Source organism: Kitasatospora sp. NPDC001132 (genome assembly GCF_053598415.1).
The window spans coordinates 1-57,671 of record NZ_JBSFKF010000029.1 but is presented as its reverse complement, the minus strand read 5'-3'; the positions used below and the strand labels follow the sequence as shown (position 1 = coordinate 57,671).

The following is a 57,671-nucleotide window of genomic DNA, read 5'->3' as shown; positions in this document are numbered from 1 at the left end:
GGGCTCTCCCGCAGCAGGACCTCGGCCACCTCGGCGGGCAGGCCGTGGAGTTCGGGCAGGCCCTGGGCGCTGAGGTTGACGTCGTCCACGAAGTCCTTGACCGCGAGCCGGGCGGGCGCCTCGGAGGAGTCGAAGACCACGATGGCGTTCTCGCCGTGCGGGGAGAAGACCAGCCCGTAGCGGTAGAGGAAGTGCAGCAGCGGCGGCATCATCGAGGCGAACAGCCGGGCGGTCCACTCGGCGGGGGCGAGGCCGGAGCGGTCGATCAGCTCGGCGGCGAGCGCCCGCCCGTCGGAACCGGTCTGCAGCAGCGCGGCCAGGGTGCGGGCCCGCTCGCCCTCGGCCAGGAAGGGCCCGAGCGGCTGGCGCCAGATCGCTCCGAGCAGTTCCTTGTACTGGTACGGCGCCTCGGGCAGCTCGCGGTAGAGCGGGTGGTCGACGGTGACGGAGGCGATCTCGCCGAGCAGGATCACCCGGCACTCGTCGCGCAGGTACGGGTCGGCGTCGCGCACTCCGAGCAGCCAGGCGGTGACGGTGGGCGCGGCCAGCGTGCGCTCGACCGGCAGGCCGCGCCAGACCAGGGTGTTGAGGATGGACAGCGGCAGCTTGACCGTGCAGCGCTCGGGGTGGGCGGTGTTGAAGAAGGAGCGGATGGACTGCTGAGGCAGCCGTGGGTCCCCGTCCGAGGGCAGCGGGACGATCTCGCCGGAGGCGATCCAGGGCGCGAACAGCGGCAGGATCGTCTCGTCCCACTGCCAGGGGTGGACGGGCAGCAGCAGGTAGTCCTCGGCGTCCGGGCCGAGCGCGGCGCGCAGCGCGTCCACGTCGTCCAGCTCGCGGGCGTACAGCTGCTCGGGCCGCTCGAGTCCGGGCACACCGCGGTACTCGGCGAGCCGGCGGTGGACGGCGATCCAGGGCAGCGGGCGGGGGCTGCGGGCCTCGGGGGCCCAGCGGGCGGCGTCGGCGGAGGAGAAGCCGATCCGGCCCTTGTTGGGGACGATCCAGGGGTGGCCGGTCTGCCGGCCCTCCAGGGCGGCGTGGTCGAGGTCGGCGAGTTCGGCGGCGGTCAGCGCGGTGGCGAGCTGGCGGGCGTCGGCGGTCAGGGTGGCGGAGAGCTCGCGGATCAGGTGGCCGGTGGTCTCGCCGCGCATGCCGAGGGTCTGCCGGGCGTACGGGAGGAAGCGCAGCGGATCCAGGCCGTCGGGGCGAGAGCAGCGGACGGACTCGGGGTCGACCTGCCAGCTGTCGTAGGCGCCGCGCCGGGCGGTGAAGCGGTACTCGGCCTCGGGCAGCTCCAGCCGGTACTCGCCGGGCGCGTCCCCGGGGACGGGCCGGAGCAGCTCCTCGTAGGCGAACTCGCCCAGCATCTTGGCCAGCAGGGCGCGGCCGGCCCGCTGCCAGTGCCCGGCGGTGAGGTGCGGGGGCAGGTGGAGCGGCGGTTCAGCGGCCGACGGTTGCGGCACGGGTCAACTCCTGGGGGCGGGGGACGACGGTGGTCTGGTCGAAGGTCGCGGACGCGGCGGCCGTGACGGGCGGCGCGAAGCCGGTCCAGGCGGTGCGGCCGGGCAGCCGGTGGACGGTGCGCCCGGTGACGGCGTTGAGGATCACGGCGGCCCGGTGGGCGCCGAGTCCGAGGTCGGGGGTGCCGACGCCGTGGGTGTGCAGTTCGGCGTTCTGGACGTACAGCCCGCCGGTGAGTTCGGGCCGGGTGGCGACCCGGTGGTCCAGGTTTACCCGGTAGCGCCCGGCCTCGTCCCAGTCGATCAGTTCGGCGAGCGGTTCGAGGGCGGCCGGGCGGGCCGCCCGGTAGCCGGTGGCGAGCACCACGGCGTCGGTGCGCAGCAGGTGTTCGGCGCCGGAGTCGGTGTGTCGGCAGTGCAGTTCGAGGCCGCCGCAGGGGCCGGGGCGGGCGGCGGTGACGGCGGTGCCGGGGGTGATCTCGACCTGGGCGGTGTCGATCGGGCGGCCGATGGTGCGCTCGTAGAGGTGGTCGTGGATCTCGGCGAGGGTCTCGGCGCTGGCGGCCTTGTGCAGCTGCCACTGGGCGGCGACCAGCGCGTCCCGGACGGGTGCGGACAGGCCGTGGAAGTAGCGGGTGTAGTCGGGGGTGAAGTGTTCCAGGCCGAGTTTGGAGTACTCCATGGGGGCGAGCGCCCTGGTGCGGGTGAGCCAGCGCAGCCGGACGCCGTCGCCCTCGTGGTGCCGGAGCAGGTCGAGGAAGACCTCGGCACCGGACTGTCCGCTGCCGACCACGGTGATGTCCCGGGTGCCGGCCAGGTCGGCGCGGCGGTCCAGGTACTCCGCGGAGTGGAAGGCCCGGGGGTGGCCGGCCAGCGCGGCGAAGGCCTCGGGCAGGACCGGCCGGGTGCCGACGCCGAGGGCGAGGTTGCGGGCCCTGGCCTCGGAGCGCCGGCCGGTGGCGGTGTCGGTCAGCTCGACGCGGTACCAGGGGGCGTCCCAGCGCAGGGCGGTGACCTCGGTGCCGAAGCGGCAGTTGGCGAGCCGCTCGGCGGCCCAGCGGCAGTAGTGGTCGTACTCGCGGCGCGGCAGCTGGAAGCGCTCGGCGAAGTAGAACGGGAACAGCCGGTCCTGGTCGCGCAGGTAGTTGAGGAAGGACCACGGGCTGGTCGGGTCGACCAGGGAGACCAGGTCGGCGAGGAACGGCACCTGCATCCGGGCTCCGTCCACCAGCATCCCGTGGTGCCAGCGGAACTCCGGGCGCTGGTCGCAGAAGAGCGTGCGCAGGCCGGGGACGGGCTCGGCGAGTGCGGCGAGCGAGAGGTTGAACGGACCGATGCCGACGCCGAGCAGGTCGTACGGAGGGTGTGTCGTGGTGTCCACAGGGTTGTCCTAGGCGGGGAGTTGGGCCTGCGCGACGGGCCCGTCGGCCCGGTCGCGGACCATCAGGGCGGCGCGCTTGTCGGGCAGGTCGAGTTCGGCGACGGCCCGGAATCCGGCTCGTTCGAAGGCCCGGACGGACCGCCGGTTGCGGACGTCCGGCTCGGCCACCACCCGTTCGCAGCGCGGGTTCCGGAGCAGAATCAATTCTGCAAAAGCGGCCAGGAGGACGGCGCCGAGCCCGCGGCCACGGCTGGCGGCGGGACCGAGCAGCAGGTGCACGCCGGTGTCGTGCGGCCGGGCCGGGTAGTGCGCGGCGAGCGGGTCGAGGTCGGCGCGGTAGACCTCCCAGTAGCTCAGCGGCTCGCCGTCGAGCAGGCCGAGGCACGGGGTGCTGCGGCCGTCGCCCTCCAGCTGGGCCCGGACGTGCCGTTCGGTGACCTCCGGCGGCCCGGCGAGTTCCCAGAAGGCGTCGACCTCGGGGTCGTTCATCCACCCGGCGAGCAGTGCCAGGTCGGCGGGCAGCCGGACCGGGCCGAGCCGGAACTCGCCGGCCGGGGTGGGGACGGAGCCCCACCCGGGCGGGTCGCAGAGCATCAGGCGCCCGCCACCGGGTTGGGGATGTCCACGTACACGGACTGGCTGGCGACCGGGCCGACCAGCTCGTCCATGCCGTTGATCCGGGTGAGCAGGTTGGCCTTGCAGGGCAGGGTGGGCGCGTCCAGCAGCAGCGCGGGCAGCGCCGAGCCGGTGGCGGCGGCCCGCGGGCCGGCCAGGAACCGGCGCAGCGCAGCCAGCAGCACCGTCTCGTCGGCGAGCCGCTGGGAGCCGAAGGCGCCGATCAGGCCGAGCACGTGGTTGATGCCGAGGTAGTAGGCGAAGTGGTGGTCGATCACCTCGTCCGGCAGGAAGGTGTCGCTGTCCGTGCCGAGCCCGGGCAGCCGGGCGGCGAGCCTGGCGGTGGCGCTCTCCCGGTAGTAGTAGCCCTGGTTGTCGCGGTAGCGGCCGCCGCGCGGCCAGCCCGCGGCGTCCAGCAGCACGAGGCTGTTCTGCTGGTGCGCCTCCAGGGCGATGCCGCCCCGGCCGTCCAGCCAGAGGATGGGCAGCACGACCGCGTCCAGGTAGCGCAGGAACCATTCGGCGGCGACGGTCGGCAGCGGGCGGGCGAAGCGGGCTGCGAGCGCCCGCAGGGTGTCGCCGAGCCGGGAGGGCACGGTGTCGCCGGTGCCCAGCGGCTGTTCGGCGACCAGTCCGGCGACGCAAAGCGCGCGCTCGGCGGGCGCGAAGGGCTGGGCGCGCAGCACGGTGTCCAGGCCGCCCGGGTCGCCGAGGTCGGGGTGGTCGACGCCGATCCAGGCCGGGTCGCGGACGATGTCGAAGCCGGGGTGGGCGGCCCGCCACTCGGCGGCCAGTCCGCTCTCCAGCAGCCGGTGCATCTCCAGGCCGCGGTGGAGTTCCTTGCGCAGGTTCTCCCGGCGGGAGTTGGTGATCCGCAGGCCGAGCGAGAGCTTGAGCATCCACGGGCTACCGGGCCGGTAGACGGTGCGCACCGAGGAGGTGGGGTACCAGGGCTCGCCGGCCGGGCCGAGGTCGTGCAGCAGCCCGTCGGCGAGCAGTGCGGCGACGGCCGGGCGGTGGGCGAGTTCGCGGGCCTGCCAGGGGTGCAGCGGGACGGCGGCGGTGCCGGGCGGCAGCGCCGTGCCGCCGTCGAGGAGGCCGGCGGTGAGCTGTTCGGCGCTCTCGGCGACGGCGGAGCCGGCCGCGAGCAGCTCGCGGTCCACGGCGTACCAGTGCAGTTGGAAGGAGCCGTGCAGTTCGGGCGAGTAGGCGGCGCTCTGGGCGGGGCCGAGGCCGTCGCGGCTCTTCGGCGTGGGGTGCAGCGGGTGGCCGAGCAGCAGGGACTGCTCGGCGGCGAGGAAGCGGGAGCGCTCGGGGCCGCCGGGGGTGGCGGCGGTGCGGCGGTGGGCGAGGATCTCGGCGGTGCGCACGACCGAGTCGGCGACCCTGGCGGCCAGGTCGGCGACCTGCCCGGGGTCGGGCCGTTCGGCGGCCGCGGCGGCGAGCAGCGCGGCGGTGGTGACGGCGTCCACCGGGGCTTCGGCGACGTCGCCCGCCGCGGTGGCCTCCCCGACCGCGAGGGTGGCGGGCCCGAAGCGGTGCCAGCCGCCGGGCGACCAGTAGCGAACGGGGGCGGTGAGCCGGGCGGCCCCGCCGAGGACGCCGATCCGCAGCCTGCCGTCCGGTCCGGGCCGGGCTCCGGTCTCGCGCGTCCAGCAGCGCAGCAGGGCCTCCAGTCCCGCCTGTTCGGCGGCGACGGCCGGGTCGGGGTGCAGCAGCAGGTCGTGCTCGGGGTCCGCCCGCTCCACAGCGGGCGGCGGTACGGGCGGGGCTCCGGTGAGGGCGGCGGTGCTCAAGGCTGCTCCTTGGGGCGCGTGGGGGTGCGGACGCGCACTGTGGTGGAGGGGATCGGCGGGCACCCGCACCGTCGCGTCAGGTAAGGGTTACCTATCCATGACGGGTGATCACAAGGACGGCTCACTCGTCCGGGTGAGAATCGGCGATTGTCCACCTCCGGGGCCGATCGCCCTGCTGGGCCGGTGCGCCGGCCGAGCCCGGGTCACGGATCGGTGACCTCCGGCCCGCGCCGCAACCCGGGGGGCGGGCACCGCCGTCCTCGTCTGCGATGGAAGACTCCAGGACGGCGGAGCGCCGCACCGCGAACCGGCCGGGCCCGTACCGCTCCGGTCCGAAGCCGCCGGCCCGGCACCGTCAGGGGGCCCGGCACCGCCCGGCACCCGGCACCGATCGAACGAGCACAGGGGGAAGCGCACAGATGCCCACGATCCACCGGTCAGCCCTGGCCGCCGCCCTGGCCGCGGGCACACTGCTCGCCGTGACCGCCTGCGGGCCGGACGGCCCGGCGGGCGGCGGCGGGACCGCCGCCGCGGCACCGCCCTCCTCCTCCACGACCCCGGCCGCGGGCTCGGGCGGGGTGATCGGCGGGATCACCCTCCCGTCCGGGATCCCGACCAGCCTGCTGGAGGGACTGCCCAGGAGCTGGGACGACCTGAAGAAGTGGAAGTACGAGGACTGGGACAAGTGGGCGTCCAAGCACGTCTTCAACAACCCGGTGGTGAAGGACTTCTGGGACCCGGACAAGATGGGCGACTCCAAGCCCGCCGACCCGGCGCCGCCCGCCGCCAAGCCCGCCCCGGCCACGCCCGCGCCGGCCACCGACGACGGCGTGACCGACCCCGAGCCCGCGCTGGTCAAGGCCGTGGCGATGCCCCGCCCGTACACGAAGCAGCCCTCCGGCAAGGTGTTCTTCTCCGCCCAGGGCGGCCGCGGCAACTGCTCGGCGACGGTGATCGCCGACCCGCAGCACCCGGGCAAGAGCAACCTGGTCTGGACGGCCGGCCACTGCGTGCACGAGGGCAAGGGCGGGAACTTCTACAAGGACCTGGTCTTCGTGCCCGCCTACAACAACTCGGGTGCCTCCAGCGGCGGCAAGCGCGCCCCGCTGTCCGAGCTGGCCCCGCTCGGCACCTGGTGGGCCGACCAGGTCACCACCTCGCCGCAGTGGATGGTCGAGGGCGGCGGCAGCGGCGACGCCGCCAACCAGTACGACTTCGCGGTCATGCGCGTGCGCAACCAGAACGACACCGGCAAGTCCCTGGAGGAGACGGTCGGTTCGGCCGTCCCGGTCTGGTTCGACGCCCCGCGCGACCAGCTCAAGGTCGCGGCCGTCGGCTACCCGCTGATGAAGCCGTTCGACGGCCAGGAGCTGTACAGGTGCGAAGGCGGCAAGCCCACCCGGCTCTCCTTCGACGCCAAGCGCCCGACCATGCTGACCATCGGCTGCAACATGACCCAGGGCGCCAGCGGCGGCGGCTGGTTCGCCACCATGCCGGACGGCAGGACCGCCCTGGTCAGCAACACCTCGATCGGCACCCAGGAGCACACCTCGCTGAGCGGCCCGTACCTGGAGGCGGTCGCCCGGCAGGCGCTGGACTGGATCTCCAAGAAGTGACCGGCCACCCGGGACGCGGCAGCGGCCGCCACCGGGGGCGGTGACGGAACCACCAGCACAGCACGGGGGGCGAGCCAGCATGCCGAGAACCACCAGCCGCGGGCGCCGGGCCGCGACGGCCGGCGCCGCGCTGCTCGCCGCGCTCGCGCTGGGCGCGGCCGGGTGCGGCCCGGAGGGCCCCGCCCGGCCCCCCACCGCGCCGCTCGCCCTGCCGAGGTCCGCGCCCACCAGCACCGGCGACCTGAGCGGCTGGAAGGTGGAGGACTGGGCCCGCTACGTCGCGGACAGCGCCTTCGCCGACGACCCGGCGCCCCGCCCCTGGACGGCGGCCCGGATGGACGCCGCCAGGCCCCGGCCCACCCCGGAGTACTCCCTGACCGCCCCCGCCGCGCCCGGCGTCGAGCGGGACGCCCCGCCCGCCGCCGTCCCGGCCGCGCCGCAGCCGCACCCGTACGGCCCGGCCGGCTCGGTGGTCGGCCGGCTCTTCATGACCACGCCGCAGGGTGACGCGACCTGTTCCGCCACCGTGGTCTCCGACCCGGTCAACCCCGGCCGCAGCAACCTCGTGTACACCGCCGCGCACTGCCTGCACGACGGCAAGGGCGGCGGCTGGCTGCGGAACCTGGTCTTCGTGCCGGGCTACAACCGGGACGGCCTGCTGGTCCACGGCAAGCCGAACCCCGACCAGCGGGCCGCCCCGTACGGCCGGTGGACGGCGGTGCGCGCGCTGGTCTCGCCGACCTGGCTCCAGGAGGGCGGCGTCGGCGCCCGCGACCAGTACGACTACGGCGTCCTGCGGGTGAGCGGCGAGGACGGCTCCGGCAGGTCCCTGGAAGAGGCGGTCGGCGGGGCGGTGCCGATCTGGTTCAACGCCCCGCGCGAGCAGATCACCGCGGCCGCCGCCTACGGCTATCCGGCCGAGCGGCCGTTCGACGGGCTGGAGCTCGCGCACTGCGACTCCCCGGTCGCGCCCGGGCGGCTGTCCTTCGACCGGACCCGGCCGCCGATGTACGTGATCGGCTGCACCATGACGGCCGGCGCCGCCGGCGGCGGCTGGTTCGTCACCAGGGACGGCAAGCCCAACCTGATCAGCGTCGGCGCGGTCGGCGACCGCAACCCGGCCGGCTACCAGGCCGGCCCCTCCCTGCAGGACCAGGCGAAGCAGGCCTTCGACTACTTCGCCAAGAACGTCAGGTGAGACCCGGCCGGCCCGGGCACGCGCGGGTCCCCGGGACGAACACCGTCCCGGGGCCCCGCGTACGCTCCGGCGTCAGCCCTGCAGGGCCACCGCGAAGTACTCCAGCTCGGCGGCCAGCTCGGCCGGCACCTTGGCGTGCAGCAGGGTGCCCTCGCCGGTGTGCTCGGTGGAGAGCAGCTCCCCCTCGGCGTGCACCCGGGAGACCAGCGCGCCCTGGGTGTAGGGCACCAGGGCCCGCACCTCGACCGCCGGACGCGGCAGCTCGTCGTCGATCAGCTGCAGCAGCTCATCGATGCCCGCGCCGCTGCGGGCCGACACCACGATGGCGTGCGGCTCGCGGCGCAGCAGCCGCTGGAGCACGTGCGGATCGGCGGCGTCCGCCTTGTTGATCACCACGATCTCCGGCACGTTCTGCGCGTCGACCGAGACGATGACCTCGCGGACGGCGGCCAGCTGCGTCTCCGGCTCGGGGTGCGAGCCGTCCACCACGTGCAGGACGAGGTCCGCGTCGGCGACCTCCTCCATGGTCGAGCGGAAGGCCTCGACCAGGTGGTGCGGCAGGTGCCGGACGAAGCCGACGGTGTCGGCCAGGGTGTAGAGCCGCCCGCTCGGGGTCTCGGCCCGGCGCACGGTCGGGTCCAGGGTGGCGAACAGCGCGTTCTCCACCAGCACGCCCGCGCCGGTGAGCCGGTTGAGCAGGGAGGACTTGCCGGCGTTGGTGTACCCGGCGATGGCCACGGACGGCACCTGGTGGCGCTTGCGCTCCTGGCGCTTGGTGTCGCGGCCCTTCTTCATGTCGGCGATCTCCTTGCGGAGCTTCGCCATCTTCTCGCGGATCCGGCGCCGGTCGGTCTCGATCTTGGTCTCACCGGGACCACGGGTGGCCATACCGCCGCCCGAGGTGCCGGAGCCACCGCCACCCATCTGCCGGGACAGCGACTGACCCCAGCCTCGCAGCCGCGGCAGCATGTACTGCATCTGCGCGAGCGAGACCTGCGCCTTGCCCTCCCGGGACTTGGCGTGCTGGGCGAAGATGTCCAGGATCAGGGCCGTCCGGTCGACGACCTTGACCTTGACCACGTCCTCCAGGTGGATCAGCTGCCCGGGGGTGAGCTCACCGTCGCAGACCACGGTGTCGGCGCCGCTGGCGGCGACGATGTCCCGCAGCTCCTTCGCCTTGCCGGAGCCGATGTAGGTGGCCGCGTCGGGCTTGTCACGGCGCTGGATGACGCCGTCCAGCACCTGGGAGCCGGCCGTCTCGGCGAGCGCGGCGAGCTCGGCCATCGAGTTCTCCGCCTCCTCCAGGGTGCCGTCCGTCCAGACGCCGACGAGCACCACGCGCTCCAGGCGGAGCTGGCGGTACTCGACCTCGGTGACGTCTTCGAGTTCGGTGGAGAGGCCGACGACCCGGCGCAGGGCCGCTCGCTCGCTGCGGTCGTACTGGTCGCCGTCGTAGTGGTGGCCGAGGTCCTCGTCGATGGCCGCGAGGTCCTCGTCCATGAGGGCTTCCGCCCGCAGACCGTCGAGGCGGCGCGGAGCGTCGGCGTGGTCGCGGGTGTCGAACGTGGAGGTCATTCTGTCCTTTGGCTCGCTGGTACGGGTGGCCTTCGGGGACCGCGGTGGCGGTCCCGTACGGAGTCTGCCCAGCTGCCGCCCCGGCTACCGTCCGGGCGGGGTGAGCTACCCCTCAGGTCCGCGGACGCGAACCCGGGCTCCTGTGCCCGGAGAACGCCGTGGACCGGCCGTGAATTCCCCATGATGGTCGCACGCCCGACGCGGGCCGGTCATCCCCATTTCCCCCGCGCCACCGGGCCGGGGGCGCGCCCCGGAGGCCTCTCCCCCGGTTCCCGGGCGCCCTCCGGGGCGTGCGGACGGCTCACGTCGTACACCCCGGACACCTTGAGCATCGCCCGCATCAGCCCCGGCAGCGCGGCCGGCTCGGGCAGTTCGACGGTGTAGGTGTGCCGGACCCTGGACTCCTGCGGCGGCTCGACCTCGGCCGAGACGATGCCGACGCCCGCGCCGGAGATCGCCGCGGTGAGGTCGGCGAGCAGCCGGGGCCGGTTCAGCGCCTCGGCCCGCAGGGTCGCCCGGTGTCCGGCCGCCGGCGCGCCCTCCGGGCACCAGCGGACCTCCAGCTCGGCCCGCCCGTCCGCGCGCATCCGCTCCCCCGCCGGACAGCCGGTGCGGTGCACCGCGACCGCCGCTCCGCCGCGGATCGGGTAGCCGGCCACCTCGTCCGGCGGCACCGGGGTGCAGCAGCGGGCCAGCCGGACCGAAGCCCCGGGCCGGCCGGCCACCGCGACCGGGGCGCCCGGCCGCCGGGTGGCGGGGCGCCCGGGCGGGGCGGGCTGGCCGCCGGCCGGGCCGGTGCGGACCACCGGCTGCCGGGCCGGGTGGCCGGCCAGCCAGCGCTCGATGGCCAGCCGGGCGGCCGGGGTGCGGGCGTGCGCCAGCCACTCGGGGGCGGGGCCGGAGGGCTGCCCGCCGCCGGCCGGGAGGGTCTCGGTGAGCACCGCGATCTGGTCGCCGTCCTCCAGCACGGTGGAGAGCGCGGTGAGCCGCCCGTTGACCCGCGCGCCGATGCACCGGTGACCGGTCTCCTCGCCGAGCAGGTAGGCCGCGTCCACGCAGGTGGCGCCCGCCCTCAGCTGAAGCGTTTCGCCGCCCTCCGTCACCACGGTGATCTCGCGGTCGCCGGCCAGGTCGGCGGTGAGCGTGGACCAGAAGGCGTCCGGGTCGGGCGTCTCCTGCTGCCACTCCAGCAGCCGGCTGAGCCAGCCCGGGCGGGCCGGGTCGGTGCGGTCCAGCTCGTCGGCGTCCTGCACGGCGCCGGCCGGGGACGGGTCCCCGAGCGCGACCACCCCGGTCTCGGCCACCTCGTGCATCCGCCGGGTGCGGACCAGCACCTCGACCACCGCGCCGCCGCTGAGCGCCACGGCGGTGTGCAGCGACTGGTAGAGGTTGAACTTGGGCGCGGCCACGAAGTCCTTGAACTCCCCGGGCAGCGGCGTCCAGCAGGTGTGCAGCTCGCCGAGCACCGCGTAGCAGTCGGCGTTCTCCTCGACCACCACCAGCAGCCGCCCGAAGTCGGCCGGACGCGGCCCCTGCGGCCGGCCGTCCGGGCCGGGCACGGCGGCCCGCCGGAGCAGCACCCGGTGCAGCGAGACGCAGTGCCGGGGCCGTACGGTCACCTCGGCGGACACCCCGGCCTCGGCCAGCTGGCGGGCCAGCCGGCGGGCGAAGGGCTCCAGCAGGGTGTCCGGCTCGGACTCGTGACCGGCCATCAGGGCGCGGGTGCGGGCGTGCTCCTCGGGGTGCAGGGTGGCGAAGACGATGTCCTCCAGCTCCGCCTTGAGCACCTGGATGCCGAGCCGCTCGGCCAGCGGGATCAGCACGTCCCGGGTGACCTTGGCGATCCGCACCTGGCTGGCCGGCTTCATGTGCCGGATGGTGCGCATGTTGTGCAGCCGGTCGGCCAGCTTGATCACCATCACCCGGACGTCGTCCCCGGTGGCGACCAGCATCTTGCGGAAGGTCTCGGCCTCGGCGGCGGCGCCGAAGTCGACCTTCTCCAGCTTCGTCACCCCGTCGACCAGGTAGGCGACTTCGGGCCCGAACCCGGCGCCGACCTGGTCCAGCGTCAACTCAGTGTCCTCGACCGTGTCGTGGAGCAGCGAGGCGACCAAGGTCGTCGTCCCGGCGCCGAGTTGGGCCAGGATCATGGTGACGGCCAGCGGGTGGGTGATGTACGGCTCGCCGCTCTTGCGCTTCTGGCCGCGGTGGCTGGCCTCGGCGAGCCGGTACGCCCGGGCGAGCAGGCCGAGGTCGGCCTGCGGATGGTGCCGACGGTGCACCCGGACGAGCGGCTCCAGGGCGTCCGGCACGGGCGGCCGGCCGGTGGCGAGCAGTGCCGCCCGCCCGGCCCGGCCGAGGGCGGCCAGGCCGAGCTCTCCGAGGGGCCTCCTGGCCCCGGCCGGCCGTACGGTCGTCGGCTGCCCCGTCAGGGGCTGCCCGGCTGCTTCGATGGTCATCGGCACCTCCGGCAACGGTCGCCGGGCGCCGCCCCGCGCGAGGGGGGTGATCTTGACACCCCTCCCCATGGGGTGATCGACCCGGTGGTCCATGCTACCGAGCAGAGCACGTTCCGCGACGCCCTGATTCCCGTCCGCGACCGGTATCACCCGATCGGGGGGATTCGTCACCGCACGAATTGGGCAAACCGGGCCTCGGGCCCGGCAGACCTCAGCGCACCGACTCCCACCAGCGCCCGTCCAGGCGCCCCTCGGCCACGATCACCGCCGGCCCGGCCATCTCCACCCGGCCGTCCGGGTGCTCGGTGATGACCAGTCGGCCGCCCAGCACGTCCACGGTGTACGAGACCGCCTCGCCGGTGACGGCCGGGTCGGCGCCGTCCCGGCGGATGGCGGCCACCGCCACCGCGCAGGCGCCGGTGCCGCAGGAGCGGGTCTCGCCCGAGCCGCGCTCGTGCACCCGCATCGCGACGTGCCGCGGCCCGCGGTCCACCACGAACTCGACGTTGACGCCCTCCGGGTAGGCGTCGGCGGGGCTGGTGAGCGGCGCGTCGAACAGGTCGCCGGCGTGGTCCAGGCTCTCCACGAAGGCCACCGCGTGGGGGTTGCCCATGTTGACGTTCACGGCCGGCCAGCGCCGCTCGCCGACCGCGACCTCGATGCCGTCGGGGCCGGGCAGCCGGGCCCGGCCCATGTCGATGGTGACGTCGCCGGGCGTGCCGTCCTCGGCGACCCCGGCGACCTTCGCGGTGAGCACCCCGGAGCGGGTGGCGACGGCCAGCTCGCCCGGCTCGGCCAGGCCGGCCTCGACCAGGAAGCGGGCGAAGACCCGCAGGCCGTTGCCGCACATCTCGGCGGTGCTGCCGTCCGAATTGCGGTAGTCCATGAACCACTCGGCCCGGTCGGCCATCCCCGCGGCCGCCGGGTCGGCGGCGGCGCGCACCACGCGCAGCAGCCCGTCCCCGCCGACGCCGGCCCGCCGGTCGCACAGCGCGGCGACGGTCTCGGGACCGATCTCCAGCGCGCCGTCCGGGTCCGGGACGATGACGAAGTCGTTCTGGGTGCCGTGCCCCTTGAAGAAGGGGATGCCGACCTGCTGGGGAGAGGATGCGCTCACCCCTCCGATGGTACTGAGCGGCGAACCACCCGCTCGCCCCCGGGCGCTCCCGGACCGGCGCCACCCCGGGCGCACCCGGACCGGCGCCGCCGGTGGGCGCTCAGCGCAGGTACGCGACCCGCCAGACCGCGAGCGCGCAGGCGGCCACCGCGATCAGGGTGTAGACCACGATGGCCTTCCAGCCGGCCCGCTGCCCGGAGCCCCGGCGCGGCAGCCCCGGCCACTTGTAGCCGGCGTGCCGGGCGGCCATCGCGCCCCAGCCCATCGAGGCGGCGGTGAGCAGCAGCCCGAGCATCCCGACCATGGTGGCGCGCGCCCCGGCCGAGCCGAAGGCGAGCGGGAAGGCGAACATCAGCGAGCCGAGGGTGCCCAGCAGGGCGATCGGCAGGGTCTGCCACCAGCGCAGCCGGCGCAGCGGGCGGATCTCCCGCTCGTGCACCGCGCCGCCGGGCGGGGTGCGGGTGTCCAGGGCGGGCACCGCGGCCGCGTAGGAGGTCGGCGCCTCCAGGCCGGTCAGCACGGGGAGGTCGCCCATCGTCGACTCGTCGAACTCCTCGGCCGGTGCGGTGACGCTTCCGCTCTGGCCGGAATCGGGGCCGGTACCCGTCGACACACGGCCTCCCCTGACAGTTCGACACGAGCGGACTCGCGGCCGGGCACGGTCGGCCCGTTCGGACGACCCCTACGGCATCGATGATGGCATGTCCAGAGGGGCGTTCCCGGCCTGACCGGGGTCGACGGGTGATCCGTGGCCATCACGTGATCGGGCCGTGACCGCCGGTTCGTCCTGCACGGTCCCCTGCGCGCGCAGGTGCACCGCCGGATTGGCCGGAAACCCTTCCTACGCGGCCGGAACTCCCTGACGGCCGATCAGTTCGAGGGACCGTTCCAGCAGCTCGACGGGGTCGGTGCCGGCCGGTCGGGAGAGCCAGTTGATCCGGTCGTCGCGGCGGAACCAGGACTCCTGACGGCGGGCGAAGCGCTTGGTGGCCCGGACGGTCTCGGCCCGGGCCTCGTCCTCGGTGCACTCGCCGGCGAAGTGGTCCAGCACCTGCTGGTAGCCGAGCGCCCGGGAGGCGGTCCGCCCCTCCCGCAGCCCGGCCTTCTCCAGCTCCCGCACCTCGTCCAGCAGCCCGGCCTCCCACATCCGGTCGACCCGCAGGGCGATCCGCTCGTCCAGCTCGGGGCGCGGCACGGCGACGCCGATCTGCACCGCCTGGTAGACGGCGGTGTTGCTCGGCAGGTTGGCGGTGAACGGCTGCCCGGTGATCTCGATGACCTCCAGGGCCCGGACGATCCGCCGGCCGTTGCCGGTGAGGATCGCCTCGGCGGCCGCCGGGTCCAGCTCGGCGAGCCGCCGGTGCAGCTCGTACGGGCCGGACTGCTCCAGCTCGGCCTCCAGTCGGGCCCGCACCGCCGGGTCGGTGCCCGGGAACTCCATCTCGTCGATCGCCGCCCGGACGTACAGCCCGGAGCCGCCGACCAGGACGGGCGTGCGGCCGGCGGCGAGCAGCCGGTCGATCTCGGCCCGGGCCAGCCGCTGGTACTCGGCGACGCTGGCGGCCTCGGTGACGTCCCAGATGTCCAGCAGGTGGTGCGGCACTCCCCCGCGCTCGGCCGTGGTGAGCTTGGCGGTGCCGATGTCCATGCCCCGGTACAGCTGCATCGAGTCGGTGTTGATCACCTCGCCGTCGAGACTGCGGGCGATGGCGACGGCCAGGTCGGACTTGCCGGCGGCGGTCGCGCCGACAACCGAGACGACATGCGGGGTGCTGGAGCTGCTCACCGCTCCAGTCTCCCAAAACCGCCGGGTGACCGGAGACCGGGCTGCCACCCGCCTGCGGCTGCGCGACGATATGACTGTTTCCCGGACCTTTTCCGGCCGTTTCCCCGGTTGAGCCGGTTTTGCGAACGCTTTGCCGGGCCCGGACGTTGTCCGGGAAACAGCGGACGAAGGAGATCGCCATGGGCCTGATGGACAACCTCAAGGGCAAGGCCGAGGAGCTCAAGGACAAGGCCAGCGAGTTCGCGGGCAAGCACAGCGACCAGATCGAGAAGGCCGTGGACAAGGCCGGCGGCGCGATCGACAAGGCGACCAAGGGCAAGTACAGCGACAAGATCGAGCACGGCGCGGACAAGGCCAAGGGCGCGGTCGGCGACTTCGCCCACAAGCCGAAGCCGGGCGGCGCGGAGCAGCCCCCGCAGTCCTGACCGGCCGTCCTGACCGGCAGTCCCGACCCGGCCGTTCCCGCCTCGCGGCCTGCCCCCGTCCGGGTCGGCTAGGACCAGGACGCCACGAAGTACCCGACCCCGTACGGCGCGTCCTGGTAGCCCAGCCGCCCGGTGAGGCCGGCGCCCTCCGCGGCGCCGGCCAGCACCTGCCAGGGCGCCCGGCCGTCGGCCTTGAGTTCGGCGGCCAGGCCGGGGTCCAGGGCGGCCAGGGCGGGCAGGTCGGCCGTGCCCAGGGCGGCGGCCAGGGCGGTGTCGAAGTCCTCGGCCCGCTCGTCCAGGTAGCCGGGCGCCTTCACCGAACGGCAGGCGCTGCCGTCGCCGAGCACCAGCAGGGCGACCCGGTCCGCGAGGCCGGCCAGGCCCTGGCCGAGGCCGAGCATCCGGTCCGCGGGGGCGTCCGCGGGCACCGCGCAGGCGTGCGTCGGCAGGCTCACCCCGGCGCGCTCCAGCAGCCAGGCGCCGACGGTCAGCGAGGGCGCCAGCTCCGGCCCCTCGACCCGCTCGCCGGGCAGCTTGGCGACCAGCGGCACGCCGTAGCGGTGGAAGGAACCGGCCCCGCCCTCGGTCCACACCTCGGCCGCCGGCCCGGTGCCGACCACCACGACCAGCTGCGGGGCGGCCTCGACCAGCGCGGCCAGCGCCTCGTCGCAGGCCGCGCGCAGGCCGTCCAGCTCGGGCGCGGCCCCGGCGGCGACCTCGGGGACGAGCAGCGGCGGACAGGGGCACACGGCGGCGGCTACCAGCATGCGGATCACTCTAGCCGGGAAGCCGAACGGCCCGGCCGGAGCTGGGGAGCTCCGGCCGGGCCGCCGTACGGACCGTGGCGTCAGTCGCCGCAGCAGGCCCCGCCCGCCGGCGCGGCGAGCGGCAGCTCGGCCGGGGCGCCGACCTTCGGCAGGCCCAGCATCACGCCGGCCGGCTTGGCGGCGGCCGCGGTCTGGCGCTTCTCCCAGGCGTCGCCGGCCCGGGTGCGGCGCACCGCGAGTGCCGGGCCCTCGGCGAGCAGGTGGTGCGGGGCGGCGTAGGTGATCTCGACGGTCACCATGTCGCCGGGGCGCAGCGGCTCCTCCGGGTTCGTGCTGTGCTCGTCGTTCGACCCTCGAAGACTCGGGTTGAAGTGCACCAGCCGGTTGTCGGGCGCGCGCCCGGAGAGCCGCCGGGTCTGGTCGTCCTTCTTGCCCTCGCCCTCGGCGACCAGGATCTCCAGGGTGCGTCCGACCTGCTTCTTGTTCTCCTCCCAGGAGATCTCCTCCTGGAGGGCGATCAGCCGGTCGTAGCGGGCCTGCACGACCTCCTTCGGCACCTGGTCCTCCATCTCCGCGGCGGGGGTGCCGGGGCGCTTGGAGTACTGGAAGGTGAAGGCGTTGGTGAAGCGGGCCTCGCGGACGACGTGCATCGTCTCCTCGAAGTCCTCCTCGGTCTCGCCGGGGAAGCCCACGATGATGTCGGTGGAGATCGCCGCGTCCGGCATCGCCTCGCGGACCTTGCGGATGATCCCGAGGAAGCGCTCCTGCCGGTAGGAGCGGCGCATCGCCTTGAGGACGCGGTCCGATCCCGACTGCAGCGGCATGTGCAGCTGGTGCATCACGTTCGGGGTCTCGGCCATCGCGGCGATCACGTCGTCGGTGAAGTCGCGCGGGTGCGGCGAGGTGAAGCGGATCCGCTCCAGGCCCTCGATCTGGCCGGCGGCGCGCAGCAGCTTGGAGAAGGCCTCGCGGTCGCCCAGGTCGGAGCCGTACGCGTTGACGTTCTGGCCGAGCAGGGTCACCTCGATGACGCCCTCGTCCACCAGCGCCTCGATCTCGGCGAGGACGTCGCCGGGGCGGCGGTCCTCCTCCTTGCCGCGCAGCGCGGGGACGATGCAGAAGGTGCAGGTGTTGTTGCAGCCGACCGAGATGGCGACCCAGGCGGCGTACGCGGACTCGCGGCGGGTCGGCAGCGTGGAGGGGAAGGTCTCCAACGACTCCAGGATCTCGACCTGGGCCCTGCGCTCGACCGCGGCCCGCTCCAGCAGCGCCGGCAGGTGGCCGATGTTGTGGGTGCCGAAGACCACGTCGACCCAGGGGGCGCGCTTGACGATGGTCTCGCGGTCCTTCTGCGCCAGGCAGCCGCCGACGGCGATCTGCATGCCCTTGTGGCGGGTCTTGACCGGCGCGAGCTGGCCGAGGTTGCCGTACAGCTTGTTGTCGGCGTTCTCGCGCACCGCGCAGGTGTTGAACACCACCAGGTCCGGGTCGCCCTCGGGCCCGGCCTTGACGTAGCCCGCGTCCTCCAGCAGGCCGGACAGCCGCTCGGAGTCGTGGACGTTCATCTGACAGCCGTGCGTGACGACCTTGTAGCTCTTCAATCCGCTCTCACCGCTCACCAGACCAGGGTACGGGCAGCGGCGAAGCGCTTTTCCCGGAGCTTCCACCCCCCGTTCCACTCCCGTTCGGCCGGAGCGCCTGGCAGTATCCCTGCATGGCCCACACCACCCCGTCCCGTCTCGGCGCCGCCGTCCGCGCCGCGGCCCGCAGCCCGTTGTGGCGGACGGTGCTGGTGCTGGTACTGCTGGTGGCCGGGTTCGGCGGCTGGTGGCTGTCGGCGGGCCGCTCGCCCGGGTACCCGCGCGGCGAGGTCCGCTTCGCCACCGGGGTGCAGCGCGGCGTCTACGACCGGTACGGACAACTGCTCCAGGCGCACGTCTCCCGGGCGATGCCGGGCGTACGGCTGGCGCTGGACAACTCCGAGGGCTCGGTGGACAACCTCACCCGGGTGATCGACGGCCGGGACACCTTCGCGATAGCCACCGCCGACGCGGTCGCCGACTACCAGCGCCCCGGCAAGGAGAAGCTGCGGGCGATCGCCCGGCTGTACGACGACTACCTGCAGCTGATCGTCCCGGCCTCCTCGCCGGTGCGCCGCACCGCCGACCTCAAGGGCCTGCGGGTCGGCGTCGGCCTGCCGCAGTCCGGGGTGAACCTGGTGACCAAGCGGCTGCTGGCCACCGCGGGACTGGATCCGGACCACGACATCGTCCCGGTGCCGAAGGGGATCGGCGAGGCCGCCGACGACCTGCGCGCGGGCAGGCTGGACGCCTTCTTCTGGTCCGGCGGCCTGCCCACCAGCGCGCTCACCGACCTCTCCGACCACTTCCCGATCCGGCTCGTGCCGCTGAGCGACCTCTCCGAGGCCCTGCACAACGCCGAGGGCGGCGGCACCGACGCCTACCGGGCGGCCACCATGCCCAAGGGCACCTACCCGAACGCCGAGCCCAAGGACGCCGTCGCCACGGTGGCCGTGCCCAACCTGCTGATCACCCGGGACGACGCGGACCCGGGCCTGGTCGAGGGCGTGACCCGCGCGGTGATCGACAGCCGGGACCAGATCGGCGCCCAGGTGCACGCCGCCCAGCTGGTCGACCTGCGCACCGCCGTCTACACCGACCCCCTGCCGCTGCACACCGGCGCGGCGCGCTACTACCGCTCGGTGAAGCCGTAGGGCCGCCCACACGGCTCCGGCCCGCACCTCCCCGGCCGCGGCGGCTCCCGAGCCCAACTCTCCGGCCGCGGCGGCTCCCGAGCCCAACTCTCCGGCCGCGGCTACTCCGGCCCGCATCTCCCCGGCCGCGGCTACTCCGGCCGCGGCACCGCCAGCGTCACCGCCAGCCCGGTCGGCGTGACCGGCGCGAAGCCGAGCGAGCCGCCGCCGGCCGCCAGCAGGGTGCGGGCGATGGACAGCCCGAGCCCCGACCCGTCCACGTTCTGGTGCCGCGGGCTGCGCCAGAACCGGTCCCCGGCCCGGGACAGCTCGTCCTCGGTGAGGCCGGGCCCGGCGTCGGTGACGGTCACCGCGACCTCGTCCCGGCGCACCGCGACCCGCAGCCGCACCTCGCTGCCGGCCGGGCTGAACTTGAGCGCGTTGTCCAGCACGGCGTCCAGGGCCGAGCCGAAGCCGATCGGGTCGGCCATTCCGATCGCCCGGGCCGGGCCCTCCCAGCGCAGTCCGATCCCGCACTGCTCCGCCGTCGGCCGCCAGGCGTCCACCCGGGCCAGGGTGAGCTCGGCGAGGTCGGTGCGCTCCGGTTCGGGGCGGGCGTGCTCGGCGGTGGCCAGTCCGAGCAGGTCGTCCAGCACCCGGGCCAGCCGGGCGCCCTCCTCCCGTACGCCGCTGAGCTCCTCCTCGTGGCCCTCGGGCAGTTCCAGGCCGAGAAGCTCGACCCGCAGCAGCAGCGCCGACAGCGGGTTGCGCAGCTGGTGCGAGGCGTCCGCGACGAAGGCCTTCTGCTGGTCCATGGCGAGCACCACGTGGTCCGCCATCTCGTTGAACGAGCGGGCCAGCCGCTGGAGTTCGGGCGGTCCGCCGCCGGGGGCGACCCGGGCGGCCATCCGGCCGGTGGCGATGTCGTGGGTGGCCCGGTCCAGGGTGCGCACCGGGCGCAGCACCCACTCGGTGAGCCGGACGGCGAGCAGCACGGCGACGATCATCGCGGCGGCCTCGCCGCCGCCGATCACCAGCCACTGGTGCAGCACCCGGGTGCGCAGCGCCTCGGTCGGGGACTCGCTCAGCACCACCGCGACCACGTCGCCGTCGCGCACCACCGGGGCGGCGACGGTGACCGTCCGGTCCGGCGTCCAGGGCCAGACCTGCGGCGGGTTGTGGCTGCGCCGCCCGTCCAGCGCCTCCTGGAAGGCCTGGGCGCCCCAGCCGCCGGCAGGCACCCGCCAGTCCTTCGGGGCGGCGGCGATCGGCTGGCCGTCGCGCTGGAAGATGCCCAGGCGCACGCCGTACAGGTCGTGGTAGCGGCGGACCTCGGCCTCGATGGCGCGCTTGCGGCTGAGGTCGCCCGGGGCGGGTTCCGGGTCGCCCTTGCGGGCGGAGTCGGCGGCGCCGGAGGTGGGCAGGTCCTGGGCGAGGCGGGCGGCGTCGTCGAGCCGGTCGACGACCACCTTGGTCTGCTCGGCCGCCGCGACCGCCGCCGCGAGCGGCAGCCCCAGGGCGGCCAGGACGCAGAGCATCAGGGCGATCAGGATGCCGAGCAGGCGGGTGCGCACGTGCGGTCAGTGCTCCGCGGGTGCGGGCGGGGCGGGTTCGGGCGCGGGGGCCGTCGGACGGTCGGGGATCAGCCGGTAGCCGACTCCGCGCACGGCCTCGACCAGGCCTGGCAGCGCCAGCTTGTTGCGCAGCGAGCCGATGTGCACCTCCAGGGTGCGCCCGTTGCCCTCCCAGCCGCTGCGCCAGACCTCGCTGAAGATCTGCTCTCGCCGGTAGACCACGCCCGGGCTCTGGGCGAGCAGCGCGAGCAGGTCGAACTCCTTGCGGGTGAGCGGCACGTCGCGGCCGTCCACGCTGACCCGCCGGCGCTCCCGGTCGATCCGGATGCCGCGGGACTCCAGCGGGCCGCGCTGCTGGGGCACGGTGTCGGTCGTGGGTGCAGGTACCGCGGCGGGGGCGGCGCCGCGGCGGGCCACGGCGTGGATGCGGGCGAGCAGTTCGCCCATGTCGTACGGCTTGGTGACGTAGTCGTCGGCGCCCAGGTTGAGGCCGTGGATCCGGGAGCGGACGTCGGCGCGGGCGGTGACCATGATCACCGGAACGCCGCTGCCCGCCCTGATCCGGCTGCACACCTCGAAGCCGTCGCGGTCGGGCAGCCCTAGGTCGAGCAGCACCACTCGGTACGGCTCGTTGCCGTCCGGCACCAGGGCGTCCAGCGCCTCGTGCCCGCTGCGGGCGTGCCGGACCTGGAAGCCGTGCCGGCCCAGCACCGCGACCAGCGCGGCGGCCACGCGTTCGTCGTCCTCGACGAGCAGCAGTCGCATCCTGTTCTCCTCCTTCCCCCACGTGATCACCCGTGATCACCGGGCCGATCGTTCAGGTCCCGGTCCTGCGCAGTATGGGCCAGTGAACGGCCCGACGCCAGGCTCGACCGCGCACCGGGCACGTGCGGAACGGGGAGCACCGGAACGGATTCCCGCTGTGACATGCCCCGTCGGCATCCGCACGAACAGCAGGTGGGCGCCGTGTGGCCGTTTCGTGATCCTCAAGTTCCGCTCAGATCGGCTGACGGCGCGCGGCCGCGGCTCCTAAGGTCGGCCCACCGGGGGCTGCGGCTCCGCCGGCCGCGGCCCCCGGATTTCGTACCACCATTGCCTCCCAAGGGAGTTGAGACTTCTCGGGCAGGCGTGATTCGACGACAGAGGGAGCAGGCGCGATGACCGAGAGCCCGGTCGAGGACTCCACCCCCGCAGCCGCCCCACTGGTCGTGCTGAGCAACGTCAACAAGCACTACGGCGCGCTGCACGTGCTGCAGGACATCGACCTGCGGATCGGCCAGGGCGAGGTGGTCGTGCTGATCGGCCCGTCCGGCTCGGGCAAGTCGACGCTCTGCCGGACGATCAACCGGCTGGAGACGATCGACTCCGGCACGATCACCATCGACGGCCGCCCGCTGCCGGACGAGGGCAGGGAACTGGCCCGGCTGCGCGCCGAGGTCGGCATGGTGTTCCAGAGCTTCAACCTGTTCGCGCACAAGACCGTGCTGGAGAACGTGGTCATCGGCCAGGTGAAGGTGCGCAAGGTGCCCCGCCCGCAGGCCGAGAAGACCGCCCGGGAGCTGCTGCAGCGGGTCGGTGTCGGCGCGCAGGCGGACAAGTACCCGGCCCAGCTCTCCGGCGGCCAGCAGCAGCGCGTGGCGATCGCCCGGGCACTGGCGATGAAGCCCAAGGTGATGCTCTTCGACGAGCCCACTTCGGCGCTGGACCCGGAGATGGTCAACGAGGTGCTGGAGGTCATGCGCCAGCTGGCCGCGGACGGCATGACGATGGTCGTGGTCACCCACGAGATGGGCTTCGCCCGCTCCGCCGCCAACCGCGTGCTGTTCATGGCCGACGGCAGGATCGTCGAGCAGAACACCCCGGACGCCTTCTTCACCGCGCCGCGCTCCGACCGCGCCAAGGACTTCCTCTCGAAGATCCTCCACCACTGACGCTCCGAGACCAGCGGGGCGCCTCCGGCATCGGCGCCGGAGGCCCTGCCCCGTGCCCGCCTTCCAGACGCCAGAGCCCGGTTGACACCGCGGCCCACCCCCAGGAGAACCTCATGAGGACTTCCCGCACCCTCGCCGTCGCGCTCTGTGCCGTCGCGCTCACCGCCACCGCCGCCTGCGGCAAGGACGGCAAGCCCGGCGCCACCGCCGCGAGCAGCGGCGCCGCCGCCCCGGCGCTGCCGAGCTACACCGTCAAGACCGACGTCAAGGTCGACTCCGCGGTCCTCGCCGAGGCCAAGAAGCGCGGCCAGCTGATCATCGGCGCCAAGGCCGACCAGCCGAACCTGGGCTGGGAGGACGTGGCCAGCGGCGACCGCAGCGGCTTCGACATCGAGATCGCCAAGATGATCGCCGCCGACCTCGGCTTCACCCCGCAGCAGATCAAGTGGCAGACCCTGGTCTCCTCGCAGCGCGAGCCGGCCATCGCCAAGGGCCAGATCGACTTCTACGTCGGCACCTACAGCATCAACGACGAGCGCAAGAAGAGCGTCTCCTTCGCCGGCCCGTACTACATCGCCGGCCAGGACCTGCTGGTGAAGGCCGACAACACCTCGATCACCGGCCCGGAGAGCACCGGCGGCAAGAACGTCTGCACCGCCACCGGCTCGACCTCGATCAAGAACATCCAGCAGTACAACCCGAAGGTCACCCAGTTCGACACCTACTCGGCCTGCGTCGAGAAGCTGATGTCCGGCGAGGTCGACGCGGTCACGACCGACGACGCGATCCTCAAGGGCTACGCCTCCAAGTACGCCCCCAAGCTCAAGGTGGTCGGCAAGCCGTTCACCAAGGAGAACTACGGCGTCGGCCTCAACAAGGACGACAAGGCCCTGCGCGACGCGATCAGCGACGCCCTCAAGGCCCACGAGGACAACGGCGACTGGAAGAAGGCCTACGACGCCACCCTGGGCGCCTCCGGCTCCCCGGCGCCCGAGGTCCCCGCCCTCGAGCGCTACTGATCCGCCCGCCGTACGTCGGTTTCCCGACCATGAGTTGAGAGGAGGGCCGCCGGATGGGGTTCCTGTTCGAGGACGACAACTTCGCGTTGTTCCGCGACGGCTTCCTACAGACGATCGAGGTGAGCGCGCTCAGCGCGCTGCTCGCCCTGCTGCTGGGCACCCTGCTGGCGGCCTTCCGGGTCTCCCCGGTGCCGGTCCTGCGCGCCTTCGGCACCACCTGGGTGACGCTCTTCCGCAACACCCCGCTGACCCTGCTGTTCTTCGCCGTCACCTTCGGGCTGCCGCCGCTGGGCGTGCACTTCAGCCACCTGGCGTTCGCGGTGCTGGCGCTCGGCGCGTACACCGCCTCGTTCGTCTGCGAGGTGATCCGCTCCGGCATCAACACCGTGCCGCTCGGCCAGGCGGAGGCCGCCCGCAGCCTCGGCATGGGCTTCGGCCAGACCCTCACCCTGGTCGTCCTGCCGCAGGCCGCCCGGACCGTCCTGGGCCCGATGAGCAGCGTGTTCATCGCCCTTCCGAGGAACTCGGCGATCGCCGGCGCGTTCAGCGTCCCCGAGCTGTACAGCGCCCAGCAGACCTTCTCCGAGCGCGGCTACTCGATCTTCGCCATCTTCTTCTGGGTGGCCTGCGCCTACCTGCTGATCAGCGCGACGGTCGCCACGTTCTTCCGCTTCCTGGAATCCCGACTGGCGGTGGCCCGATGAGCGAGCGAACGATCGAACGGCGCGCACGGGCGAACGCCCCTGCCGAGCGCAGCGAGGTGGGCGCATGAGCATGTTCCAGCGCCAGGCTTCCGCCAGCGTCCTCTACGACACCCCCGGCCCGAAGGCCCGCACCCGCAACCGCGCGCTCGGCGTCCTCTCGGTGCTCGCCATCGCGGGACTCCTCTGGTACGTCTTCAGCGCGCTGAACGACAACGGCCAGTTCGACCCCGGTCTCTGGGACGCCTTCCAGTACACCTACGTCCAGCAGCAGATCGTGGACGGCCTGCTGTCCACCCTGGAGGCCTTCGGGCTGGCCGCGGCGTTCTCGCTCACGCTGGGCGCCCTGCTGGCGGCCGGTCAGCTCTCCGACCACCGGCCGGTCCGCTGGGTCTGCACGGCCTTCACCCAGTTCTTCCGGGCGATGCCGCTGCTGATCCTGATCGTCGGGCTCTACTACGCCTTCTTCGCCCAGCAGCCGATGTGGGCGCTGGTGCTCGGCCTCACCCTCTACAACGGGGCGGTCCAGGCCGAGATCATCCGCAGCGGCGTCAACGCCGTCCCGCGCGGCCAGGGCGAGGCGGCGTACGGGCTCGGCATGCGCAAGACGCAGGTGATGACGTCGATCCTGGTGCCGCAGGCCGTCCGCTCGATGCTGCCCTCGATGATCGGCCAGCTGGTCGTCACCCTCAAGGACACCTCGCTCGGCTTCATCATCACCTACCACGAGCTGCTGTTCGTCGGGAAGGCCCTCGCCAGCCAGCCGATCAACGCCGCGGGCTTCCCCTACATCCCCGTGGTGCTCGTGATCGGCCCGATCTACATCGCGATGTGCCTGCTGTTGACCGCGCTCGCACGCTGGATCGAAGCACGCGGCCGTCGCGGCGCGAACCGGCGCACTTCGGCTTCTGCTTGACGGACACGCAGGTGAACTGTTGCATTGCTCTTCGTGACACCTCCCGGGAGCATCCACACGGCATATGCGGCAGCGGTAACTGACGCCGGCCGATCGGCCGGTTCGTGCCCGGAGGTTCCCTCATGGACCCGGTGATCGTGGTCGGGGCCGGACCGGTCGGTCTGGCCCTGGCCCTCGCCCTGGCCCGGCACGAGGTGCCCGCCATCGTCCTGGACGAGGGCTCCGGGCTCTGCCCCGAAGGCCCCCGCAGCCTCGTACTCGGCGCCGACACCGCCGCCTTCCTGACCCGGATCGGCTACTCGCGGGCCGTCTCGGACTCCGCGCTGTGGGACTCCTTCGCCGTCTGGCGCCGCCGCCAGGAGATGCTGCGGATCGACCTCACCGACTCGCCCACCTTCCACCTGCCCCAGCACCGCCTCCAGCGCGGGCTGCGCGACGCCCTGACCGGCACCCCGCTGATCCGGCTGGTCCCGCTCAACCGGGTCGTCGAACTCGAACAGGACCGGGACGGCGTCAGCATCCGCACCACGGGCACCCAGGACGGCTCCACGACCTGGTGGCGCGGCAGCCACCTGGTCGGCTGCGACGGCGCGAGATCCAGCGTCCGCAAGCTCCTGAAGATCCGTTTCCCCGGCCGCCCGGCGGTCGACCGCAACGCCATCGCCACCGTCCGGGTCGACCTGCCCTTCGACGGCGCCCGGCTGCACCGCGAGCCCCCGTGGCGCGGCGACCGCGAGGCCTCCGCCCGCCCGCTGCCGGACGGTGTCTGGCGGCTCGACTGGCGGCTGCCCCCCGGCCGCCCCGCCGCCACCGAGACGGTGGACCCGCACGCCACCTGGCCCGGCATCGTCACCGGCGACACCCTGCTCAACCGGGTCACCTCCACCCTCACCGGCTGGTGCGGCGAACTGCCCCGCTTCGAGCTGCTGGCCGCCGCCGACCACACCGCCCAACAGCGGCTCGCCGCCCGCTTCCGGGTCGGCCGCTGCTTCCTGGCCGGCGACGCCGCCCACCTGCACGGCGCCCTCGGCATGCAGAACCTCGTGGACGGGCTGCGCGACGCCGACAACCTCGCCTGGCGGCTCGCCCTCGCCTGGCACCTCCACTCCGGCGGCCCGCAGCCCGGCGGCGCCCTGCTGGACGGCTACGAGGCCGAGCGGCGCGGGGCGGTCGGCGCCCGACTGCGCGCGGTCGACCAGTCCATGCCGCTGCTGCGCCCGCTGCGCGGCTGGCAGCAGACCCGGCGCTCACTGCTGGTCGGCGGCTTCCGCAAGCACGCCCCGCTGCTCGCCGACGGCCAGCTCGGCACCGGCCGGTTCGGCGGCGCGCCCGCCTACCCGGCGGCGCCCTCCGGCGTCCCCGGCCGGGTCCCGGCGCAGCGCGGCACGCGCGGCACCACCTCGCTCAGCGAGCTGCTGCCCGCCACCGCCCCCGGCGTGCTCGTCCCGGACCTGCCGGTGCTCGCCGACGACGGCACCCCCGACCACCTGCACGCCCGGCTCGGCACCGCCTTCCTGCTGCTGCTGGTCGCCCCCGGCACCGCCGTCTGGTCCTCCGAGCACTGGCTCGGCGCCGGCCTGATGCCCCGCCTCGCCGAAGTCGCCGCCGCGCTGCCCGTCCCCGCCGAGGTGCTGGTCACCGAGGACTACCCGGGCGCCGGCCCGCACACCGTCCTGCTGATCCGCCCGGACGGCCACCTGGTCGGCGTCACCCAGGGCGCCGTCGCCGAGGACCTCCTCGCCCTCGCCGACCGCGCCCGCGGCGGCCCGGCCACCCTCACTCCGGCCCCCGACCCGTCCGACCGGCCCGCGGCCCGGCAGGTGGACTCCCCGAGCCAGGGCGTCTCCTAGAGCCAGGGCGTCTCCTAGGAAGGCCGCCTAGCCCGCCACCGCCGTGGCCCGGCTCTCGCGGACCACCGTCACCCGGATCCGGCCCGGGTAGGTCAGCTCGGTGGAGACCTGGCGGGCGACCTCGCGGGCGATCAGTTCCGCGCCGAGGTCGTCCACCGCGTCCGGACGGACCATCACCCGCACCTCCCGACCGGCCTGCATCGCGTACACCTCGGCGACGCCCTCGTGCGAGCGCGCGATCTCCTCCAGCCGCGCCAGCCGCCGGACGTACAGCTCCAGCGACTCCTTGCGCGCGCCCGGCCGGCCGCCCGAGCAGCCGTCCGCGGCCTGGGTCAGCACGGCCGTCACGGTGCGCGGGTCGACCTCGTTGTGGTGGGCGGCGATCGCGTGCACGACCTCGGGGGACTCGTCGTACCGCCGGGCGAGCTCCGCGCCGATCGCGGCGTGGCTGCCCTCGGACTCGTGGGTGAGCGCCTTGCCGATGTCGTGCAGCAGCGCCGCGCGCCGCACCGGCTCCGGGTCCACCCCGAGTTCGGCGGCCATCATCCCGGCCAGGTGCGCGGACTCCAGCAGATGCCCGAGCACGTTCTGCCCGTACGACGCCCGGTAGCGCAACGAGCCCAGGGTGCGGACGAGTTCGGGGTGCATCCCGCCGATCCTGGCCTCCAGCAGGGCGTCCTCGCCGGCCCGGACGCAGCGCTGTCCGACCTCCTCGCGGCTGCGCTCGTGCAGGTGCTCGATCCTGCTCGGGTGGATCCGGCCGTCCTCGACCAGCTGCTCCAGGGTGAGCCGGGCGGTCTCCCGGCGGACCGGGTCGAAGCAGGACAGCTGCACCGACGCGGGGGTGTCGTCGACGATCAGGTTCACGCCGGTGACCGCCTCGAAGGCACGGATGTTGCGGCCCTCGCGGCCGATGATCCGGCCCTTGATGTCCTCGTTCGGCAGCCGCAGGACGGTGACGACGCTCTCCGCGGTCTGCTCCGTCGCCAGCCGCTGGACCGCCCCGGCGACGATGTCCCGGGCCCGGCGCTCGCCCTCCTCCCTGGCCTCGCGCTCGATCTCCCGGACGGTGACGGCGGCCTCCCGCCGGGCCGACTCCGTGGCCTCCCGCAGGAGTTCGGCGCGGGCCTGCTCGGCGGAGAGCCCTGCGGCCCGTTCCAGCGCCCTCACCCGGCGGGTGACCAGTGCCTCGGCCTCGCCCCGGGAGCGCTCCAACTCGGCCGAACGCTCCGCCAGTTCGTCCTCCCGGCGGCGCAGCCTGCGCAGTTCCTCGGCCAGGTCCCCCTCGCGGCGGGCGAGTTCGGCCCGCTGCCCGGCGGTCTGCTCCTCGGCCCACCGACGGGCCCGCTCGGCCTCGGCCGGCGCGCCGCTCCGGGCCGCCCGGAGCCGTCTGACCGCCAGCCCGGCGGCCACCGCGAGCGCCAGCAGGAGCAGCGCGGCCGATCCGGCGATCGACACCAGCGAGCCACTCGGGCCGGTGCCCGCAGAGATCCCCATTGCCGCCCACTCCCCCGTCGCCGCACGGGGTGCCGTCCACAGGCCCCCCTGGCGCTGAAGGCGAGGCTAGGTGGGGGTCACGAAACGGTCAAGAGTTGACCTGGTTCACTCCAAGACGCCTACAGAACTGCCACTACTCCCGACCCGACGGTTCACACTGCTCCTCCTCCAGCGCGCCGCGCACCACCCGGAACGCCAGCCCCTCGGAGTAGCCGCGGCGGGCCAGCATCCCCACCAGCCGCCGGGTGCGCACCTGCGGGTCCAGCCCCCGGGTGGACCGCAGCTTGCGCTCGACCAGCGCCCTGGCCGCGTCCGTCTCGTCGTCGTGGTCGAGCTGGGCGACGGCCCGCTCGACCAGGTCGGCGGCGACGCCCTTGGTGCGCAGCTCCTGGGCCAGTGCCCGCCGGGACAGGCCCCGGACGGCGTGCCGGGACTCCACCCAGGCCGCGGCGAAGGCCGCGTCGTCGATCAGCCCGACCTCTTCGAGCCTGGTGAGCACCTCGTCGGCGACCTCCTCCGGGATCTCCCGCTTGCGCAGGGCGTCGGCGAGCTGCTTGCGGGTCTTGGCGGCGCCGGTCAGCAGCCGCAGGCAGATGTCCCGGGCGCGGCTCTCCGGATCGGCCGACTCCTCGGCCTGCTTCCGGGAGGCGCGGCCGGCGTCCTCCTCCCCGGCGCGCCCGGTGGCGCCACGGCCCCGGCGCCCGCCACGACGGGCGGCCGAGGCGGCCGCACCCTCGCGATCGGCCGCCTCGGCCCCGCCGCGGCCGCTCGCCACGGCCGTCGGTGTCGAAGCGGCCCCCCCGACCGCTTCGGATTCCTCGGCCGCGAGGGCCGAGCGCCGCCGGCGACGGCCGGTGGGCAGCTCGGAGGCGGAGACCAGGCCGAGCGCCTCGACCGAAGGCTCCGCCGGCTCCGGCCCGGACGCGGCGCCGCGCACCGCCCGGGTCGGAGCCCGGTCGAGCTCGGGCTCGGGGCCGGAGGCCCACTGCGCGATGGACCGCCGGCCGCGCCGGGGGCGCGCTCCCCTGGGCGCCTCGGCCACCGGCTCGGGCTCCTCCGCGACCGCGGCGAACCAGTCCGGCGGCCCGTAGTCGTCGTCCTCCGGGCCGCCGCCCGCCCTGTCGTGCTGCGTCAACGGCTCAGGCCTTGGCCGCCGCCGTCTTCTTCGCCGCGGCCGTCTTGGTGGCGGTCGCGGTGATCGGCTTGGCGGCACCGTCGGCGGCGGCCTCGGCCCCGGCCTCGGCCGGCTCCTCCACCTTCGGGCCGATGCCGAGCTTGCCCTTGATCTTCCGCTCGATCTCGTCGGCGAGCTGCGGGTTGTCCCGCAGGAAGTTGCGGGCGTTCTCCTTGCCCTGGCCGAGCTGGTCGCCCTCGTAGGTGTACCAGGCACCAGACTTGCGGATGAAGCCGTGCTCCACGCCCATGTCGATCAGGCCGCCCTCGCGGCTGATGCCCACGCCGTAGAGGATGTCGAACTCGGCCTGCTTGAACGGCGCGGCGACCTTGTTCTTGACCACCTTGACGCGGGTGCGGTTGCCGACCGCCTCGGTGCCGTCCTTCAGGGTCTCGATCCGGCGGATGTCGAGGCGGACCGAGGCGTAGAACTTCAGCGCGCGGCCACCGGTCGTGGTCTCCGGCGAACCGAACATCACGCCGATCTTCTCGCGCAGCTGGTTGATGAAGATCGCGGTGGTGTTCGACTGGTTCAGCGCACCGGCGATCTTGCGCAGCGCCTGGCTCATCAGTCGGGCCTGCAGACCGACGTGCGAGTCGCCCATCTCGCCCTCGATCTCGGCGCGCGGGACGAGCGCCGCGACCGAGTCGATGATCACCAGGTCGATCGCGCCGGAGCGGATCAGCATGTCGGTGATCTCCAGCGCCTGCTCACCGGTGTCCGGCTGGCTGACCAGCAGGGCGTCGGTGTCCACGCCGAGCTTCTTGGCGTACTCGGGGTCGAGCGCGTGCTCCGCGTCGACGAACGCGACCGTGCCGCCGGCCTTCTGGGCGTTGGCGGCCAGGTGCAGGGTCAGAGTGGTCTTGCCGGAGGACTCGGGGCCGTAGATCTCGATCACTCGGCCGCGCGGGATGCCGCCAACCCCGAGGGCGACGTCCAGGGCGGTGGACCCGGTGGAGATCACCTCGACCGGCTCGTTGGCCTTCTCGCCGAGGCGCATCACCGAGCCCTTGCCGAACTGCCGCTCGATCTGGGCGAGAGCGGTCTCCAGGGCCTTCTCGCGGTCCGTACCTGCCATGGCTTTTTCCCTCGGGTTCTGTGCTGTGCGCTTCATCGTCCTCGACGCTAGCGCGTCCCACTGACAAACGAGCCCGATCGGACCCGGCCTGTGGAAAACTCCACGCCGGAGAGTACAAAGAACATCTGTTCGATTCAAGCGTCGCACGTCCGGCCCACGCCGCCCCCGGGACACCCCGGGGACGGCGCCTCCGAATCACTCCCCGCGCCTCGCCCCGTCGCCGGCGACCATCCGGCGCAGCCGCCGGGCCGCCTCCCGGCGCAGCTCCCGCCGGACCCTGCGCTGCTCGCCCCGGTCGATCCGCGGGTCGGTGGCCACCTCGTACCGTCGGACGTACGTCCCCACGAAGCCCTGGAGCGTCGCCGCCGCCGGGATCGCGATCACCGCGCCCACCGCGCCGAGCAGTGCCGCCCCCGCGATCACCGAGCCGAAGGCCAGCGCCGGGTGCACGTCCACCGTCCGCGCGGTGATCCGCGGCTGCAGCAGGTAGTTCTCGATCTGCTGGTAGACCACCACGAAGCCGAGCACCCAGAGCGCGTCCACCGGATCCACCGTCAGCGCCACCAGCACCGGCAGCGCCCCGGCCAGATAGGTCCCGATGGTCGGCACGAACTGCGACATGACGCCCACCCAGACCGCCAGCGCCGCCGCGTACGGCAGGCCGAGCAGTTCGAACATCACCCAGTGCCCGGCGGAGGACACCACCGCGAGCAGTGCCCGGGAGTACAGGTAGCCGCCGGTCTTGGCGAGCGCGATCTCCCAGGCGCGCAGCACCTCGCCCTGCTTCGCGGGCGGCAGCATCGAACAGACCGTCCGGCGCACCCGCGGCCCCTCGGCGGTGAAGTAGAAGGTGAACAGCCCGACCGTGAAGGCCTGGAAGAGCCCGCCGATCAGGGTGGAGGAGACACCCCAGACGTTGTCGGCGGCCTGCTGGACGTAGCTCTCGATGGCCCCGGAGTCCTTGAGCAATCGATTCTGCAGCTCACCCAGCGAGAGCTCCTGGTGGAAGGTCCGGTTGATCCACCCGATCAGACTGTCGACCAGGTGCGGCAGGTCACCGGCGATCTTCGCCACCTGGTCGACCAGCAGCGTGCCGAGCGCGGCGAGGAACCCCACCACCGCCACCCCGACCGCCACGAACACCAGGAAGGTCCCGACGCCCCGGCGCACCCCCCGCGCCGCCATCCGGTCCACGGCCGGCTCCAGCGCCAACGACAGGAAGAACGACACCAGCAGCATCACGAACAGGTCGATCAGCTGCCGGAACGCCCAGTCGGCGAGCTGGAACAGCCCCACCAGCACCAGGAACAGCACCATCGCCCGCGGCAGCCAACGCGGCATCCCGCCCCACGGTCCCCCGCCCGCCGGGGCACCGTCGGTGTCCCGGTCCGAATTCTTCTGTTCCGCGCTATTTGTCACCCGGACAGTCTGTCCCATGCCGCCCGGAGGCCGGCACTCAGCGCAGCGACCCGGAGACGCCCTGGGTGTCGCAGACCACCCGCCAGACGTCCTTGGCCTCCCAGCCCGCCTCCAGCGCCTGCCGCACCGTCCGCCCGCCCAGTTCGCTCATCACGTGGTCGGTCGCGAACGACTCCGCGTACGCCTCCCCGAAGTGCGCGTACATCCGTCGCCAGAACTCCGTCAGCCTCATGCCCCAAGTATCCCGGACCGGGCCCGCCACTCCTCGGCCGTCACCGCGTACTCGACCTCACCGTGCTCGCTCCCCGGGATCATCTCCGGATAGTCCTCGTGGAACGTGCGGACGAACGACAGCCCGCTCTTCTCCATCACCCGCCGGGAGCCCGCGTTCACCGCCATCGTGTACGCCACCACCCGCTCCACCCCCAGCTCCGCGAACCCGCGCCGGACCAGTGCCCGCGCGCCCTCCGTCGCGTACCCGCGCCCCCACGCGGCCCGCCGCAACCGGTAGCCGAGCTCGACCTCGCCCCGCTCCCCCTCGCGCGTCGGCCGGAACTCGAACCACCCCAGGAACGCCCCGCCGCACCGCTCCTCGGCCGCCCACCACCCGAGATCGCCGTACCGCCGGTAGTGCTCCAGGAACAGCGGCAGCACCTCCTCCTCGAGCCACTCCCGCGCGCTCGGCTTCCCCCCGGTCAGGAAGCGCATGACCTCCGGATCGCCGTCCAGCTCCACCAGCCGGTCCAGGTCCGCCGGTGTGAAGCGCCGCAACAGCAACCGCTCCGTCGCCAGGAACACGGCCCCACCCGAATCATCCATGCCCCGATCCTCACCCCCGCCCCACCACCCCGTCACCCGCTTTTCCGCCGGCGCCCGCCCCCGGTCAACGGGGCAGCGCCACCAGCCCCGCCCCGAAGTACCGCCGCTCCCCGCACCCCGGAGCCGCCACCGGACACCCCGCCACCGCTCCCCTCGCCAACAACCCCGCCAGCTCGTCCGCCCCCAGCTCCGGATGCGACGCCGCCGCGACCGCCACCGCCCCGGTCACATGGGCGGCCGCCATCGAGGTCCCCGCCAGCGCCGCGTACTGCCCCTCCGGCCAGTCGGAGACGATCGCCCCGTGCGGCCCGCCGTCCGGATCGCCGCCCGGGGCGGCCAGCGAGACCCGCCCGCGCCCGTAGTTGGAGTACGCCGCCGGGTGCCCGTCCCGGTTGACCGCGGTGACGGTCACCACCCCGGGCAGCTCGCCGGGCAGCCGTACGCACTCGGTGCCCAGGTGGCGGACGAGCGCCGGCCCCGACAGCCGGTCGTTGGGGCTCCGGTCGTCGGTCCGCGAGGCACCGAGGTCCTGCCCGTCGTTGCCCGCCGAGGCGACCACCACCGCGCCCTTGCGCCGGGCGTACCCCGCGGCCCGCCCGACGGCCGCGATCAGCGCGGCCTGGTCCCGCTCCTCCGGGCAGTTGTACTTCCACGGGTCGGCGAAGTAGCTGTTGTTGATCGCCCTGGCCCCGTGGTCGGCGGCCCAGAGCATGCCGCAGACGATGTTCTCCGCGTAGTACTGGCCGAGCGGCCCGAGCAGCCGGACGGCGGCGATCCGCACCCCCGGAGCGACCCCGGTGACCCCGCGGCCGTCCCTGGCGGCCCCGACGATCCCGGCGACGTGGGTGCCGTGGCCGCTCTCGACCACCCCGGCTTCGGGCCGCCAGGCGCCGGTGCGGCCGTCGGGCCGACCGTCCGCGCAGGAGGCGGAGGCCTTCGGATCGACGGCGGCGCGCAGGTCCGGGTGGGTGTCGTCGACCCCGGAGTCCAGCACCGCGACCAGCACCTTGCGCAGCGCGTCGGGGCTCGGCACGCCACCGCCGGACAGCGCCGAGGCGTCCCCCGTCCGGGCGGCGGTGCCCCCGACCATGGCGATGTTCCAGGCGTCACCCTCCCCCGGATCGGGCACCGTCTGGGTCCCCGCGTCCGCCCGGTCGCCGCCCCGTCTCCCGCCGGGCCCCGCGCCCGCGCGCGCCCCCGCGGCCGTCGCCGCCGTGAAGCCCCCCGCCCCCGCCACCGCCCGCGGCGGCGCGACCACCGGCGCGGTCCTGGTCGCGCCGACGGCGGCGATCCCGGGCCGGGCCCGCACCCGGTCGGCGAACGGCCCGGTCGCGTACACCAGCACGGCCCCGATCTGCGGGTACTCCTGGACCACCTGCCCGCCCGCCGCCCGGCTCTCCGCCCCGGCCCGGGCCGCACCGGCGGCGTCCTCGCCCTCGGCCAGCACCAGGTAGCTGAGGTACGCCCGCCCAGGACCGGACACGTACGGAACGGCGCCCCCCACCACGAGCGCGGTGAGCAGCATCGCGAGCAGCGCCCGGGCGGGCCCGCGGACCCGGCGGCGCCGGGCGGTCCCGCCCGACGAGTGCGCCTGCACCATCGCACGGTCTCCGCTCGTCGGTCCGGTCGGTCACGGATGGATCAAGCATCCGATTCCTCACCATATGAGCGGATCATCACTTCCGCTCCCCGGCTTGCACCCCTCTCGGCCCCCGTCCCGCCGCACCCCCCGCATGTCAGTCCCACCCGGCACCATGGGGGCATGGCGTCCCAGCACCCGACCCCGTCCACCCCCGACCCCCTGGCCGGCTTCGCCCCGGCCACCCGGGCCTGGTTCACCGGTGCCTTCTCCGCCCCCACCAGCGCCCAGGCCGAGGCCTGGCAGGCCATCCAGCGGGAGACGGACGTCCTGGTCGTCGCCCCCACCGGCTCCGGCAAGACGCTGGCCGCCTTCCTCTCCGCCCTCGACCGCCTCAGCAACACCCCTCCCCCCGCCGAGCCCAGGCGCCGCTGCCGGGTCCTCTACGTCTCTCCTCTCAAGGCCCTCGCGGTGGACGTCGAACGGAACCTGCGCGCCCCCCTGGCCGGCCTGCGCCAGGCCGCCGTCCGGCTCGGCCTGCCCGAGCCCGAGGTCCAGGTCGCCATCCGCTCCGGCGACACCCCGGCCGCCGACCGCCGCCGCTTCGCCACCCACCCGCCGGACATCCTGATCACCACCCCCGAGTCGCTGTTCCTGCTGCTCACCTCCGCCTCCCGGGAGGCCCTGCGCGGAGTGGACACCGTGATCCTGGACGAGGTGCACGCCGTCGCCGGCACCAAGCGCGGCGCGCACCTCGCCCTCAGCCTGGAGCGGCTGGACGAACTGCTGGACCGTCCGGCCCGCCGGATCGGCCTGTCCGCGACGGTCCGCCCGGTCGAGGAGGTGGCCCGCTTCCTCAGCCCCCGGCGCGGCGCCACCGTGGTCCAGCCCGCCGCCGCCAAGGAGTTCGACCTCTCGGTGGTCGTCCCGGTCCCCGACCTGGACGACCTGCCCGCCGCCCCGGCCGCCGACGGCAGCCCCGGCACCGCCGCCGGCGGCGACCCGCAGCGACAAGCCTCCATCTGGCCGCACGTCGAGGAGCGGATCGTCGACCTGGTCGAGTCGCACCGCTCGACCATCGTGTTCGCCAACTCCCGCCGGCTGGCCGAGCGGCTGTGCAACCGGCTGAACGAGATCGCCCACGAGCGCGCCACCGGCACCGCGATCCCCGAGGCGCACGCCCCGGCCGAGCTGATGGGCGGCTCGGGGGCGGCCAGGGGCGCGCCCCCGGTCATCGCCCGGGCCCACCACGGCTCCGTCTCCAAGGAGCAGCGGTCGCTCGTCGAGGAGGAGTTGAAGGCCGGCCGGCTGCCCGCCGTGGTCGCCACCTCCAGCCTGGAGCTGGGCATCGACATGGGCGCCGTCGAGCTGGTCGTCCAGGTCGAGTCCCCGCCCTCGGTCGCCTCCGGTCTGCAGCGCGTCGGCCGGGCCGGCCACCAGGTCGGCGCCGTCTCCACCGGCGTCTTCTTCCCCAAGTACCGGGGGGACCTCGTCCAGTCCGCCGTGGTCACCGAGCGGATGCGGGCCGGCCGGATCGAGGCGCTGCGCATCCCGCGCAACCCGCTGGACGTGCTCGCCCAGCAGTTGGTCGCGATGACGGCCCTGGACGCCTGGCCGGTGGACGACCTGCTCGCCGTGGTCCGTCGGGCCGCCCCCTTCGCGTCCCTCCCGCAGTCCGCCTTCGACGCCGTGCTCGACATGCTGGCGGGCCGCTACCCCTCGGACGCCTTCGCCGAGTTGCGCCCCCGCCTGGTCTGGGATCGGGTGGCCGGCACGGTGACCGGCCGCCCCGGCGCCCAGCGCCTGGCCGTCACCTCCGGCGGCACCATCCCCGACCGCGGGCTGTTCGGCGTCTTCATCGCCGGGGCCGACCCGAAGAAGGGCGGCGGCCGCGTCGGAGAACTCGACGAGGAGATGGTCTACGAGTCCCGCGTCGGCGACGTGTTCACCCTCGGCACCACCTCCTGGCGGATCGAGGAGATCACCCACGACAAGGTGCTGGTCACCCCCGCCCCCGGCGTCCCCGGCCGGCTCCCGTTCTGGAAGGGCGACGCCCTCGGCCGTCCGCTCGAACTCGGCCGCGCCCTCGGCGCCTTCACCCGCGAACTGGGCACCCTGCGGCCCGAGGCCGCCACCGAGCGCCTCAAGCAGGCCGGCCTGGACGACTGGGCCGCCGCCAACCTGCTGGACTACCTGGCCGAGCAGCGCGCCGCCTGCGGCCACCTCCCGGACGACCGCACCATCGTGGTCGAGCGCTTCCGGGACGAGCTCGGCGACTGGCGGATCGTCATCCACTCCCCCTTCGGCGCCCAGGTGCACGCCCCCTGGGCGCTCGCCCTCGGTGCCCGGCTGCGCGAGAAGCACGGCCTGGACCCCCAGGTCATGCACGCCGACGACGGCATCGTGCTCCGCCTGCCCGACGCCGACCTGCTGGCCCTCGACTTCGACTTCGCCGGCCCCGCGGAGCCGTCGAGCCGGTTCGGCGGCCCCTCGGACGAGTCGGGCCGGGACGAGGCCCCGGTCGGCGCCGACGCCGCCCTGTTCGACCCCGGCGAGATCGAGCAGCTGGTCACCGACCAGGTCGGCGGCTCCGCCCTGTTCGCCTCCCGCTTCCGGGAGTGCGCCGGCCGCGCCCTGCTGCTCCCCCGCCGCAGCCCCGGCCGCCGCACTCCGCTCTGGCAGCAGCGCCAGCGCGCCGCCCAGCTGCTCGAAGTCGCCTCCGAGTACGGCTCGTTCCCGATCGTCCTGGAGGCCGTCCGGGAGTGCCTGCAGGACGTCTTCGACGTCCCCGGCCTGGTCGAGCTGATGGGCGATCTGGAGTCCCGCGCCGTCCGCCTGGTCGAGGTCACCACCCCGGAGCCCTCGCCCTTCGCCCGCTCGCTGCTGTTCGGCTACGTCGCCCAGTTCCTCTACGAGGGGGACTCCCCGCTCGCCGAGCGCCGCGCCGCCGCCCTCTCGCTCGACTCCCGGCTGCTGTCCGAACTCCTCGGCCAGGCCGAGCTGAGCGAACTGCTCGACCCCCAGGTGCTCACCGAGCTGGAGGCCGAACTCCAGCGCCTCACCCCCGAGCGCCGGATCAGGGACGCCGAGGGCGTCGCCGACGCCCTGCGCCTGCTCGGCCCGCTCTCCGAGGCCGAGTTGACCCTCCGCGGCGCCGAGCCGCTCTGGGCCCTGGAGCTGGAGGCGGCCCGCCGGGTGATCCAGGTCCGGATCGCCGGCGAGCAGCGCTGGGCCGCGATCGAGGACGCCGGACGGCTGCGCGACGCGCTGGGCACCCCGCTGCCGGTCGGCGTCCCGGAGGCCTTCACCGAGCCGGTCAAGGACCCGCTGGGCGATCTGATCGCCCGTCACGCCCGCACCCACGGCCCGTTCACCGCCGCCGAGGCCGCCGCCCGCTACGGCCTCGGCACCGCCGTGGTCACCGGCACCCTGCACCGCCTGACCGCCGCGGGCCGCCTGGTCCAGGGCCGGTACCTCCCACCCGCCGCCCACCCGTCGCCGGAAGCGCTTCGCGCCGCCCCTCTTGAGCACACCGCCCCCGAGTGGTGCGACGCCGAGGTGCTGCGCCGGCTGCGCCGCCGCTCGCTGGCCGCTCTGCGCCAGGAGGTCGAACCGGTCCCGCCGCGCGCCCTGGCAGCCTTCCTGCCGCAGTGGCAGCACCTGGCCGGCCACCGGCTGCGCGGCCCGGACGGCCTGCTGCGCGTGGTCGAACAGCTCCAGGGCACCGCCCTGCCCGCCTCCGCGCTGGAGAAGCTGGTCCTCCCCGCCCGGCTCACCGACTACGCGCCCGGGCTGCTGGACGAGTTGATGGCGGCCGGAGAGGTCGGCTGGTGCGGGGCCGGCGCCCTGCCCGGCAAGGACGGCTGGCTCAGCCTGCACCTCGCCGAGAACGCCCACCTGCTGCGCCCCGAGCCCGTGCCGCCCACGCTCACCCCGGTGCACAGCGCCCTGATGTCCGCACTGGCCGGCGGCTACGGCCTGTTCTTCCGCCAACTCGTCCAGCAGCTCCCGGAGGAGACCTCCGAGCCGGAGGTCGTCGAGGCGCTCTGGGACCTCGTCTGGGCGGGCTACGTCACCAATGACACCCTCGCCCCGCTGCGCGCCCTGCTGGGTTCGGGCCGGACGGCGGGCGCCACCGCCCACCGGGCGCCCCGGTCCACCCCGCGCGGCCGCTACGGCGGTGCCGGCCGGGCCTTCGGCCGGGTCGGCGGCGCCCTGCGCGGCGGCCCGCCGACGGTGGCCGGGCGCTGGTCGCTGCTGCCCGCCTTCGCCGCCGACCCGACGGTCCGGGCCACCGCCCAGGCGCAGAACCTGCTGGACCGGCACGGCCTGCTCACCCGGGGCACGGTGGCGGCCGAACGGGTGCCCGGCGGCTTCGCCGGGGTCTACCGGGTGCTCGCCGCGATGGAGGAGCGCGGCCGGGCCCGCCGGGGGTACTTCGTCGAGGGCCTGGGCGGCGCCCAGTTCGCCATGGAGGGCGCGGCCGACCGGCTGCGCTCGGTGAACGGCAGGCTGGAGCGGGCCCGGGCCGCCGAGTGGCCGGCCGCCCCGGCCGGCGAGCCGCCGCAGACGCTGGTGCTGGCCGCCGCCGATCCGGCCAACGCCTACGGCGCCGCCCTGCCCTGGCCCGAACCGCCCACCGCCCGCGGCGGCAGGGAGTCCACGGCCCACCGCCCGGGCCGCAAGGCGGGCGCCCTGGTGGTCCTGGTGGACGGCGAGCTGGCGCTGTACGTCGAGCGCGGCGGGAAGTCCCTGCTGGCCTGGCCCGAGGACGAGGCCACCCGGGCGTTGGCGGCCGGGGCGCTCGCGGCCGCCGTCCGGGAGGGCGCCCTGGGCAGCGTCACGGTCGAGCGGACCAACGGCGAACCCGCCCTGGGTTCGGCCCTCGGCCGCGCCCTGGAGGAGGCCGGCTTCCACGCCACCCCACGCGGCCTGCGGCTGCGCCCCTGAACCGACGAACCGCCGGGACACGGAAAAGGCCGGGGCCGCGGGGTCGAGAACCCCGCGGCCCCGGCCACGTCGAATCACCCGATCGGCGGCGGCTGCGCCTCCACCGGTCCCACCGGCTCCGCGCACGGGCGCCGGGACGGTCCGGTCGCGTTCCAGTCGGCGTGGACCGGGATGAGACCGAGCCCCCAGCCGCCGGCCGCGAGCAGTCCCAGCACCGCACCGTCGGTCAGCTGCCCCCGGACCACCAGGAGCCACCAGGCGAGCCCGGCCACCGAGACCGCCAGCGCCCACCGCACCGGACGCCGTCCCCGGAGGAACAGCGGCGCCCGGGCCAGTATTCGGGCCGTCGGGCGCGTCTGCGCGTCTGTTCGCACGACCGCCCTCCCTTCGCTCGCCCCGGACAGGGGCGCCCGGGAGTCGAGGCCGGGATCAGGCGGCGACCACGTCCATCGCGGCGGCCTTGGGCGAGAGGTTCGCCCGGTCGGTGCCGGGGGCGGGCAGCGGAACCGGTTCGAGTACCGGCCTCAGCAGATCACCTTCGGAGAGGGTGGCCATCGCCGCAAGTTCGGCGAGCGACAGTTCGTCGCTGACCTCGCGCATGACCTCGGACATCCGGACGTCGAGCGCGTCGCAGATGGCGGAGAGCAGCTCCGAGGAGGCCTCCTTCTGTCCCCGCTCGACCTCGGAGAGGTACCCGAGCGAAACCCTGGCGGCCGCCGACACCTCGCGGAGTGTGCGGCCCTGGCGCTGGCGCTGCCGACGCAGTACATCGCCCAGTAGGCGACGGAGCAGGATCATCGGTGCCTCCCTCCTCGGACTGCGGATCGAGATGTCACGACCCCACCGTACCGCCTTGCCCGCTTCGCGTGCGGGGACCCTGGTCGTGTTCACTCTGGGCTGCAAGGCCGTCCCCCTCCTCGTTCCGGTGTCGCACCCGGGTTCGCGGGTCCGTCGTGGTACCCGTCGCGACCCGCCCCGCCACCGTCATGCAACTCGTTCGCCACCTGGTTTCTGCCCAACCAGGGTGTTGGATGTAACACGATCCTCCAGCTGTCCCGTACCCGCGCGCCGGACCGGCGGGTCCCGCTCCGGTGGAGCCCTCCCCTAGGACTCCTGGCGTGCGAAGCGATCGACCAGCAGCTCCAGCGCGGCGGTCACCGCCCCGTGACGGATTGTGGCACGACCGCCCGACAGCAGGGGCGAACTGACCAGAGTTCCCCCCGGGCCGGCGACCGCCAGGTGTACGGTGCCGACCGGCTGTCCGTCCTGCGGGTCGGGCCCGGCCACTCCGGTCGTCGCGAGCCCGTACGTGGCCCCCAGCAGCCCGCGCACGCCCTCGGCCATCTGCCGGGCCACCACCGGGTGGACCGGCCCGTACACGTCCAGCAGGCCCTCGTCCACCCCGAGCACCGAGGCCTTCAGCTCGGTCGCGTACGCGGTGACCGAGCCCCGGAAGGTCGCGGAGGCCCCGGGGACGTCCACCAGCGCCGCGGCCAGCAGACCTCCGGTCAGCGACTCGGCGACGGCCAGCGTGCCGCCCTCGGCGCGCAGCGCGGCGTGCGCCAGCTCGGCCAGCCGGAAGTCCCGCTCCACCGCACCCTGCTCCGCCACGTCCCGCTCCGCCACCCGGCTCCCCCGTCGCTCAGCGGCCCGACCGCGCCGCGGCCAGTCCCTCGCGGCGCAGTCGCAGCGCCTGCCCGATGTAGTCCAGCGCGGTACCGACGGTCAGCAGCACCGCCAGCCCCATCAGCACGGCCCGCCCGGTGGCCAGCCAGCCGGTCAGGTCCAGTACGTACATGCCGACCGCGGTGCCCTGGGTCAGCGTCTTGAGCTTGCCGCCGCGGCTGGCCGGGATGACCCCGTAGCGGATCACCCAGAACCGCATCAGCGTGATGCCGAGTTCGCGGGCCAGGATCACCGCGGTGACCCACCAGGGCAGGTCGCCGAGCAGCGAGAGACCGATCAGCGCCGAGCCCATGATCGCCTTGTCGGCGATCGGGTCGGCGATCTTCCCGAAGTCGGTGACCAGGCCCTTGCGCCGGGCCAGTTCGCCGTCGAACAGGTCGGTGATCATCGCGATCGCGAACGAGGCCCAGGCGACGGAGCGCCACTTGGGGTTGTGCCCGCCGTCGGCGAACAGCAGCGCCACGAAGACCGGCACCAGCAGCACCCGGACCATCGTGAGCACGTTGGCGATGTTCCAGACCCCCGGGGTCGACGGCACCGCGGCCACCGGTCTGCCCGGGTGGGCCGCGGCCGGAGCGCCGGGCCCCTTGGTCATTCCCCGACTCCCGAGGTCTTGGGCGACCGCACCTGCTCCAGCGCCTCGGCGATCAGGTCGACGCCCTCGCTGGCGACGACCCTGGCCCGCCAGAACTGGCCGATCTCGGGGGCCTCGACACCGGTGAGGGTGGTCAGGCCGTCGGTCTCCGGGGCCTGGTGGGCGGAGCGGCCCTCGACCACGCCGTCCTCGATCGACTCGATTAGCACCTCGACCTCGGTGCCGATCCGCTGCTCGGCCCGCTGGGCGGTCATCTCCTCGGCCAGTCGGCTCAGCCGGTCCAGCCGGTCGGCGATCACGTCCTCGGCGAGCTTGCCGTCGTAGGTCGCGGCCTCGGTGCCGTCCTCGTCCGAGTAGCCGAAGACGCCGATCGCGTCCAGCCCGGCGTGCGTGACGAAGCGCTCCAGCTCGGCGAAGTCCTCCTCGGTCTCGCCGGGGAAGCCGACGATGAAGTTGGACCGGGCGCCGGCCTGCGGGGCCTTGTCGCGGATGGTCCCCAGCAGTTCCAGGAACTGGTCGGTGGAGCCGAAGCGCCGCATCCGGCGCAGCACGGCGGGCGCCGAGTGCTGGAAGGACAGGTCGAAGTAGGGCACCACGTCGGCGGTCCCGGTCATCGAGTCGATCAGACCGGGGCGCATCTCGGCCGGCTGGAGGTAGGAGACCCGGACCCGCTCGACGCCCTCGATCGCGGCGATCTCGCCGAGCAGCGTCTCCAGCAGCCGGATGTCGCCGAGGTCCTTGCCGTACGAGGTGTTGTTCTCGCTCACCAGGACGATCTCGCGCACGCCCTGCCCGGCCAGCCACTGGGCCTCGTTCAGCACGTCGGAGGGCCGGCGGGAGATGAAGGAGCCGCGGAAGGCCGGGATGGCGCAGAACGAGCACCGGCGGTCGCAGCCGGAGGCGAGCTTGACCGAGGCGACCGGGCTGTCGTCCAGCCGCTTGCGCAGGGTGCGCGGGCCGGAGGCGGGGGCGAGGCCGTCGGGCAGGTCGGCGATCGGCTCGGCGGCGGCCTCGGTGCCGTGGCCGGGCAGGGCGACGGCCTCGGCGGCGGACTGCCGCTCGGCCGGGCTGATCGGCAGCAGCTTGCGGCGGTCGCGCGGCAGGTGCGGGGCGTGGTGGCCGCCGGAGAGGATGGTCTGCAGGCGGTCGGAGATGTTGGTGTAGTCGTCGAAGCCGAGGACGCCGTCCGCCTCGGGCAGGGCGTCGGCGAGCTCCTTGCCGTACCGCTCGGCCATGCAGCCGACCGCGACGACGGCCTGGGTGCGGCCGTGCCCCTTGAGGTCGTTGGCCTCCAGCAGGGCGTCCACGGAGTCCTTCTTGGCGGCCTCGACGAAGCCGCAGGTGTTGACCACGGCGACGTCCGCTTCGGCGGCGTCGTCGACGAGCAACCAGCCGTCGGCTTCCAGTCGCCCGGCGAGTTCCTCGGAATCCACCTCGTTGCGGGCGCATCCGAGCGTGACAAGGGCGACAGTACGGCGTTCAGGCATAGGGCCAAGATTAACGCGCGGGCTCCGGTGCCGTTCGCCCCGGAGGGCGCGCGCCTTGGATCAGCTGATCATCAGTGGGCGTTCCGACCCCTGTGGTCAGCCAGCCTGCGGGTCTCCGGGGGTGTACGTGACGTGCACCACCTGCCCGTCCTTGCCGAGGAGACCGAGGTCCTTCCCGTTGACGTACGCGTGCACGGCCCCGCCGTTGCCGAGCACCAGCTTGATCTGCTTGGGGTCGGTGAAGGTCTGGTCCTGGCCCTTGCTGATGTTGTTCTGGAACAGCGACTTGCCGTTGCCGTCCATCGCCGAGACCCAGCTGGTGCCCTCGGCGACCAGCTTCACGGTGACCTTGTCGGCCGGGACGGCGGCGATCGCGGCGGCGCTCGGCTCGGGCGCCGGCGGCTGGACGGCGGGCGTGGACGCGGGGGAGAGCGAGCCGGTCCCGGAACCGCTGGGCAGCGGCGCGCTGGCCGAGCCGGTGGCGCCGTGGCCGCCCTTGCCGCTGACCAGGTTGAAGCCGATCAGCGCGACCACGGCGACGATCGCGGCGACCATGGCGGCCGCCCAGTTCGGCCGGCCGCGGCGGGGCACCCTGATCGGGCCGCTGTCGATCAGCTGGGTCGCCGGGCGCTTGTCGGCGGGCGAGCCGCCGTGCGCGGCGTCGTACCGGGCGACCAGTTCCTCGCCGTCCAGGCCGACCACCCGGGCGATCAGCCGGATGTGCCCGCGGGCGTAGAAGTCGCCGCCGCAGCGGGCGAAGTCGTCCCCCTCGATGGCATGGACGATCGGCACCCGCACCCGGGTGGCGGTACTCACCTGCTCCACCGTGAGCCCCGCGTCGATCCGGGCGGTGGACAGCACCCGGCCGATGCTCGGGGCATCGGCCGCCTGCACCGCGTCGTCGGTCGGCTCGACGGACGACGTGGCGTTCTCGCGGTCGGGGGACTTGCCGATGGTCACGGGGCACGCCTTTCGAGCGGATGGCCACCTGCTGGGGAACAGTCTAGGGGCGTGGGCGGATCGTTTCTCAAGCGGAACGGGCCCGAATGCGCGCGCCCTGTCCGACCTGGGTCCGACACTTCGCTGACGAGCCGTCAGCGGAGCCGCGCCGGGAACCCGGCGTCCGCTTTCCGCCGTGTGACGCGACGTACGGACGTTCGGTTCCCCTCACGGCGCCTACCCTCCTCCGAACGAGTGACACCTGGGTCAGGACACGGGCCGGGCCCCGCACGGCCCGGTCCGTCAACCCCGAAGGGTGATCAGCACCCCGTCCAGCTCGTCCGGCTTGACCAGCACGTCGCGGGCCTTGGAGCCCTCGCTCGGGCCGACGATGCCGCGCGACTCCATCAGGTCCATCAGCCGGCCGGCCTTGGCGAAGCCGACCCGGAGCTTGCGCTGGAGCATCGAGGTCGAGCCGAACTGGGTGGAGACCACCAGCTCGGCCGCCTGGATCAGCAGGTCCAGGTCGTCGCCGATCTCCTCGTCGATCTCCTTCTTCGGCCCGCCCCCGGCCGTCACGTCGTCCCGGTAGACGGCGGTCAGCTGGTCCTTGCAGTGCTGCACCACCTTGGCGATCTCCGCCTCGGTGACGAACGCGCCCTGCATGCGGATCGGCTTGCTCGCGCCCATCGGCAGGAAGAGCGCGTCGCCCTTGCCGATCAGCTTCTCCGCACCGGGCTGGTCCAGGATGACCCGGGAGTCGGCCATCGCGGAGGTCGCGAAGGCCAGCCGGGACGGCACGTTGGCCTTGATCAGGCCGGTGACCACGTCCACCGAGGGCCGCTGGGTGGCGAGCACCAGGTGGATGCCGGCCGCGCGGGCCAGCTGGGTGATCCGGACCACCGAGTCCTCGACGTCGCGCGGCGCGACCATCATCAGGTCGGCCAGCTCGTCGACGATCACCAGCAGGTACGGGTACGGCGTCAGCTCGCGCTCGCTGCCCAGCGGCGGGGTGACCTTGCCGGCCCGCACGGCCGCGTTGAAGTCGTCCACGTGCCGGAAGCCGAACGCCGCGAGGTCGTCGTAGCGCATGTCCATCTCGCGCACCACCCACTGGAGGGCCTCGGCGGCCTTCTTGGGGTTGGTGATGATCGGCGTGATCAGGTGCGGGATGCCCTCGTACGCGGTCAGCTCGACCCGCTTGGGGTCGACCAGCACCATCCGCACCTCGTCCGGGGTGGCCCGGGCGAGGATCGAGGTGATCAGGCAGTTGATGCAGGACGACTTGCCCGCACCGGTCGCGCCGGCCACCAGGATGTGCGGCATCTTGGCGAGGTTGGCCATCACCGTGTGGCCCTCGACGTCCTTGCCCATGCCGACGACCATCGGGTGGGTGTCCTCGGCGGCCGTGCGCGAGCGCAGCAGGTCGCCGAGGTTGACCATCTCGCGGTCCCGGTTGGGGATCTCGATGCCGACTGCGGACTTGCCCGGGATCGGACTGATGATCCGCACGTCCGGGCTGGCCACCGCGTACGCGATGTTCTTGGCGAGCGCGGTGATCCGCTCCACCTTGACGGCCGGGCCGAGCTCGACCTCGTAGCGGGTGACCGTCGGGCCCCGGGTGAAGCCGGTGACCTTGGCGTCCACCTTGAACTCGGAGAAGGTGCCGGTGAGCTGGGCGACCACCTCGTCGTTGAGGGCGCTGCGGGCCTTGGCCGGGCCGCCGCGCTCCAGCAGGTCCAGCGAGGGCAGGGCGTAGGTGATGCCCTCGCCGAGCTGGAGCTGCTCCATCCGCACCGGCGCCGCGCCGTGCTCCCCGGGCGCGCCCGGGCCACCGCTGCGGGCGGCCGGGACGGCGGGCTCCTCCGGCGGTGCGGTGCGGTCCTGCACCTGGTGCATCATGTCCGCCACCGCGGAGGAGGCGGGCACGCCGTAGACCAACGCGCCGTCCAGGTCGGCGGCCGCGCCGGCGGCGAGGTCGCGGGTGGCGTACGGGTCCAGCGGCTCCTTGTCCAGGGAGATCCGCTCGGCGTCCTCCGGCTCCTCGGTCTGCTTGCGCCGGCGGCGGCGACGGCGGGCGGCCACCTCGTCCGAGGGGTCGTCGCCGTCCGTGTCCACGGTGAACGGCAGCGCGTCGGGGTCGGCGTCCTCCGGCGGGTCGGTGGACGGCTCGCGCTCCGGCGTGCGCCCCCAGTGCAGCTCGTCCTCGGGCCTGGGCTCGACCACGCCGAGCCGTATGCCGATCCCCCGCACCCGCTCGCCGATCCGGTTGATCGGCGTGGCGGTGACGACCAGCAGGCCGAAGAACGCCAGCAGCAGGAGCAGCGGCACCGCGAGCGCCGGCCCGGCGGCGGCCATCATCGGGGTGGACGCGGCCCAGCCGATGATCCCGCCGGCCGCCCGTATCCGGGAGGCGCCGCTGCCCATCATGGGCGCGCCGCAGCCGATGTGGACCAGGCCGAGGACGCCGACCAGCAGCGCGCTCAGCCCGATCATGATCCGTCCGTTGGCCTCCGGCAGCTCCGGGTGGCGCCAGAGCCGGATCGCCATCGCGGCCAGCAGGAACGGCACCAGGACGTCGAGCCGGCCGAACAGCCCGGACACCACGGCGGTGGCGCCCTCGCCCAGCCAGCCCTGCGGGGTGAACCAGGTGCCGGCCGCGGTCACCAGCGCGAGCGCGAACAGCAGCAGGCCCACGCCGTCCTTGCGGTGGTCCGGGTGCAGGTTCTTGGCACCGTCGCCGAAGCCCCGGAAGATCGCGGCGATCGGGCTGCCCAGCGCGTTGAGCGCGCCCATCAGCACCGACCTGGACGGTTTCGGGGCGGGCGGGGCCGACTTGGCCGCCGTCCGCTTCGCGGGAGCCGCCTTCTTCGCCGCCGCCTTCTTCGCGGGCGGCTTGGCCGGTGCCTTCGCCGCGGCCTTCTTGGACGGTCCCGGACTCGTCTTACGTGCTGCGTTCCCGGGCGTGCGAGTGGCCATGGGTCAGCAGCCTACCGGGGCGGGCGACCAGTGCACATGTGCCCGAGGCCGGGCGCCCGGACGTGTCGCAGACACACCGTCACCCTGACCGGGATTCACCCGGTCGCCGCATCAGGACCACCCGGACGGGTGAACCGGCGGCAGGAATCAGGAACTGCCCGGGCGCATCGCGTCCAGGGCCCGGCGCAGCCCCGCGAGCTTGCGCTCCAGGTGCGCGGCGGTGGCGGCCACCCCGGCGTCCTCGCCGCCGTCCAGCTGCTTGCCGAGCGCCTCGGCCTGCTCCTCGACCGCCGCCAGCCGCGCGGACAGCTCGCCCAGCAGCGCGCCGCCGAGGGCCTGCCCGTCGCCGCCCTCCTCCAGCTGCAGGCGCAGCAGCGCCGCCTGCTCCTTCAGCTGGCAGTTCTTCGCGTACAGGTCGACGAAGACGGAGACCTTGGCGCGCAGCACCCACGGGTCGAAGGGCTTGGAGATGTAGTCCACCGCGCCGGCCGCGTAGCCGCGGAAGGTGTGGTGCGGACCGTGGTTGATCGCGGTCAGGAAGATGATCGGGATGTCCCGGGTGCGCTCGCGGCGCTTGATGTGGGCGGCGGTCTCGAAGCCGTCCATCCCCGGCATCTGGACGTCCAGCAGGATCACCGCGAAGTCGTCGGTGAGCAGCGCCTTCAGCGCCTCCTCACCGGAGGCCGCGCGGACCAGTGTCTGGTCCAGGGCCGAGAGGATCGCCTCCAGCGCCAGCAGGTTCTCCGGTCGGTCGTCGACCAGGAGGATCTTGGCCTTCTGCATCAGGGCTCGCCCTCCTGTCGCCTGCCTGCCGCCCGGTGCAGGCACCCGCGTACTGCCCACCGCTACCCCGGTCATGCTAGCCGCACCCCCTCGCCCGGCACATCGCCCCGTCGTGACCGATCCGGAGCGGCGCGCTGCCAGTGCTCCGGCGCACGCTCAGCAGCGTGTCGCCGTCCGGTCACTGTTCGCAACGATCCGTGACCCTACCCGGTTCCCGGGCCCGACCGCCAGCAAACCGACCGCCCGGCCGGAGTGAACCCCGGAGCCCGGCCCGGGGTCACTCCTCCCTTCGCGATCACGCGCGGTTCCCGCTCAACCACTCGTGCATGACCGACAGCAGGTGGTCGGTCTCCACCGGCTTGGTGATGTGGTCGGTGGCGCCCGCCTGCAGCGACTTCTCCCGGTCGCCCTTCATCGCCTTGGCGGTCAGCGCGATGATCGGCAGGCCGGCGAACTGGGGCATCCGGCGGATCGCCTCGGTGGTCGCGTAGCCGTCCATCTCCGGCATCATGATGTCCATCAGGACCAGCGCCACGCTCTCGTGCTGCTCCAGCATCTCGATGCCCTCGCGGCCGTTCTCCGCGTACAGGACGGTCAGGCCGTGCTGCTCCAGCACGCTGGTGAGGGCGAACACGTTGCGGACGTCGTCGTCCACGATCAGCACCTGCTGGCCGTCGAAGCGGCGGCCCCCGTCGACCGGGCGGGGCGGGGCGGGCTCCACCGTCCGCGGTCCGGCGGCGCTCTCCAGGGCGGCGCTGCGGCGGCGCTCCAGCGCGCCCCGGCGGCGTTCCTCGGCCAGCTCGCGGACCTCCTGGGCCCAGTGGTCGGCCGGGTTCTCGCCGACCGGCACTGGCAGGCCCACCGGGGTCACCCCGACCGAGGCGCGCGGCGTCAGGCCGTTCGGCGCGCCCTGGCGCGGCTCGCCGACGGTCTCCGGGGCCTCGGTGCGCAGCGGCAGGTAGAGCGTGAACGTGGAGCCCTTGCCCAGCTCGCTCTCGGCGTGGATCTCGCCGCCGAGCAGCCGGGCGATCTCGCGGCTGATGGACAGGCCGAGGCCGGTGCCGCCGTACTTGCGGCTGGTGGTGCCGTCGGCCTGCTTGAAAGCCTCGAAGATCTCCCGCAGCTTGTTGCCGGGGATGCCGATGCCCGTGTCGGAGACCGCGAAGGCGATCAGCTCGTCGTCCGGGCCCTTGATCGAACCGGACTCCAGCAGCCGCTCGCGCACGTGCTGCGGGACCTCCCGGCCCGCCGGGCGGATCGAGAAGTCGACGGCTCCGGAGTCGGTGAACTTCACCGCGTTGGAGATCAGGTTGCGCAGCACCTGCTGGAGCCGCTGCTCGTCGGTGTGCAGGGTGACCGGCAGGGCGGGCGAGACCCGGACGGCGAAGTCCAGGCTCTTGTCCAGCGCGACCGGCTGGAAGGTCGCCTCGACGTAGTCGACCAGCTGGACCAGGGCGATCCGGGCCGGGCGGACGTCCATCTTGCCGGCCTCGACCTTGGACAGGTCGAGGATGTCGTTGATCAGCTGGAGCAGGTCGGAGCCCGCGCCGTGGATGGTGTCGGCGAACTCCACCTGCTTGGGCGAGAGGTTGCCCTCGTTGTTGTCGGAGAGCAGCTTGGCCAGGATCAGCAGCGAGTTGAGCGGGGTGCGCAGCTCGTGCGACATGTTGGCGAGGAACTCGCTCTTGTACCGGGAGGCCAGGGCGAGCTGCTCGGCACGCTCCTCCAGGACCTGCCGGGCCTCCTCGATCTCACCGTTCTTGATCTCGATGTCGCGGTTCTGCTGGGCTAGTTGCTCGGCCTTCTCCTGCAACTCCTCGTTGGTGCGCTCCAGTTCCTCCTGGCGGGCCTCCAACTCGGCGGACCGCATCGAGAGTTCGGCGGTCAGCCGCTGGGACTCCAGCAGCAGGCCCTCGGTCTTGGTGTTGACGCTGATGGTGTTGACGGTGACGCCGATCAGGTCGGCGATCTGGTTCAGGAAGTCCAGCGCGACGGTGGTGAAGGAGCTGAAGGTGGCCAGCTCGATCACGCCCAGCAGCCGGCCCTCGAACTGCACCGGAAGCACCACGATGTGGGCCGGGGAGGCCTCGCCGAGCCCGGAGGCGATCTTCAGGTACCCGGGCGGCGCCTCCTTGAGGATGATCGCCCGCTTCTCCACCGCGGCCTGGCCGATCAGCGACTCGCCGGGCCGGAAGGTGGTCGGCATCGCCCGCCGCTGGTAGCCGTAGCTGCCGATCAGGCGCAGCACGGTGTCGTTCTCGTCGTCGTCCTCGGTGATCAGTTCGGCGGTGCGGCCGGCCGGCTGGGCGAGGAAGAAGGCGCCGTGCTGGGCGGAGACCACCGGGGTCAGCTCGGTCATGATCAGCGAGGCGACCGCCTCCAGGTCCCGGCGGCCCTGGAGCAGGCCGGAGATCCGGGCCAGGTTGGTCTTGAGCCAGTCCTGCTCCTGGTTGGTGCGGGTGGTCTCGCGCAGGTTGGCGATCATCTGGTTGATGTTGTCCTTGAGCTCGTCGAGCTCGCCCGCGGCGTCCACGTCGATCCGCAGGCTCAGGTCGCCCCTGGTGACCGCGGTGGCGACCTGGGCGATCGCGCGCACCTGCCGGGTCAGGTTGTTGGCCAGCTCGTTCACCGACTCGGTGAGGTCCTGCCAGGTGCCGTCCACGCCGGGCACCCGGGCCTGGCCGCCGAGCCGTCCGTCGGTGCCCACCTCGCGGGCGACCCGGGTGACCTCGTCGGCGAAGGCCGAGAGCTGGTCGACCATGGTGTTGATGTTCGTCTTGAGCTGGAGGATCTCGCCGCGCGCGTCGACGTCGATCTTCTGCGAGAGGTCGCCGCGGGCCACCGCGGTGATCACCAGCGCGATGTTCCGCACCTGACCGGTGAGGTTGTTGGCCATCTGGTTGACGTTGTCGGTCAGGTCCTTCCAGATCCCGGCCACGCCCGGCACGCTCGCCTGGCCGCCCAGGGTGCCGTCGGTGCCGACCTCGCGGGCCACCCTGGTGACCTCCACCGCGAAGGAGGACAGCTGGTCGACCATGGTGTTGAGGGTCGCGGCGAGCGCCGCCACCTCGCCCTGCGCGTCGACGGCGATCTTCTTGGAGAGGTCGCCGCGGGCCACCGCACCGGCGACCTCGGCGATGTTGCGCACCTGTCCGGTCAGGTTCGACGCCATGAAGTTGACGTTGTCGGTCAGGTCCTTCCAGATGCCCGACACCCCGCGCACCCGGGCCTGGCCGCCCAGGATGCCCTCGGTGCCCACCTCGCGGGCGACCCTGGTCACCTCGTCGGCGAACGCCGACAGCTGGTCGACCATGGTGTTGACGGTGGTCACCAGCTCCAGGATCTCGCCCCGGGCGTCGACGGTGATCTTCTTGGAGACGTCGCCGCGCGCCACCGCGGTGGTCACCTCGGCGATGTTCCGCACCTGGCTGGTCAGGTTGTTGGCCATCAGGTTGACGGAGTTGGTCAGGTCCTTCCAGATCCCGGCCACGCCGGGCACGCTGGCCTGGCCGCCGAGGATGCCCTCGGTACCGACGTCCCGGGCGACCCGGGTGACCTCGTCCGCGAACGCGCCCAGCTGGTCCACCATCGTGTTGATGGTGTTCTTCAGCTCCAGGATCTCCCCGCGCGCGTCCACCTGGATCTTCTGCGACAGGTCGCCTTTGGCGACCGCGGTCGTCACCTGGGCGATGTTGCGCACCTGATCGGTGAGGTTGTTCGCCATGAAGTTGACGTTGTCGGTCAGGTCCCGCCAGACCCCGGCCGCCCAGGGCACCTGCGCCTGACCGCCGAGCCGTCCCTCGGTGCCCACCTGGCGGGCCACCCTGGTCACCTGCTCGGCGAAGCCGGAGAGCTGGTCGACCATCGTGTTGACGGTGTTCTTCAGCTCCAGCATCTCGCCGCGCGCGTCGACCTCGATCTTCTGCGAGAGGTCCCCGCGCGCCACCGCCGTGGTCACCTGGGCGATGTTGCGCACCTGGCCGGTCAGGTTGTCGGCCATGAAGTTCACCGAGTCGGTCAGGTCCCGCCAGACCCCGGCCACGCCCGGCACCTGGGCCTGACCGCCGAGCCGGCCCTCCGTCCCCACGTCCCTGGCCACCGCGGTGACCTGGGCGGCGAATCCGTTCAGCTGGTCCACCATCGTGTTGACGGTGTTCTTCAGCTCCAGCATCTCGCCGGCCACCTCGACGGTGACCTTGCGGGAGAGGTCGCCCTTGGCCACCGCCGTGGTCACCTGGGCGATGTTGCGCACCTGGGCGGTCAGCCGGCCCGCCATGGTGTTGACCGAGTCCGCCAGGTCCTTCCAACTGCCGGACACGCTGCGGACCTTGGCCTGGCCGCCGAGCTTGCCCTCGGTGCCGACCTCGCGGGCCACCCGGGTCACCTCGTCGGTGAACTCGGAGAGCTGGTCCACCAGTCCGTTGACGGTCCGCCCGATCTTCAGGTACTCGCCACGCAGCGGGTGGCTCACCCCGTTGCTGTGCAGCGAGCGCAGCTCCATCTTCTGGTCCAGGTCGCCCTCGGCGATCGAGGTGAGCACCCGGCCCACCTCGGCCATCGGGCGGGCCAGGTCGTCGATCAGCGCGTTGCAGTTGTCGACCGCCGCCATCCAGGCGCCCTCGCCCGCGCCGGTCTCCAGCCGCTCGTTCAGCCGACCCTCGCGGCCCACCGCCCGCCGCACCCGCGCCAGTTCACCGGTCAGGTGCTGGTTGCGCTCGGCGACCTCGTTGAACACCGCCGCGATCTCCGCCAGCGGCCCGTCCCCCGGGACGGTCAGCCGGCGGCGGAAGTTGCCGTCCCGCATCGCGGTCAGAGCCGACAGCAGCTTGCGCAGCTCGGCGGGCTCCGCGCCACGGTTGTGGCTCGCCCGGCGGCCGGCCGCGTTCCGCGGCACGGCCCCGGGGCGCCCACCGCGCGGAGCGGGCGGCGTCGTTCCGGTTGCGTCCTTGGTGGCCGAACTCAACGGGCCCCTCCCACATCGTGAACTGTCCGGTGACCGGCCGTGCCGGTGCGGCACGCACCTGGGCACCGACCCGGCTGGGCTGCGTACCGGCGGCCCTCGACGCGCCGGCACCCACACGACCGTACTGCTCGCACGGGCCGTCGCGGACCCCCCAGTCTGGCAGCACTGGCATTGGGTGCACGGCCGGTTGCGCTCGGTTGGTACCGCACCGTCCGAAACATGGTGGGCAGAATCACCCTCTGGTGCCTGTTTCGACTCCCCGCCCCCACGGGGAACCAAGCGGAAAGTAGGGTGGAGCGCTGCACCGGGCCACGACCCGACCCAGCGCCGCCGATCACCCCGACGGCGCGCACGGGGATTCGGCGCCGCACCCCGGACAGCCAGGGCAAGAGCAGCAGAGGAGAAGTGGCAACGTGGTCACCGCGCGCGCAGCCGCCACCTTCGACCCCGACGGCCGGTCCGCGGCCGCCGCGCGGGGCTTCGTCCGGGACGCGCTGCTCGGTTGGGGCCTGCCCGAGGTCGTCGACGACGCGGTCGTGCTGGTCAGCGAGCTCGTCACCAACGCCGTCGTGCACGCCGGCACCGCCGCGGAGGTCTGCTGCCTGCGCGAGGAGGAGAGCGTCCGGATCGAGGTCACCGACCACCACCCCGAGCGCGGCCTGCCCTCGCTCGGCGACGGTCCGGTCACCGACTCCGACCGCTACGCCGACCCGGACGGCGAGGGCGGCCGCGGCCTGCTGATGTGCTCCGCCCTCGCCGAACGGTGGGGCGTCGAGTACGCGGCCGGCCGCAAGACCGTCTGGTTCCGCCTCACCCTGCCCGCACACGTGCTCGGCACCCGCTACGCCGTTCCCGCCACCCCCGGCAGCGACCTGCCCAGCGGCCCGGGACCGGTGCACGTCGCCGTCGTCCAACTCGACGAGGACGGCCGGGTGCTGGCCTGGAACCCGGACGCCGAGGCCCTCTTCCAGTACCCCGCCGCCGCCGTCCTCGGCCGTCCCTGGGCCGACCTCGCGGTCTGGCCGCAGCCCCCGGCCCGCGGCCTCGATCTGACCGACACCCTGCGGATGGCCCGCTGGGAGGGCGGCTACGGCATCCGCCGCCAGGACGGCCGCGAGGTCGAGGTGTACGGCGTCCAGGTCCGGCTGCGCGACACCGAGGGCGTCCCCTCCACGCTCTGTCTGCTCGTCCTCGAACCCGACAGAGCGGTGCTGCGCTCCCCCGCCCGCGCCCTGCCCGGCGAGCGCCCCGAGCAGGCCGGCTCCCGGCTCGACCTGCTGGCCGGTCCGGTCGCCACCGACGACCTCGACACCCTGCTCCAGCGCACCGTCGAACGCGCCCGCGACCTGCTCGACGGCGACGCCGCGTACCTGCTGCTCACCACGGACGACGAGGCCGAGTTCGAGGTCCGCGCCGCCACCGGCCTCACCGCAGGACACCGCCGGCACGCCCGCTTCCCGGTCGGGACCGGCAACCGCTACGACTCCGCCCGGCTGCCCTCCGTCCACGAGGACCTCTCCGCCCGGCCCACCGGCCTGCCGCTGCTCTCCGACAGCGGCATGCGCTCCCTGATCACCGTCCCGCTCAAGGTCGAGGGCCGGCTGATCGGCTCGCTCGGCATCGCCGCCGCCGTGCCGGGCCGCTACGACAACGAGGACGCGCTGCGCCTCCAGTTCGCCGCCGACCGGGTCGCCCTCGCCGTCGAGAGCACCCGGCTGACCGAGCTCGAACGGCTCCGCCGCGGCTCGCTCTCCTTCCTGGTCGAGGCCTCCGACCTGCTGGCCGGCACCCTCGAACACGAGCAGACCCTCGCCCTGATGGCCCAGATGGCCGTCCCCACCCTCGCCTCCTGGTGCGCCGTCTACACCACCGCCGACCACTCCTCCCCGGCCCGGCTCGCCTTCGTCCTGCACGAGGACGAGGACCGCATCGACCCGCTGCGCGACCTGCTCGACAAGACCCCCGTCCCGGAGGCCGGCCCCACCCACGGCGTCCGGTTCTGGACGGCCCCCACCGACACCGCCGAGGCCGGCGGCCTCACCGACGGCCCGGAACTCGCCGGCCTGCTCGGCGAGACCGTCGTCCTCGCGCTGACCGCCCGCAACCGCGTGATCGGCCTGCTGGCGCTCGGCGTCCCGGCCGGCGTCCGGTTCCGCCAGGAGATCCTCGAACTCGCCGAGGACCTCTCCCGCCGGGCCGCCCTCGCCCTGGACAACTCGCGCCTCTACTCCGAGCGCACCGCCACCAGCCAGGCCCTCCAGCGCAGCCTGCTCCCGCCGGACCTTCCGGAGATCCCCGGCGTCGAGGTGGACGTCTACTACCAGGCGGCCGGCGAGGGCAACGAGGTCGGCGGCGATTTCTACGACCTGTTCACCATCCGCGAGGGCACCTACGGCTTCGCCATCGGCGACGTCTGCGGCACCGGCCCCGAGGCCGCCTCGGTCACCGGCCTGGCCCGGCACTCGCTGCGGCTGCTCGCCCGCGAGGGCCTGGACGCCCCGCAGGTGCTGCGCCGACTCAACGCGGCCATCCTGGACGAGGGCGCGCGCAGCCGCTTCCTCACCCTGCTCTACGGCGAGCTGACGCCCCGCCCGGACGGCAGCACCGAACTCTCCCTGGTCTGCGCCGGCCACCCGCTGCCGCTGCGACTGCGCACCGACGGCCAGGTCGACCGCGCCGCCACCCCGCAGCCGCTGCTCGGCGTCATGGACGACCTCGACCTCACCGCCGAACACCTGGTGCTCGCCCCCGGCGAGGTCCTGCTCTGCGTCACCGACGGGGTCACCGAACGCCGCGAGGGCCGCCGGATGCTGGGCGACGACGGCCTCGCCGAGGTGCTCACCGGCTGCACCGGCCTGACCGCCGGCGCGGTCGCGGCACGGGTGCAGCGCGCGGTCGAGCGCTTCGCCCCGGAGCCGCCGTCAGACGACATGGCGATCCTGACCCTGCGGGTGCCCACCCAGCGCAAGGAGTGAGACCCCCGCGGCTCATGCCGTACTGACGCAGTCACAAATTGTTATATTCACAATGGTACAAGCGGGCCGGGTCGGGTAGACCGATCTCACCGGGACTTCCCCCGGCCGGGGACGCGACCAGCGGGTTCTCCGCAGGCCCGACACGTCCGACGGCCCATCACCTCCGACCGCGGCCCGCGCACGCTCACCGCCGTGCGCCCTCGGCGCGGTCGCGCGCATCCGCTCTCTCCACCCGCCTCCACTCCTCCTGACGACACCACGGCGTCACCGCGCCCTGCGCGCGCCCAGAGTGAAAGGAGCCTCCGGTGAGCAACGACGCTACCGGGGCAACGAACGCCCGATCCACCGGCGCCGACGCGAGTAACCTCGGCTACCTCGCGCTCGGCCTGACACTCCTCGCCTACGGCCTGCTCTCGACCGGCGTCCTGCACGGCGTCGGAGTCGGGAACGCGGCCCACCTCGCCCATCTGCTCGGCGGCGCAACCCTCTTCATCGCGGGCCTCTGGCAGCTCCGCGGCGGCGAGGGCTTCACCGGAACCGCCTTCACCAGCCTCGGCGCCTTCTGGGCGACCTGGTCAGCGGCCGGCGGGGCCGGCAAGAACGCCGCCGGCCTCTTCCTGCTGCTGTGGGCCCTGCTCGCACTCACCCTCACCGCCGCGAGCTGGGGCGCGAACCTGCTCAGCCGCGTCGTCTACGGCCTGTTGACGGCCTCCCTTCTGCTCTCCGCCATCGCCACCTTCGGCGGCTACGGCGGGCTGGGCAAGGCCGCCGGCTGGATCGCGGCCGTGTCCGGGCTCGCCGCCTGGTACTGGGCCACCTCCGCGCTGAGCAACGGCGCCTGGGGGAAGGTCGCCCTGCCGCTCAGGTGACCTGCTCAAGCCGCTCCTCGGCGGTGCCGCGGGGCCGGACCTCCGTCCCCACGGAGACCCGGCCCCGTCGGCGTGCCGCCAACGCCAGCACGGAGTAGGCGAGGAGCAGGATCGCCACGGCCACGATGCCGTCCAACCAGAAGTGGTTGGCCGTCACCACGACCACCGCCACCGTCAACACCGGATGCAGCACCATCATCCACCGCAGTGAACTGCCTGACACCCGGATCACCGCGACCGCCGCCAGCACGCACCAGGCGACGTGCACCGAGGGCATCGCCGACAGCTGGTCGGCCACCACCACACCGCCGACCGCGCCGCCGTACACCGACTGCCCGTACTGGGCGGCCACGTCGACGAAGCCGCTCTCCGGCAGCATCCGCGGCGGCGCCACCGGGATGAACTGCACCAGCAGACAGACCGCGGTCGTGATCACCACCGTGTTGCGCACCCACGTGTAGCGCTCGCGGTGCCGCACGAACACCCAGAGCAGGACGACGAGCATCACGGCGAAGTGCATGACCGCGTAGTAGTAGTTCGCCAGCCTCACCAGCACCGGGTAGGGCGTGACCGCCTTCTGCCAGGAGGCCTCGTCCGGCAGCCCGATCACCTGCTCGGTATGGTGGATCCAGCTCGCACGGTCCAGCGCGTGGTCCGTACTCATCACCGACAGATGCCCGACCAGCTGCCAGAGCGCGAACAGCGCCAGCAGCGTGCCGGCCTCCCGCAGCAGCGCGGACAGCGCCGGCTTCCGCCCCTTCGCCGCGACGTACGCGCCCGTGTGGAGACCGATCGCGGCAGCCCCGGCGGACTGCCAGGTCAGGGTCAGGTTCTGCATTGGCAGAGGGTAACGCAAAAAGCCCCTTCCCGGATGGGAAGGGGCTTTTCAGAAGAATTGTTCGGCGGCGTCCTACTCTCCCACAGGGTCCCCCCTGCAGTACCATCGGCGCTGTGAGGCTTAGCTTCCGGGTTCGGAATGT

At 73.7% G+C, this 57,671-nt stretch carries 42 protein-coding genes and 1 rRNA gene (1 of these 43 running past the window's edge); 12 read left to right on the top strand and 31 right to left on the bottom strand.

Annotated features, from left to right (window positions below; all coding sequences use genetic code 11):
* The 4 genes in view from ACWDBE_RS29925 to ACWDBE_RS29910 are tightly spaced (at most 9 nt apart) and all read right to left on the bottom strand, a layout consistent with a single transcriptional unit that may run on beyond the window.
* On the bottom strand, positions 1-1,463 hold the 5' portion of the coding sequence (locus ACWDBE_RS29925) for an IucA/IucC family protein (RefSeq protein ID WP_449791086.1). The gene continues 361 nt to the left of window position 1, outside the view; only the first 1,463 of its 1,824 coding nucleotides appear in the window; it begins with the start codon at positions 1,461-1,463; its stop codon lies beyond the left edge, outside the window.
* Positions 1,441-2,841, bottom strand: a complete 1,401-nt coding sequence (locus tag ACWDBE_RS29920) for a lysine N(6)-hydroxylase/L-ornithine N(5)-oxygenase family protein (protein ID WP_449809570.1) — start codon at positions 2,839-2,841, stop codon at positions 1,441-1,443. Before ACWDBE_RS29920 ends, ACWDBE_RS29925 begins: the two co-directional genes overlap by 23 nt.
* Positions 2,842-2,850: 9 nt before the next feature.
* Positions 2,851-3,543: a GNAT family N-acetyltransferase gene (locus ACWDBE_RS29915; protein ID WP_449791115.1), complete on the bottom strand. Its 693-nt coding sequence runs from the start codon at positions 3,541-3,543 to the stop codon at positions 2,851-2,853.
* Positions 3,435-5,252, bottom strand: a complete 1,818-nt coding sequence (locus ACWDBE_RS29910; RefSeq protein WP_449791084.1) for an IucA/IucC family protein — start codon at positions 5,250-5,252, stop codon at positions 3,435-3,437. Before ACWDBE_RS29910 ends, ACWDBE_RS29915 begins: the two co-directional genes overlap by 109 nt.
* A gap of 419 nt (positions 5,253-5,671) precedes the next feature.
* Between ACWDBE_RS29910 and ACWDBE_RS29905 the strand changes: the two genes are divergently transcribed.
* Both ACWDBE_RS29905 and ACWDBE_RS29900 read left to right on the top strand, forming a co-directional pair.
* Entirely contained in the window at positions 5,672-6,868 is a 1,197-nt protein-coding gene (locus tag ACWDBE_RS29905; RefSeq protein ID WP_449791083.1) for a trypsin-like serine peptidase, read from the top strand.
* A 79-nt stretch (positions 6,869-6,947) separates the two neighbouring features.
* Positions 6,948-8,066, top strand: coding sequence for a trypsin-like serine peptidase (locus ACWDBE_RS29900; protein WP_449791082.1), 1,119 nt, complete (start codon positions 6,948-6,950; stop codon positions 8,064-8,066).
* Between the two features lie 72 nt (positions 8,067-8,138).
* Here ACWDBE_RS29900 and hflX read toward each other — a convergent pair whose 3' ends face one another.
* From hflX to miaA, 5 genes are all read right to left on the bottom strand, one after another.
* Positions 8,139-9,641, bottom strand: coding sequence for a GTPase HflX (gene hflX, locus ACWDBE_RS29895; RefSeq protein WP_449791081.1), 1,503 nt, complete (start codon positions 9,639-9,641; stop codon positions 8,139-8,141).
* A 209-nt stretch (positions 9,642-9,850) separates the two neighbouring features.
* A complete protein-coding gene (locus ACWDBE_RS29890) occupies positions 9,851-12,100 on the bottom strand; it encodes a RelA/SpoT family protein (RefSeq protein ID WP_449791080.1) in 2,250 nt (749 codons plus the stop codon).
* Between the two features lie 211 nt (positions 12,101-12,311).
* Positions 12,312-13,217 carry a diaminopimelate epimerase gene (dapF, locus tag ACWDBE_RS29885; RefSeq protein WP_449791079.1) on the bottom strand — a complete coding sequence of 302 codons (906 nt, stop codon included), beginning with the start codon at positions 13,215-13,217 and terminating at the stop codon, positions 12,312-12,314.
* A gap of 100 nt (positions 13,218-13,317) precedes the next feature.
* The gene (locus ACWDBE_RS29880) at positions 13,318-13,830 is read right to left on the bottom strand and encodes a hypothetical protein (RefSeq protein WP_392883641.1); all 513 of its coding nucleotides are present in this window, start codon (positions 13,828-13,830) and stop codon (positions 13,318-13,320) included.
* Positions 13,831-14,058: 228 nt separating this feature from the next.
* Positions 14,059-15,003 (bottom strand): tRNA (adenosine(37)-N6)-dimethylallyltransferase MiaA, encoded by a 945-nt coding sequence (gene miaA, locus ACWDBE_RS29875; protein ID WP_449791078.1) that lies wholly within the window; start codon positions 15,001-15,003, stop codon positions 14,059-14,061.
* 179 nt (positions 15,004-15,182) lie between these two features.
* Between miaA and ACWDBE_RS29870 the strand changes: the two genes are divergently transcribed.
* Positions 15,183-15,428, top strand: coding sequence for an antitoxin (locus tag ACWDBE_RS29870; protein WP_449791077.1), 246 nt, complete (start codon positions 15,183-15,185; stop codon positions 15,426-15,428).
* 68 nt (positions 15,429-15,496) lie between these two features.
* Here the strand turns inward: ACWDBE_RS29870 and ACWDBE_RS29865 are convergent, their stop codons facing one another.
* The gene (locus tag ACWDBE_RS29865) at positions 15,497-16,195 is read right to left on the bottom strand and encodes a class III extradiol dioxygenase subunit B-like domain-containing protein (protein WP_449809569.1); all 699 of its coding nucleotides are present in this window, start codon (positions 16,193-16,195) and stop codon (positions 15,497-15,499) included.
* An 80-nt stretch (positions 16,196-16,275) separates the two neighbouring features.
* Positions 16,276-17,814, bottom strand: coding sequence for a tRNA (N6-isopentenyl adenosine(37)-C2)-methylthiotransferase MiaB (gene miaB, locus ACWDBE_RS29860; protein WP_449791075.1), 1,539 nt, complete (start codon positions 17,812-17,814; stop codon positions 16,276-16,278).
* Positions 17,815-17,909: 95 nt separating this feature from the next.
* On the opposite strand from miaB, the gene ACWDBE_RS29855 reads away from it, so the two are divergent.
* Entirely contained in the window at positions 17,910-18,929 is a 1,020-nt protein-coding gene (locus ACWDBE_RS29855) for a TAXI family TRAP transporter solute-binding subunit (RefSeq protein WP_449791074.1), read from the top strand.
* A 131-nt stretch (positions 18,930-19,060) separates the two neighbouring features.
* Here ACWDBE_RS29855 and ACWDBE_RS29850 read toward each other — a convergent pair whose 3' ends face one another.
* Positions 19,061-20,482: a sensor histidine kinase gene (locus ACWDBE_RS29850; RefSeq protein WP_449791073.1), complete on the bottom strand. Its 1,422-nt coding sequence runs from the start codon at positions 20,480-20,482 to the stop codon at positions 19,061-19,063.
* A gap of 6 nt (positions 20,483-20,488) precedes the next feature.
* Entirely contained in the window at positions 20,489-21,247 is a 759-nt protein-coding gene (locus ACWDBE_RS29845) for a response regulator transcription factor (RefSeq protein WP_449791072.1), read from the bottom strand.
* A 392-nt stretch (positions 21,248-21,639) separates the two neighbouring features.
* Here ACWDBE_RS29845 and ACWDBE_RS29840 point away from each other — a divergent pair, with 392 nt between their 5' ends.
* From ACWDBE_RS29840 to ACWDBE_RS29820, 5 genes are all read left to right on the top strand, one after another.
* The gene (locus tag ACWDBE_RS29840; RefSeq protein ID WP_402411541.1) at positions 21,640-22,413 is read left to right on the top strand and encodes an amino acid ABC transporter ATP-binding protein; all 774 of its coding nucleotides are present in this window, start codon (positions 21,640-21,642) and stop codon (positions 22,411-22,413) included.
* Between the two features lie 113 nt (positions 22,414-22,526).
* Positions 22,527-23,432, top strand: a complete 906-nt coding sequence (locus ACWDBE_RS29835) for a glutamate ABC transporter substrate-binding protein (RefSeq protein WP_449791071.1) — start codon at positions 22,527-22,529, stop codon at positions 23,430-23,432.
* Positions 23,433-23,485: 53 nt separating this feature from the next.
* On the top strand, positions 23,486-24,136 hold the full coding sequence (locus ACWDBE_RS29830; protein WP_449791070.1) for an amino acid ABC transporter permease: 651 nt from the start codon (positions 23,486-23,488) through the stop codon (positions 24,134-24,136).
* Positions 24,137-24,200: 64 nt separating this feature from the next.
* On the top strand, positions 24,201-25,049 hold the full coding sequence (locus ACWDBE_RS29825) for an amino acid ABC transporter permease (RefSeq protein WP_449791069.1): 849 nt from the start codon (positions 24,201-24,203) through the stop codon (positions 25,047-25,049).
* A gap of 122 nt (positions 25,050-25,171) precedes the next feature.
* Complete coding sequence (locus ACWDBE_RS29820) at positions 25,172-26,899, top strand: FAD-dependent monooxygenase (protein ID WP_449791068.1); 1,728 nt, start codon at positions 25,172-25,174, stop codon at positions 26,897-26,899.
* 27 nt (positions 26,900-26,926) lie between these two features.
* On the opposite strand, the gene rny is transcribed toward ACWDBE_RS29820, so the two are convergent.
* The 7 genes from rny to ACWDBE_RS29785 form a co-directional block, all read right to left on the bottom strand.
* Positions 26,927-28,396 carry a ribonuclease Y gene (gene rny / locus ACWDBE_RS29815; protein WP_449809568.1) on the bottom strand — a complete coding sequence of 490 codons (1,470 nt, stop codon included), beginning with the start codon at positions 28,394-28,396 and terminating at the stop codon, positions 26,927-26,929.
* Positions 28,397-28,529: 133 nt separating this feature from the next.
* Positions 28,530-29,531 (bottom strand): recombination regulator RecX, encoded by a 1,002-nt coding sequence (gene recX / locus ACWDBE_RS29810; RefSeq protein WP_449809567.1) that lies wholly within the window; start codon positions 29,529-29,531, stop codon positions 28,530-28,532.
* A 4-nt stretch (positions 29,532-29,535) separates the two neighbouring features.
* Positions 29,536-30,648, bottom strand: a complete 1,113-nt coding sequence (recA, locus tag ACWDBE_RS29805; protein ID WP_449791065.1) for a recombinase RecA — start codon at positions 30,646-30,648, stop codon at positions 29,536-29,538.
* 195 nt (positions 30,649-30,843) lie between these two features.
* Entirely contained in the window at positions 30,844-31,989 is a 1,146-nt protein-coding gene (locus ACWDBE_RS29800; RefSeq protein ID WP_449809566.1) for an AI-2E family transporter, read from the bottom strand.
* A 115-nt stretch (positions 31,990-32,104) separates the two neighbouring features.
* Positions 32,105-32,299 carry a DUF3046 domain-containing protein gene (locus ACWDBE_RS29795; protein ID WP_449791063.1) on the bottom strand — a complete coding sequence of 65 codons (195 nt, stop codon included), beginning with the start codon at positions 32,297-32,299 and terminating at the stop codon, positions 32,105-32,107.
* A complete protein-coding gene (locus tag ACWDBE_RS29790; RefSeq protein ID WP_449791062.1) occupies positions 32,296-32,886 on the bottom strand; it encodes a GNAT family N-acetyltransferase in 591 nt (196 codons plus the stop codon). The genes ACWDBE_RS29795 and ACWDBE_RS29790 overlap by 4 nt, the downstream gene beginning before the upstream one ends.
* 64 nt (positions 32,887-32,950) lie before the next feature.
* Positions 32,951-34,486, bottom strand: coding sequence for a S8 family serine peptidase (locus ACWDBE_RS29785; protein ID WP_449809565.1), 1,536 nt, complete (start codon positions 34,484-34,486; stop codon positions 32,951-32,953).
* Between the two features lie 162 nt (positions 34,487-34,648).
* Here ACWDBE_RS29785 and ACWDBE_RS29780 point away from each other — a divergent pair, with 162 nt between their 5' ends.
* Positions 34,649-39,415 (top strand): DEAD/DEAH box helicase, encoded by a 4,767-nt coding sequence (locus ACWDBE_RS29780; RefSeq protein WP_449809564.1) that lies wholly within the window; start codon positions 34,649-34,651, stop codon positions 39,413-39,415.
* Positions 39,416-39,489: 74 nt separating this feature from the next.
* On the opposite strand, the gene ACWDBE_RS29775 is transcribed toward ACWDBE_RS29780, so the two are convergent.
* The 9 genes from ACWDBE_RS29775 to ACWDBE_RS29735 all read right to left on the bottom strand — a co-directional run bounded on the left by ACWDBE_RS29775 (position 39,490) and on the right by ACWDBE_RS29735 (position 52,778).
* The gene (locus ACWDBE_RS29775) at positions 39,490-39,789 is read right to left on the bottom strand and encodes a hypothetical protein (protein ID WP_449809563.1); all 300 of its coding nucleotides are present in this window, start codon (positions 39,787-39,789) and stop codon (positions 39,490-39,492) included.
* Between the two features lie 55 nt (positions 39,790-39,844).
* On the bottom strand, positions 39,845-40,213 hold the full coding sequence (locus tag ACWDBE_RS29770) for a helix-turn-helix domain-containing protein (RefSeq protein WP_350739875.1): 369 nt from the start codon (positions 40,211-40,213) through the stop codon (positions 39,845-39,847).
* A gap of 306 nt (positions 40,214-40,519) precedes the next feature.
* Positions 40,520-41,026 (bottom strand): CinA family protein, encoded by a 507-nt coding sequence (locus ACWDBE_RS29765; protein ID WP_449809562.1) that lies wholly within the window; start codon positions 41,024-41,026, stop codon positions 40,520-40,522.
* Between the two features lie 31 nt (positions 41,027-41,057).
* On the bottom strand, positions 41,058-41,696 hold the full coding sequence (pgsA, locus tag ACWDBE_RS29760; RefSeq protein ID WP_449809561.1) for a CDP-diacylglycerol--glycerol-3-phosphate 3-phosphatidyltransferase: 639 nt from the start codon (positions 41,694-41,696) through the stop codon (positions 41,058-41,060).
* On the bottom strand, positions 41,693-43,183 hold the full coding sequence (rimO, locus tag ACWDBE_RS29755; protein WP_449791056.1) for a 30S ribosomal protein S12 methylthiotransferase RimO: 1,491 nt from the start codon (positions 43,181-43,183) through the stop codon (positions 41,693-41,695). The genes pgsA and rimO overlap by 4 nt, the downstream gene beginning before the upstream one ends.
* A gap of 96 nt (positions 43,184-43,279) precedes the next feature.
* Positions 43,280-44,143, bottom strand: coding sequence for a helix-turn-helix domain-containing protein (locus ACWDBE_RS29750; protein WP_449791055.1), 864 nt, complete (start codon positions 44,141-44,143; stop codon positions 43,280-43,282).
* A gap of 282 nt (positions 44,144-44,425) precedes the next feature.
* Positions 44,426-47,101, bottom strand: coding sequence for a DNA translocase FtsK (locus ACWDBE_RS29745; protein ID WP_449809560.1), 2,676 nt, complete (start codon positions 47,099-47,101; stop codon positions 44,426-44,428).
* 147 nt (positions 47,102-47,248) lie between these two features.
* Complete coding sequence (locus ACWDBE_RS29740; RefSeq protein WP_392883744.1) at positions 47,249-47,887, bottom strand: response regulator; 639 nt, start codon at positions 47,885-47,887, stop codon at positions 47,249-47,251.
* Positions 47,888-48,179: 292 nt separating this feature from the next.
* On the bottom strand, positions 48,180-52,778 hold the full coding sequence (locus tag ACWDBE_RS29735) for a HAMP domain-containing protein (RefSeq protein WP_449791114.1): 4,599 nt from the start codon (positions 52,776-52,778) through the stop codon (positions 48,180-48,182).
* Positions 52,779-53,260: 482 nt separating this feature from the next.
* Here ACWDBE_RS29735 and ACWDBE_RS29730 point away from each other — a divergent pair, with 482 nt between their 5' ends.
* Positions 53,261-55,822, top strand: coding sequence for a SpoIIE family protein phosphatase (locus ACWDBE_RS29730; RefSeq protein ID WP_449791053.1), 2,562 nt, complete (start codon positions 53,261-53,263; stop codon positions 55,820-55,822).
* A 305-nt stretch (positions 55,823-56,127) separates the two neighbouring features.
* On the top strand, positions 56,128-56,691 hold the full coding sequence (locus ACWDBE_RS29725) for a GPR1/FUN34/YaaH family transporter (protein ID WP_449791052.1): 564 nt from the start codon (positions 56,128-56,130) through the stop codon (positions 56,689-56,691).
* Here ACWDBE_RS29725 and ACWDBE_RS29720 read toward each other — a convergent pair.
* Both ACWDBE_RS29720 and rrf read right to left on the bottom strand, forming a co-directional pair.
* The gene (locus ACWDBE_RS29720; RefSeq protein WP_449791051.1) at positions 56,684-57,529 is read right to left on the bottom strand and encodes a phosphatase PAP2 family protein; all 846 of its coding nucleotides are present in this window, start codon (positions 57,527-57,529) and stop codon (positions 56,684-56,686) included. The genes ACWDBE_RS29725 and ACWDBE_RS29720 overlap by 8 nt on opposite strands.
* Before the next feature lie 59 nt (positions 57,530-57,588).
* A 5S ribosomal RNA gene (gene rrf / locus ACWDBE_RS29715) occupies positions 57,589-57,671 on the bottom strand; the annotation flags it as partial.

Bases quoted from the DNA above. Each gene is read 5' to 3' on its own strand.
- ACWDBE_RS29905 (WP_449791083.1), top strand. From the start codon at position 5,672: ATGCCCACGATCCACCGGTCAGCCCTGGCCGCCGCCCTGGCCGCGGGC.
- ACWDBE_RS29900 (WP_449791082.1), top strand. From the start codon at position 6,948: ATGCCGAGAACCACCAGCCGCGGGCGCCGGGCCGCGACGGCCGGCGCC.
- hflX (WP_449791081.1), bottom strand. From the start codon at position 9,641: ATGACCTCCACGTTCGACACCCGCGACCACGCCGACGCTCCGCGCCGC.
- ACWDBE_RS29890 (WP_449791080.1), bottom strand. From the start codon at position 12,100: ATGACCATCGAAGCAGCCGGGCAGCCCCTGACGGGGCAGCCGACGACC.
- ACWDBE_RS29870 (WP_449791077.1), top strand. From the start codon at position 15,183: ATGGGCCTGATGGACAACCTCAAGGGCAAGGCCGAGGAGCTCAAGGAC.
- ACWDBE_RS29865 (WP_449809569.1), bottom strand. From the start codon at position 16,195: ATGCTGGTAGCCGCCGCCGTGTGCCCCTGTCCGCCGCTGCTCGTCCCC.
- ACWDBE_RS29855 (WP_449791074.1), top strand. From the start codon at position 17,910: ATGGCCCACACCACCCCGTCCCGTCTCGGCGCCGCCGTCCGCGCCGCG.
- ACWDBE_RS29845 (WP_449791072.1), bottom strand. From the start codon at position 21,247: ATGCGACTGCTGCTCGTCGAGGACGACGAACGCGTGGCCGCCGCGCTG.
- ACWDBE_RS29840 (WP_402411541.1), top strand. From the start codon at position 21,640: ATGACCGAGAGCCCGGTCGAGGACTCCACCCCCGCAGCCGCCCCACTG.
- ACWDBE_RS29835 (WP_449791071.1), top strand. From the start codon at position 22,527: ATGAGGACTTCCCGCACCCTCGCCGTCGCGCTCTGTGCCGTCGCGCTC.
- ACWDBE_RS29830 (WP_449791070.1), top strand. From the start codon at position 23,486: ATGGGGTTCCTGTTCGAGGACGACAACTTCGCGTTGTTCCGCGACGGC.
- ACWDBE_RS29825 (WP_449791069.1), top strand. From the start codon at position 24,201: ATGAGCATGTTCCAGCGCCAGGCTTCCGCCAGCGTCCTCTACGACACC.
- ACWDBE_RS29820 (WP_449791068.1), top strand. From the start codon at position 25,172: ATGGACCCGGTGATCGTGGTCGGGGCCGGACCGGTCGGTCTGGCCCTG.
- rny (WP_449809568.1), bottom strand. From the start codon at position 28,396: ATGGGGATCTCTGCGGGCACCGGCCCGAGTGGCTCGCTGGTGTCGATC.
- recA (WP_449791065.1), bottom strand. From the start codon at position 30,648: ATGGCAGGTACGGACCGCGAGAAGGCCCTGGAGACCGCTCTCGCCCAG.
- ACWDBE_RS29800 (WP_449809566.1), bottom strand. From the start codon at position 31,989: ATGCCGCGTTGGCTGCCGCGGGCGATGGTGCTGTTCCTGGTGCTGGTG.
- ACWDBE_RS29795 (WP_449791063.1), bottom strand. From the start codon at position 32,299: ATGAGGCTGACGGAGTTCTGGCGACGGATGTACGCGCACTTCGGGGAG.
- ACWDBE_RS29790 (WP_449791062.1), bottom strand. From the start codon at position 32,886: ATGGATGATTCGGGTGGGGCCGTGTTCCTGGCGACGGAGCGGTTGCTG.
- ACWDBE_RS29785 (WP_449809565.1), bottom strand. From the start codon at position 34,486: ATGGTGCAGGCGCACTCGTCGGGCGGGACCGCCCGGCGCCGCCGGGTC.
- ACWDBE_RS29780 (WP_449809564.1), top strand. From the start codon at position 34,649: ATGGCGTCCCAGCACCCGACCCCGTCCACCCCCGACCCCCTGGCCGGC.
- ACWDBE_RS29770 (WP_350739875.1), bottom strand. From the start codon at position 40,213: ATGATCCTGCTCCGTCGCCTACTGGGCGATGTACTGCGTCGGCAGCGC.
- pgsA (WP_449809561.1), bottom strand. From the start codon at position 41,696: ATGACCAAGGGGCCCGGCGCTCCGGCCGCGGCCCACCCGGGCAGACCG.
- rimO (WP_449791056.1), bottom strand. From the start codon at position 43,183: ATGCCTGAACGCCGTACTGTCGCCCTTGTCACGCTCGGATGCGCCCGC.
- ACWDBE_RS29745 (WP_449809560.1), bottom strand. From the start codon at position 47,101: ATGGCCACTCGCACGCCCGGGAACGCAGCACGTAAGACGAGTCCGGGA.
- ACWDBE_RS29720 (WP_449791051.1), bottom strand. From the start codon at position 57,529: ATGCAGAACCTGACCCTGACCTGGCAGTCCGCCGGGGCTGCCGCGATC.